This window comes from Curtobacterium sp. C1 (genome assembly GCF_021049325.1).
Taxonomy (GTDB): domain Bacteria; phylum Actinomycetota; class Actinomycetes; order Actinomycetales; family Microbacteriaceae; genus Curtobacterium; species Curtobacterium citreum.
This window is the reverse complement of sequence record NZ_CP088076.1, coordinates 2,150,456-2,208,126: the sequence shown is the minus strand read 5'-3', so window position 1 is coordinate 2,208,126 and position 57,671 is coordinate 2,150,456. Positions and strand designations below refer to the sequence as shown.

Genomic DNA, 57,671 nt, shown 5'->3' with positions numbered 1-57,671 from the left:
CGCACGGGGCAACCCGCTCGCGGTCTTCGCCGACCCGGGCGTGCCCTCGGCCACCCGTGCGCCGTCCGCGCTCCAGCTGGCGATCGGCCAGCCGCTGCCGGACTGGAACGGCTGGCTGCCGGTCGTCGGGTCGATCGACGCCGGTGCGGTGCTCGTCGCGCTGCCGATCGTGATGGCCGTGCTCGCGCTGCCCGTCGCGCTCCTGGCGATCGGCTCGCTCCTCGGTCACCGCTGGCACGTCGCGGGCGCCGCCCTCGTCCTCGCCCTCGTCGGGTACGCCACCGCCTTCGGAGCCACGCACCTGACCGTGACCGGGGTCGGCTCGACGACCACCATCGTCTGGCCCGGCAGCGCGCTGTCGGTGTACTGGCTCGCCCTGGTGCTCGCCGCGTGCGTCGGGATCGACGTCCTGCCGCGGACCGCTCCGGCCACGGGCCTCGTCGCGACCGTCTTCGTCGGGATCGCCGTCGCCCCGGCGTTCGCCGCGTTCACGCTCGGGAACGCCGTGGTCGCGCCGACGACCGGCCGCGTGCTCAGCGCCTACGTCAACGCCGAGGCGCAGGCGAACCCGGACGTCGGCACGCTCGTCGTGGACCCGCAGCCCGACGGGTCCCTCGCGGTCGCGCTCGAACGCGGGCAGGGCTCCACGCTCGACGACCAGTCGACGCTCGACGCGACCGCGCTCCGCCTCAGCCCGGCCGGTACGCGACTGACCACGCTCGCGGGCAACCTCGCGAGCCGGAGCGGCTACGACCCCGAACCCGCGCTCCGGGAGCTCGGCATCTCGTTCGTGCTCCTGCAGGACGCGCCGTCCGACGACGCCGCGCAGGCCGTGTACGGCCGGGCCGCCGGCGCCATCGGCCAGGACGCCCGGTTCACGAGCATCGGCGAGACCGCCACCGGCCGCCTGTTCCACTACGACGGCCAGGTCGACCGGGTCACCGGCGGATCGGCGGCGACCCAGGCCACGCACGTGCTGTACCTGGTCGTGCTCGGCATCGTGTTCGGCGCCGCCGCACTGCTCGCCGTGCCGACCGCGCCGCGCCGCCGTCGGGCGACCAGCAACGTCATCGAGGCCGAGGAGCCCGCCACCACCTTCGACGAGGAGCGCGACGAATGAGCACCGACCACGCCGCCGTCCGCCGGTGGGTCCTCCGCGGCACCGCAACCGCCGTGGCCGTCGTCGTCGCCGCCGGGGCCGTGACCGCGGCGCACGCGATCGGCACGTCCGCCGAGCCCGTCCGCCCCGCCGGCCGGACCGTGACCCCGGTGCCCGCCGCGGCCGAGCGCGTGTGCGCCGGCAGCGCGCTCCGGCTGTCCGACGACGCCGGGAACGACGCCACCCGCGCGAGCACCGTCGGCAGCGCCACGGTCGCGTCGGCGACGACCGGCTCGACGGTCGACCGCTCGACGCTCGGCTCCTCGACCACGGGCGGCAGCGAGCCGGAGCTCCTCACCGCCCCGGCCGGTGACACGACCCCGCAGGTCGCCGGCAGCAGCAGCCAGACCGTGTCCTCCGGCGACCTCGTCGGCACGGCCTCCGCGTCCTGTGACGACCCGAGCCAGTCGACCTGGCTCGTGGGCGGCTCGACGGAGACCGGGCGGACGACACTCGTCACGCTGTCCAACCCGACCGACGTGAACGCCACGGTCGACCTGGCGGTCTACGACGCGAACGGCACCGTCAGCGCCCCCGGCACGAACGGCATCGTCGTGGCGCCGAACACCCAGAAGGTCGTGCCCCTGTCGGGCTTCGTCGCCGACCAGGCGTCGACCGTGGTGCACGTCACCTCGACCGGCGGCCAGATCGTCGCGCACATGCAGGAGAGCGTCGTCCGGACGCTCACCCCCGGCGGCTACGACGTCGTGTCCGGGGGAGCCGCACCCTCGACGAAGCAGGTCGTCCCCGCGGTCGTGCTCGAGAAGACGCAGGAGGCGCAGCGCGGTGACGACACCGCGGACGCCGCGCCCGTCGTCCGGCTGTTCGTCCCGGGGTCGCGTGCCGCGCGCGTCACGCTCGGCATCAGCACCGCGGACGGCGGCGGCTCCACGGTGAACACGACGGCCGAGCCCGGAGTGGTGACCGACGTCGCGCTCGACGACTTCCCGGACGGTCGCTACGCGTTCACGATCTCGTCGACCGAGCCCGTCGTCACGGGCGTCCGGAGCACGAGCCCGACCGACGACGGGCGGACCGACCTCGGGTGGTTCGCCTCGGCGGAGCCGCTCACCGACAGCACGATCACGGCCCTCGCGCCCGGTTCGGCCCAGCGGATGACGTTCGTCAACCCGACGCGGAGCGACGCCACCGTCACCATCCGGTCCGGCGACGACCGTCAGCGCGTGACCGTCGCCTCGGACGGCATGGCGACCGTGACGGTGCCGGTCTCGAAGCAGCTCGTCATGACGGGGACCGAGGGTCTGGTCGCCGGGGTCACCTACGCCGGCTCGGACGGCATCTCGGGCTTCCCGATCCGTCCCGCGACCGAGGAGTCCACGCCGCTGCGCGTCTACCCCTGATCAAGCACAGGCCGTGATCATGCACAGGCCCTGATCCTGCGACGGGCCCTGGGGGTCACCAGTGGCGGTAGCGGTCCGGGGCAAGGTCCCACGGGTCCTTGTCGAGGAGTTCGCCCACGGCCCGGAAGACGGCCGTCTCGACGATGGCCCGCCGGTCGGTGTCGTCCTTCTCCGGGCTGTGGGTCACACGCTCCACCGGGATCCGGAAGAGCGTCACACGGCGGGCGTCGCGGTCGACCCGCCACCGCGGCATGTGGTCGGGCAGCGCGGCGTCGGTGGGCATGTCCGCGACGAGGAACACCACGCCCGCCAGGTCCTCCGGCCAGAGCCCGAGCAGGTAGTGCGCGGTGTCCCCGACGATCCGGTCGAAGGCCTCGGCACGGGTGATCACGGGCGCGAGCTCCGGTCCGGTGACGCTCGACCGACCGCCGCGCCCGTGTCGGGAGCGACCTCGGCCGCGGTCGACGGGGGTGACGATCGGGGGCTTGCGACGCATCCCGTCATCGTACGCGGCGGGACGGGCGCGGGCGGCGACCGGAGGGCCGGCACGGCCGTGCTCCGCTAGGGTCGAGTCCGGTATGGACGTACGGATCTGCAGCAAGGTCGCCTGTGGCGCGAGCGCCTCGGCGACCCTGACGTACGACTACGCCGACTCGATGGTCGTCGTCGGACCCCTCTCCACGCGCGTCGAGCCGCACGGCTACGACCTCTGCGCGCGGCACGCCGCGCGGCTCCGGGTCCCGCGCGGGTGGGACGTGGTGCGTCGCGGACCGCTCCGTCAGCCGACGGACTGACACCGCGCCTCCTGTCCGTCCGCTGGCCGACCCGTGACCGACGGGACGCGGCGTGGAAGACTCGACCACATGGCCACCGAGACCTCCACCGCAGCACCGTTCCGCGTCGCCGACCTGTCGCTCGCAGCGGCCGGACGCCACCAGATCCGCCTCGCCGAGAACGAGATGCCGGGTCTGATGTCGCTCCGCGAGGAGTTCGGCGCCGCGCAGCCGCTCGCCGGCGCGCGCATCGCCGGGTCGCTGCACATGACGGTGCAGACCGCGGTGCTCATCGAGACGCTCGTGGCGCTCGGCGCGCAGGTGCGCTGGGCGAGCTGCAACATCTTCTCCACGCAGGACGAGGCGGCCGCAGCGGTCGCGGTCGGCCCGCACGGCACGGTCGACGCCCCCGACGGTGTCCCGGTGTTCGCTTGGAAGGGCGAGACGCTCGAGGAGTACTGGTGGTGCACGAGCCGGATCTTCGACTGGAGCGCCGAGGCTGCCGAGGTCGGTGCCGACTGGGCCGGACCGAACCTGATCCTGGACGACGGCGGCGACGCGACCATGCTGCTGCACACCGGCGCCGACGCCGAGGCAGCCGGGTCCGCGCCGGAGCCCGCCGCGGACGCGAGCGCCGAGTGGCGGATCGTGCTCGACACCGTCGCGGAGTCGCTGCGCGCGTCGAGCGACCGCTGGACCCGGATCGCGGCGGACGTGCAGGGCGTCACCGAGGAGACCACGACCGGCGTGCACCGCCTGTACGACCTCGCACGCCGTGGACAGCTCCGCTTCCCGGCGATCAACGTGAACGACTCGGTGACGAAGTCGAAGTTCGACAACAAGTACGGCATCCGGCACTCGCTCCCGGACGGCCTGAACCGCGCGACCGACGTCCTGATCGGCGGCAAGGTCGCCTTCGTGGTCGGGTACGGCGACGTCGGCAAGGGCGCGGCCGAGGCGCTGCGCGGACAGGGTGCGCGGGTCATCGTGTCCGAGGTCGACCCGATCTGCGCACTGCAGGCCGCGATGGACGGCTACCAGGTCGCCCGGCTCGCGGACGTCGCGGGCGAGGTCGACATCGTCGTGACGTGCACCGGCAACCTCGGGGTCGTCGGGGTCGAGGACCTGCTCGCGCTCAAGCACCTCGCGGTCGTGGCGAACGTCGGGCATTTCGACAACGAGATCGACATGGCCGGGCTCGAGGGACTCGCCGGCGCCGAGCGCGTCGAGATCAAGCCGCAGGTGCACGAGTGGCGGCTGCCGAACGGTCGCTCGGTCCTGGTCCTCAGCGAGGGGCGTCTGATGAACCTCGGCAACGCGACGGGTCACCCGTCGTTCGTGATGAGCACCTCGTTCACGAACCAGGTGCTCGCCCAGATCGAGCTGCACACCCGGCGCGACGCGTACCCGACGGGCGTGCACGTCCTGCCGAAGCACCTCGACGAGAAGGTCGCGCGGCTGCACCTCGACGCCCTCGGCGTCCGGCTCACCGAACTCCGGCCGGAGCAGGCCGACTACATCGGCGTCCCGGTCGAGGGGCCGTACAAGCCCGACCGCTACCGGTACTGAGCCGGCGCGGCGGCGTGCCGCGGGCACGTCGGCGCGTCAGCGCGGGAAGCCCGGCGGCCGTCCCGTCGCGGCCGCGGCGGCCCGGTCGAGCACGGCCGCCCGGGCACGCAGCGCCCGGGTGTCCCGGTCCCGCCGCAGCACGACGACCCCGGCCAGGAACACCTCGGCGGGTACGGGCGGCAGCGGGTGCACGTGCGGGACGACCTCGGCGGCGAGCCGCTCGGCCGTCGCCACCCGAGCCGCCGGCGCCAGGTCGGCGGCCCCGCGGAAGAACGCACCCAGGCGGTTCTCGAGCCGGTGCGGCAGCGCCGAGACGTCGGCGGTGCCGGCCCACGCGGTGAGCTCGACGGGCAGGAGCACATGGGCCGGACGGTGCCGGACGGCCCGCTCGTGCTGCACGACGGTCCCCGCGAGCAGGTCCCCGAGGCGCCGCGACCGACTGCCGAACAGGGCGACGACCAGGGCGATCGACCCGAACGAGCCCCACAGCTCCAGCAGGCCGACGAGCGCGCGGGTGATCGCGTGCCGGAAGCCGACCGCACCGCCGTCGAGCCGCACGACCCGGGTGCCGGCGGCGAACCGGCCGACGCTCCGACCGCGGGTGACGGTCTCCAGCGCAGCCGGGACGAGCACGAGCACCACGACGAGGACCCCGATCGACAGGGCGGCTCCCCACGCGGGGTCGAGGCCGCTCGGCCACAGCCGGGACATCCCGAGCAGCAGCATCAGGTAGAGGACGACCAGGCACACCCCGTCGAGCAGCCCCGCGGCGATGCGGAGCGCGATGCCGGCCGGCTGGACGTCGAGGGCCACGGCCTCGCCGACGACGAGCTCGTCCGCGGTGTCGTCGAGCGCGTGCACGTACCGCGCGTCGGCCAGGTCGCGGGGCGCTCGCGTCGTCGGCATGGCATCATTCTGTCGCACGGACCGGACGGCGGGACAGCACCGGACGGCGGGACAGCACCGGACGGCGGGACAGCACCGGACGGCGGGACGGCACGCAACGGGACTGCACCCGGACGACGGCGCAGCACCGGACGGCGAGACGACGGGGGAGACGACGTGGACCTGGACGCCTACGAGGCCGTGCACCGCGACCGCTGGCAGGAACTCGACCAGCTCGCTCGCGCGCGTCCCCGCACCGGGGCCGAGGCCGACCGGCTCGTCGCCGGGTACCAGGCGGCCGCCACCGACCTCGCCCGCATCCGCGCCGCGGCCCCTCGCACGGCGACCGGGGACCGGCTGTCGCTGACGCTCTTCCGCGCCCGGCTCCGGCTCACCGGCACCCCGGTCGACCCGCTCACGGCGCTGACCGGCTTCCTCGTGCTCCAGCTCCCCGCCGCGCTGTACCGCATCCGGTGGCTGACGCTCTGGGTCGCCGCTGCCACCGCGGTCGTCGCGGCCGTCGTCGCGGTGTGGATCAGCACGACACCCGGCGCGCTCGAGACCTTCGGGACCCCGGAGTCCCTCCGCCGGTACGCCACGCAGGACTTCCAGGCGTACTACTCCGACCACGGCCTCGGGGCCTTCACCGCCCAGGTGTGGACGAACAACGCGTACATCGCCGCGAGCATGGTGGCGTTCGGCATCACCGGGCTCTTCGTGCCGTACTCGATCGGGCAGAACGCCATCAACCTCGGGGTGTCGGCGGCGATCATGCACTCCGAGGGCCGCCTCGGCGACTTCTTCCTCTGGATCGCGCCGCACGGCCAGCTCGAGCTCTACTCGATCTTCCTCGCCGGCGCCGCGGGACTCCGGATCGCCTGGTCATGGATCGCGCCGGGGGAGCGGACGCGCGGCCAGGCACTCGCCGAGGACGGCCGCGCGCTCGTCACCGTCGCCCTCGGTCTGGTCGGCACGCTGCTGCTCTCCGGCCTCGTCGAGGGCGTCGTGACCCGCCAGGACTGGCCCTGGCCGGTCAAGATCGGGATCGGCACCGTCGCCCTCGCCGCGGTGCTCTGGTACCAGTGGGTGCTCGGCGGCCGCGCGTACCGCGCCGGCCAGCGCGGCGACGTCGAGGAGTTCGAGCGGGGTGCGACCGCGCTGGTGGCGGGCTGATCCCGGGGAGCCGCCACGCGCCTCCCGGCCGTCAGAGCCGGCCACCCGCCTTCGCACGGACGTACGCGTCGGCGACCAACGGCGGCACGTCCGAGGGTCGTCCGCTGACGACCTCGGCCCCGGCGCGTCGGGCCACGTCCGCGACGCCGGCCGCGTCGAGCAGGGAGCGTTCCGCGGCGGCCCGCCGGTACACGTCGCGCTCCGCGCCGGACGGGAGGCCCGCGGCCCGTCGCGCGGACCGCGTGCGTCCGCCCCGGGTCCGGCCCGGCACGCCCCCGGCAACCGGGTCCGGGTCACCGGCGGCGGTGCGGTGCACGGTGGGGTCCTCGACGCCGGTGACGACGACCGTGTGGCGACGGGCGAGGCGGGGGAGGACCGCGAGCAGGTCGCCCGACGAGCCGACCGAGTCCAGTCCGGTGAGCAGCACGACGAGGGCCCTGGCGGTCGTCACACCGTCGACCACGCCGGGGACGGCGGACCAGTCCGTCGCACGGAGGCCCGGTTCGACGGTCGCGAGGACCTCGCCGAACCGCTGCACGACGTCCGACCGGGTGGCGCCGCGGACGCGGTCGCGGACGGCGTCGTCGAGGACCACGAGGTCGACGCGGTCACCGGCCGCGGCCGCGAGGGCGCCGAGCAGCAGCGCCGCCTCGATGAACGTGTCGAGGCGCGGTTCGTCCTCGATCCGACCGGCTCCGGAGCGCCCGGCGTCGACGACCACCACGACCCGGCGGTCGCGCTCCGGTCGCCAGGTCCGGACGACCAGGTCCTGCCGACGCGCGGTCGCCCGCCAGTCGATCGACCGGACGTCGTCACCCCGGACGTAGTCGCGGAGCGAGTCGAACTCGGTGCCGTGACCGCGGAGCTGCAGGGTCGTCTCACCGTCGAGCTCGCGCAGTCGGGCGAGCCGGGACGGCAGGTGTCGGCGGGACCGGAACGGCGGGGTGACGACGAGCGTCCCCGGTGCTGCCAGGACCCGCTGCCGGGCGGCGAGGCCGAGGGGCCCGACCGCCCGCACCGCGACCCCGGTCGTGGTGCGACGGCCGCGACGGAACGGCGCGAACCGCATCCGCGCGGTCCGGCGTTCCCCCGGCGGCACGTCGAGGCGGAAGCGGCGCGGCTGCTGTCCGGCCGACGGCTCCCACATGTCGCGGAGCTCGGCGCGGAGCCGACGGGTGCCGTCGTTCGCGACGACGAGCGTGCCGTCCGCGGTGGCGTCCCGCCGGGCGGCGCGGGGCATCCGCCGCTCGACGCGGAGTCGCCCCGGGTCGGCGGCGAGGACGACGTCGAGTGCCGCGCCGACCACGACGACCGCCACCCAGGCGAGCCCCGCCCAGCCGCTGCCGAGCAGCACCGTCGGGACGACGGCGACGGCGAGCAGGACGACGAACCGACCGGTGACCGCCACTAGATCGGCACCCGGACCTGCTCGAGCACCTGCTGCAGGACGCTGTCGGCACCGACGCCCTCGAGCTCGGCGTCCGCGGCCACCCGCAGCCGGTGGCGCCAGACCGGCACGGCCATCGCCTGCACGTGGTCCGGCGTGATCGCGTCGTAGCCGGTCAGCCACGCCCAGGCCTTCGCCGCGGCGAGCAGTGCGGTCGCGCCGCGCGGGCTCACCCCGACGCGGACCGACGGGGCCTGGCGGGTCGCGCGGGCCAGGTCCACGACGTAGGCGAGCACGTCGTCACGCGCGGCGACGGCCTGCACGGCGCGCTGGGCGGCGCGGACCTCGTCGACGCCGAGCACGGGCGTGATCCCGGCGGAGCGCACGTCCCGCGGCACGAAGCCGTCCGCGTGCCGGCGGAGCACCTGCCACTCGACGTCGCGCGGCGGCACGTCGAGGACGAGCTTCAGGAGGAACCGGTCGAGCTGGGCCTCCGGCAGCGTGTAGGTGCCCTCGAACTCGATCGGGTTCATGGTCGCCGCGACGAAGAACGGGTCGGGCAGCGGGTGTGCCGCGCCGTCGACGCTCACCTGGCGTTCCTCCATCGCCTCGAGCAGGGCGGACTGGGTCTTCGGGGGTGTGCGGTTCACCTCGTCGGCGAGCAGCACGTTCGTGAACACGGGGCCCTCGCGGAACGGGAACGTGCCCGTCGACGCGTCGTACACGAGCGAACCGGTCACGTCGCCGGGCATCAGGTCCGGCGTGAACTGGATCCGCTTCGTGTCGAGCGACATCGCTGCCGCCAGGCTCCGGACGAGCAGGGTCTTCGCGACACCCGGGACGCCCTCGAGCAGGACGTGCCCCTGCGCCAGGACGCCGACGATCATGCCGGAGACGGCGCCCTCCTGGCCGACGACGGCCTTCGCGACCTCGGAGCGGAGCCGCCCGAAGGCCTCGCGCAGGTCGTCGCGTCGGATGTCGGGCCGAGCACCGTTCCGGGCGTCGGGCCCTGCGTCGGTGGCCGCGCTGCTGGTGTGGTCGGTCACGGTCGTGCTCCTCGGTGCTTGTTCGACGGCGGGTGCTGGTTCGACGGCGGGTGCTGGTCGGGCGGCGGGTACTGGTCGGACGGCGGCTGCCGGTGTTCTGTGCGCCGCTCGCTGGTGGTCTGGTGCCGGTCGTCCACCGAGCCGCCCGTCGCGGCGCGCAGCGCCCGTTCGAGCGCGTCGAGCTCGGCCACCGCCGTGACCAACGTCCGGTCGTCGCGGACGGGACCGCCGACCAGGACCGCGCCGACCTCGGAGTCGGAGCGTCCGGTCGCACGGGCGACGGCCCGGACGACGTCGTCGACGTGCGTGCTGCGGGCCAAGCCGAGCCGACCGGCACTCCGTCGGAGGGCGGCGACGCGCAGGGTGTCGAGCGCGTGCGTGCGGTCGCGGGTCCTCGCGTACAGGCGGGCCCGTCCCTCGGTGGTCTCGGCCGCGCGGACGACGACCGGCAGCCGCTCGACGACGAGCGGTCCGAGGCGCCGACCACGCCAGACGGCGGCCGCGACCGCGACGAGCCCGAGGAGGGCGAGGACGCTCGGCACCCACGGCGGGGCGAGTGAGCCGAGCGTCGGCGCGGCGTCCCCGCCGGCCGGGGTCGGCACGTACCAGCTCAGCATCGGGGTCGCGCTGCTCCCGCCGCCCTGGCCGAGCAGCCCGAGGGCGAGCGCCGCGTCGCCCGCGGTCGTGATCGTGTCGTTCCGCAGGGCGCCGGTGGTGCCGAGGAGGACGACGTCCCCACCCGCCGTGGTGGTCCGCGCGATTCCCCACCCGCGGCCGTCACCGAGGTCGGTCGACGCGCAGAGCTCGACGCCCGCGGTGTCGGCGTCCGGCGCCGCGACGTAGGCGGTGCCCTCGGTGGTGACCGACCGGGCGGCGGCCACCGCCGGCACGGGGCACGTGGTCGTGGACACGGTCCGGCGCTCGGTCACGCTGGACGCGGGCTCCAGCGGCAGCCCGACGGCGTCGAGCACGCGGGCGTCCTCGGTGACCAGGACGACGTGGGCGGCGCGGGCGACGATGCGTCGTGCGACACCGGGGTCGAGGACCCCCGCGGAGTCGTCGACCAGGACCGTGCCGTCCCCGAGACGGCCCGCGTCCCGCACCACGTCGACGGCGACCCCCTGCTGCTCCAGGACCCGGACGAGTGCGCGGGAGCCGCTCGCCGTCGTCGAGGTCGGGTCGAGCGGGGTCCGGTCCGTCGGCGCCGACCCCTGCACGACGGCCGTGGCCACCGCGAGGACCAGCGCGACGGCGACGACGACCGACCATAGGGCGACCCGGCGGGCGAGACCGCCGCGACCGGTCCCCGCGGGAGCCGGGCCCGCGGGAACCGGGGTCGTGGACGGCTCGGGGGTCGCGGTGCGCTCGCGGGTGGCACCGGCCGCGCTCACGCGGGCACCGCCGGCTGGTCGGGTCGGACGGGGCGGGTGGTCCGCACGGTCGCCTCGGTGTCCAGGACCGCGCGGGCGGTCAGTTCGTCCGCGGGACGACCGAGGTACCGCACGGCGTCGAACGCCGCGGCGGCCCGGGCGAGGGCGACGGCGGCGTCCGGGAAGGACGGCGCCGCACGGTCGGCGATCGCGCGGGCCGTGGCGCCGGGCACGTCCGGGACGAGGTCCCGTTCGCCGAGGCCCCTGGCGATCGCCCGGTAGCCGTCGAGGACCGCGCCGTCCCAGTCCCCGGCGCGGAGTGCTGCCCGAGCGGCCTCGGCGACGTCGCGCGTCGGACGCAGGTCGTCCGCGTCGAACACCCCGCCGATCGAGTCCGCGGCGGTGCGGGCGCGTCGGCGGGGGAGTCCGCGGGCGACGACCACGAGGACGACGACCGCGACGAGGACGACCACGGCCGTCCAGAGCAGCGTCTGCGCGACGGCGGGGGACCCGAGCCCGTCGGCACGCAGCGACTGCAGCCAGTCGAGGACCGCGCGCGACGCCCGGTCCCACCAGGTCGGCTCGACGGCCGCGTACTCGCTGCGCTGCAGTTCGCGCTCGAGCAGGTCCCGGGCCTCGTCCGGACCGGGGGTCACGGGCGACCGTCCGGCTTCCCGCCCCAGGTCGGCGGCTCCGGCTGCTGCGCGGGAGGGACCGGCCACTGCGGCGGCTGCTGCGACCACTGCTGCTGCGGGGTCCACTGCGGCTGCTGCGCCCACTGCTGCTGCGGCGGCCACGGCCGCCCCTGCGCGGGCAGGAGCGGGTCGGCGGGCGCGAACGGGTCGCTCGGCTGCCCGGTCTCCAGGTGCGCCGCGATGCGCTGGTCGAGGCCCTCGGTGCGGATGCGGCGGTCGACCGCCAGGAAGGTCGTGATCGAGGCGGACAGCACGTCGACGACGCACTGGACCGCGATCACGAGCAGGCTCCCGACGACCAGGGCGACGACGGCACCGACGCCCACTCCGGCCCGTGCGCCCGTCTGCCCGAGCGGGTCGAAGGTCCCGCCGAGCAGCAGCGCCCCGATGGACAGCGGCGTCGCGGCGATCGACGCGGCGAACCCGAACACGACCTGCACGAGCAGCAGGATGCCGAAGGTCCGCCAGAACGCACGCCGGGTGAGCCGCCACGACTGCGCGGCCCCGGCGAACACCGACCGACCCTCGAGCGCGATCGTCGGGACCGTGAAGGCGAACCGCGTGCCGAGCCAGGCGGCGAGCACACCGAAGCCGAGCGCGAGCACGACGAAGAGCAGGACGACGCCGCCGAGGCCCGCGCGACTGCCCGAACCGATCGCGGCGACGCCGGCGAACGCCACCAGGCCGAACACGAGGGCGGCGACCACACCGGCGCCGGCCTGCAGCAGGATCCAGGCGAGGACCGACCACCGGCGACCGGCGAGCAGCCGCCACAGGCCGCCGAACGATGCACGGCGGCCGAGGATCCGCTGCCCGGTGTCGACGGCGACCGGCGCGACGAGGAAGCCCCGACCGAGCGAGGCGATGAACGGCAGGGCGACGGACAGGAGCAGCCAGAGCGTGATCGACCCCGCGGTCACCGCATCGGCACCCCGACCGGCGTCGACCGCGGCGAACATCCGCGACTGCAGGGCCTGCTGCCCGAGGGTCCCGGCGAGGGTCGACACCAACCCGAGCACACCGCTCAGCAGCAGGCTCCAGAGCAGCAGGACCCGCGCGTTCCGCCGGAGGACGGTGAACGCGCCGGACAGGACGTCCCCCAGCCCGAGCGGTCGCAGCGGCAGGACGGGACGCGAGCCGGCCTGCTGCGGCCCGGGCTTCCCGGACCACCCGCCGGACGGCGGCTGCGCGCCGGACCACCCGCCGGACGGCGGCTGCGCGCCGGACCACCCGCCGGACGGCGGCTGCGCGCCGGACCACCCGCCGGACGGCTGCGACCCCGGTGCCGGTGGCGTGCCTCCCGGCCGATCCGCCCCGTCACGCGACCCGGACGCTCCCGGTACCTGCCAGTCGGACATCCCCGCCCCCGTCGTCATCCGTCGGCCGCGCTGCGGTCGCGCGCGGACACTCCCATCCTGTCGGAAAACCCGGCCGTGCGGGGGACGGCGCTATCGTGACCCTGGGTGCCGGTCCGGCACCACCGCCCGCCACCCGGAGTCCACGCCCATGACACCGCGCATCCTCGTCGTCGACGACGACCAGGCCCTCGCCGAGATGATCGGCATCGTCCTCCGCTCCGAGGGCTACGAGCCCGAGTTCAGCGGCGACGGCAACGACGCCGTCGACGCGTTCCACAGCACCAAGCCCGACCTCGTCCTGCTCGACGTCATGCTCCCGGGCATCGACGGCATCGAGGTCTGCAAGCGGATCCGCGCCGAGAGCGGGACGCCGATCATCATGCTCACCGCGAAGGGCGACACCGCCGACGTCGTCGCGGGGCTCGAGAACGGCGCCGACGACTACGTCGTGAAGCCGTTCAACCCGAAGGAGCTCGTCGCGCGCATCAAGACGCGGCTCCGGCCGACCGCCTCGGACGCGACCGTGCTGCACGCGGGCGACCTGACCGTCGACGTCGCCGCGCACGAGGTCCGTCGCGGCGACACCGTCATCGCGCTCACCCCGCTCGAGTTCGACCTGCTCCGGGCGCTCGCCGAGAAGCCGAACCAGGTGTTCACGCGCGAGATGCTCCTCGACCAGGTGTGGGGCTACCACTACAAGGCGGACACCCGGCTCGTGAACGTCCACGTGCAGCGACTCCGCGCGAAGATCGAGCACGACCCCGACAACCCCCGGATCGTGACCACCGTGCGCGGCGTGGGGTACCGGGCCGGAGGAGCCTGAGCACCGTGTCGTCGGGACCGTCGCGCGACCTCTTCGGCCGCGGGTGGGCGGCGCGCACGCGTCGCCGGGTCCGCCGGTGGGTCCGGCGCGGCTGGTACGCCGTCGCATGGCTCTGGCGACGCTCCCTGCTGGTCCGGTCGGTCGCCATCACCGTCCTGACCACCGGGCTCGCCGTCGTCGTGATCGGCACCGCGGTGATGATCAGCATCTCGAACAACGTGTACGCCCAGCGCCGCGACCAGATCGAGGCGGAGTCGGCCCGGGCGACCGTCGTGGCGCAGGGCATCTTCGACGCGGCGACGGCGGCCGAGGACAACAACCAGACCGAGCTCGAGACGCTGCAGAGCGAGGCGCAGCAGGCGATCCTGTCGAACACGACGAGCCCCGGCGGCACGAGCATCGCGATCGAGCGGAGCCCGGACCAGTCCACCCCGCAGACCCTGCAGAACCTGGCGAGCTCGGACTTCCCGGACGAGGTCATCACCGACGCACTCCGGCGCGAGGTCGCCAAGGACACCGGTCGACTGAGTCTGCAGGCCGTGCGGCTCGACGACGGCGGCCGTCGTGAACCCGGGCTGGCCGTCGGGTCGGTGCTGCAGATCCCGAGCGCGGGCCAGTACGAGCTCTACATCGTCTACGACCTCTCCGACGCGCAGCAGACCCTGGACTTCGTCTCGCAGACCCTGTCGATCGGCGGCGTCGCGCTCATCGTGCTGATCGCCCTCGTGACGTCCCTCGTCGTGCGGCTCGTGGTGGTGCCGATCCGGGGTGCGGCGGAGACCAGTCGGAAGATCGCGGCGGGGCGCCTCGACGAACGCATCCCCGTCCGCGGGCACGACGACATCGCGATCCTCGCGCGGAGCTTCAACGACATGGCGGACGCCGTGAGCCGGCAGATCACCCAGCTCGCCGAGCTCTCCCGCGTGCAGCAGCGGTTCGTGTCGGACGTCTCGCACGAGCTCCGGACCCCGCTCACGACGATCCGGCTCGCCGGCGACATGCTCTTCGACTCCCGGCACGCCTTCGAGCCGTCGGTCGGTCGGTCGGCGGAGCTCCTGCACGCCCAGGTCGAGCGCTTCGAGCTCCTGCTCGCCGACCTCCTCGAGATCTCCCGCTACGACGCGCAGGCCGTGCAGCTCGACACCGAACCCGTCGTGCCCGCGTCCCTCGCGGTCGACATCGTCGAGGAGTTCCGACCCCTCGCCGAGCGCGCCGGCGTCGACCTGCAGCTGGCCACCCCCGGCGGCCACACCACGATGCAGCTCGACGCGAAGCGGGTCCGGCGGATCCTGCGGAACCTCGTCGGCAACGCGATCGAGCACGGTGATGCGAAGCCCGTGCAGGTCGTGGTCGACAGCGACTCGCGCAGCGTCGCGATCGCCGTCCGCGACCAGGGCGTCGGCATGCCGCCGGAGGACACCGCCCGCGTGTTCGACCGGTTCTGGCGGGCCGATCCGAGCCGGAAACGCACCATCGGGGGGACCGGGCTCGGCCTCGCGATCTCCCTCGGCGACGCGCGGCTGCACGGCGGTCGCATCGACGTGTGGTCCCGCCCGGGCGAGGGGTCGACCTTCGTGCTCGTGCTGCCGCGCGGCGAGCAGGTCGGCACGGCGACGTCCGCGATCCCGCTGCCCGAACTCGACGAGGCGTACGACGGCCCCCGGGCCGTCCGGGAGGAACGATGAGGAACACCCTCCGTGCCGCGGTGGCGACCGCGCTCGCGGCCCTGACCGTCGTCGCGGTCACCGCCTGCGCGGCCATCCCCACCGACGGCCCCGTGCGTGCCGGCCAGTCGGTCAAGGACGAGTCGATCTCCGGGGTGGACTTCCGTCCGGACAAGCCCGTCGACGGATCCGACCAGACCGCGATCCTGCGCGGCTTCGTCGCCGCGGGCACGGGCGCCCAGGACGACTACGCGATCGCCCGGGAGTTCCTCGCGGACGGCTTCGCGAAGAAGTGGAACCCGCGTCGCGGCGTGACGATCCTGCAGGGCAGCGGCACCGTCGAGCGGGTCGCTGACCGCGAGCTGACCTACACGCTCACCGCGAGTGCGACCGTCGACCAGGACGGCGAGTACACCCAGGCCGTGCGCCCGACCACGTCCACCCTGACGTTCCAGTTCGTCCGGCAGGACGGCCAGTGGCGCATCGCCTACGCGCCCGACGGCATCATCCTGACGCCGGTCAGCTTCGAGTCCGTGTTCCAGGAGCACGCGCTGTACTTCTTCGACCCCACCTACCAGTTCCTCGTGCCGGACGAGCGGTGGTTCCTCGCGCGCTCGTCGACCAGCACCCGGATCGCGAGCGCCCTGCTCGCCGGACCCGCTGACTGGCTGAAGGGCGCCGTCGTCTCGGCGTTCCCGGAGGGCACGCAGCTCTCCCTGAACGCGGTCACGATCGACAACGGCACCGCGCTGGTCGACCTGTCGAGCGACGCCCTCAGCTCGAGCAACGACGACAAGGCCCGGATGCGCGAGCAGCTCACGCGCTCCCTCGCCTCGGTCGCGTCGGTGTCCTCGGTCTCGATCACCTTCGAGGGCGCCACCTTCTCCGGCGCGGAGCAGGACGGCACCCCGGCGCAGGTGAACCCCGACGTCGACCCGCGGCCCCTGGTCGTCCGGGACGACCAGGTCGGCTTCGCGACGGCCGGGGGCAAGGTCGCACCGCTCGGCGGCGGGCTCGCCGACAACGTCGCCGGGCTCGACCCGCGGTCCCTCGCCCTGTCCGCGTCCGGCACGGTCGCCGCGGTCGGCAACGCCAGCGGCGTCGTGGTCGCCCGCGGCAAGGACGCCCTCCGCGTCGACGCGACGCCGGGACTCGTCCCGCCGTCGATCGACGATCTCGACTTCGTGTGGGTCGGCCGGTCCGACGACACCGGCCAGGTCACGGCGTACGGCCTCGGCGGCGACCCGCACGCCGTGAAGACGACGCTGCCACAGGGCAAGCTCGTGTCGTTCCAGCTGTCCCGCGACTCCACGCGCGCGCTCGCACTCATCGAGACCGCGGACGGTCCGGCCCTGTACGTGATGGCCGTCGTGCGCGGCGCCGACCGGACGCCGACGAGCCTCGGCTCGCCGGTGCGCGTGCAGGCCGCGAGCGGCGACGCCGTCGGCGCGGCCTGGGTGAACGACAGCGACGTCGTGTCCGTCGCCCAGACCGACGCCGGTCCCGAGGTCGTCCGCTCCACGGTCGGTGGGCAGTCGAGCACCCTGCCGAAGGCCGAGGGCGTGGCGACCGCGGTCGTCGGGGGCGACGGCGGATCGATGCTCCTGCGGATGTCGGACGGGTCCGTGCTCCGGTCCACCGGCGGTGGCTGGGACACCACCGGGGTCACCGCGGACGTCCTCGGCGTCCAGCGCTGATCGGGCGGCCCACCCCGTTCCTCCTCCACAGGCCGCCCGGACAGGAGGCCCGCCCACCGTCCGTCCCGTCGGCGCGCGTCCGCAGGCCTGTCACCCCGAGCATGGGGACGTGACCCGAGCGCAGCCCGACCCACCCCCGCCTCGTGACCGCTGGGCGGACGCCGCCCTCGCGGTGCTCGGTCTGGTCCTGCCGGTCGCATGCGTCGGGTGCGGCGCCCCGGACCGGGCGCTCTGCCGGTCCTGTCGCGCCGAACTCGACGCGCTCCCCACGTGCCGCCGCCTGGTGGCCGGCGTCCGGCTCGACGCCGCGTGGTCCTACGAGGGCCTCGTCCGCACCCTGGTGCTCGAGTGCAAGCTCCGGAGCCGCGTCGACCTCGCCGGGCCGCTCGCCGGACGGTTCGGCGTGCTCGTCCGGCGCGCGCTCGCAGACCACCCCGAGGCGGTGCTCCTGCGCGTCCCGCCGTCACGCCGCGGAGCTCGACGTCGCGGGTTCGACCCGGTGGTCCTCATGCTGGGGCGCGCGCGGCTGCGACGACCGCGGGCGCTCGTGCGCGTCCGCGTCGGTGGCCCGGGGCAGCGGGTCGCCGCGGGGCACGGGCAGAAGGAGCGGACGGCCGTCGAACGGGTCGTCGCGACGGTCGGCGCCCTGCGCGCCACCGGCGTGACCGGTCGGGACGTGGTGCTCGTCGACGACGTCGTGACGACCGGGGTCACCATGGCCGAGGCGATCCGGGCGGTCCGCGTCGCCGGCGGCCGGGTCGTGCGGTGCGTGGCGCTCGCCGAGGTGGACGCCCGGTGACGCCTGGGTGTCCGGTGGGTGTCCGCACCGACCCGCCGAGGGGTGGTGACGGCGGCTCGGTCGGGGGTCTAGCCTCGCGGCAAGGCGTCCGGGATCGCCGGATGGAGGCGACGCGCCGAAGTACGGATGGGAGCCGCCACATGGACGTGACGATCACAGGACGGAACGTCGGGGTCACCGATCGATTCCGCACCTACGTCGAACAGAAGTCCGAGAAGATCGACGTGCTCGCCGACCGCGCCCTCGCCTTCGAGGTGCGCCTCAGCCGCCACAACGAGAAGTCCGGCGGCAGCGGGGGCGAGGACCGCGTCGAACTGACCCTCATCGGCCCCGGCCCGCTGGTCCGCGCGGAGTCCGCGGCGTCGGACAAGTACGCCGCGTTCGACCTGGCGTTCGCGCGCATCACCGAGCGACTCCGCCGGGCGCGTGACCGCAAGAAGGTGCACCGCGGACGCCACCGCCCGACCTCCGTGGCCGAGGCGTCCGGCACCGCGTTCGAGCACATGGGCGTGACGCCCGCCGACGGCAAGCTCATCGAGACCGTCGCGACCGGGGCCGTCCCCGTGGTCGAGGAGCCACACGACGACGACACCGAGGTCTACTCGCCGGTGGTGATCCGGCACAAGGTCTTCCAGGAGTCGCCGATGACCGTCGACGACGCGCTCTACCGGATGGAGCTCGTCGGGCACGACTTCTACCTGTTCGTCGACGCCGAGACCCACCGGCCGAGCGTCGTCTACCGGCGGAAGGGCTGGGACTACGGCGTGATCGGCATCGACGGCGGCGACTCCGCCGACCAGCTCGCCGAACCGGACCGCACGGCCGCCACGGTCTGAGTCGCACCGACGACCGACGGTGTGCGCGGCCCGCGACTGGGCCGCGCACACCCGCGTCCCTCCCAGCGCAGGGACCTGGCGGGTTGCTAGCATGACTGGCTGTTCGGATCGCGCAGGTCGCGCGCGACGACCCCGTAAGGAGCTCACGTGGCAAACGTGCTGGAGAAGGTCCTCCGCATCGGCGAAGGGCGCACCCTCCGTCGGCTGAAGGCGTACGCCTCGGCCATCAACGACCTCGAGGACGACTTCGCGAGCCTCACGGACGAGGAGCTCCAGGACGAGACGAAGGAGCTCCGCGAGCGGTACGCCAACGGCGAGACCCTCGACGACCTGCTCCCCGAGGCCTTCGCCGCGGTGCGCGAGGCAGCGAAGCGCACGCTCGGCATGCGGCACTTCGACGTGCAGCTCATGGGCGGCGCGGCCCTGCACCTCGGCAACATCGCCGAGATGAAGACCGGTGAGGGCAAGACCCTCGTCGCGACGACCGCCGCCTACCTCAACGCGATCCCGTCGCGCGGCGTGCACGTCATCACGGTCAACGACTTCCTCGCGTCGTACCAGTCCGAGATCATGGGCCGGGTCTTCCGCGCGCTCGGCATGACCACGGGCTGCATCATCGCGAACCAGACCCCCGCCGAGCGCCGCGAGCAGTACGCCGCGGACATCACGTACGGCACGAACAACGAGTTCGGCTTCGACTACCTGCGCGACAACATGGCGTGGCAGGCCTCGGACATGGTGCAGCGCGGGCACTTCTTCGCGATCGTGGACGAGGTCGACTCGATCCTCATCGACGAGGCCCGCACGCCGCTCATCATCTCCGGTCCGTCCTCGGGTGAGGCCAACCGCTGGTTCACCGAGTTCGCCTCCATCGCCACGCGGCTCATCCCGGGCGAGGACTACGAGGTCGACGAGAAGAAGCGCACCGTCGGCGTGCTCGAGCCCGGCATCGAGAAGGTCGAGGACTACCTCGGCATCGACAACCTGTACGAGTCGGCGAACACCCCGCTCATCTCGTTCCTGAACAACTCGATCAAGGCCGTCGCCCTGTTCAAGCGCGACAAGGACTACGTCGTGATGAACGGCGAGGTCCTGATCGTCGACGAGCACACCGGCCGCATCCTGATGGGCCGCCGCTACAACGAGGGCATCCACCAGGCGATCGAGGCGAAGGAGGGCGTCGAGGTCAAGGCCGAGAACCAGACCCTCGCGACCGTCACGCTGCAGAACTACTTCCGCCTGTACCAGAAGCTCTCCGGCATGACGGGCACCGCCGAGACCGAGGCGGCGGAGTTCATGTCGACCTACAAGCTCGGCGTCGTGCCGATCCCGACGAACAAGCCGATGCAGCGCATCGACCAGACCGACCTCGTCTACAAGAACGAGAAGGCGAAGTTCGAGCAGGTCGCCGAGGACATCGCCGAGCGCCACGAGAAGGGCCAGCCGGTCCTGGTGGGCACGACGAGCGTCGAGAAGTCCGAGTACCTGTCGAAGCTCCTCGCCAAGAAGGGCGTGAAGCACGAGGTCCTCAACGCGAAGAACCACGCACGTGAAGCCGCGATCGTGGCCCAGGCCGGTCGACTCGGCGCCGTGACCGTCGCCACGAACATGGCCGGTCGCGGTACGGACATCATGCTCGGCGGCAACTCCGAGTTCCTCGCCGTGCAGGAGATGCACGCCAAGGGGCTGTCCCCGACGGAGACGCCGGAGGAGTACGAGGCCGCCTGGGACGAGGTCTTCGCCGAGGTCAAGAAGACCGTCGAGTCCGAGGGCGACAAGGTCCGCGACGCCGGCGGGCTCTACGTGCTCGGCACCGAGCGTCACGAGTCGCGCCGCATCGACAACCAGCTCCGCGGCCGTTCCGGCCGCCAGGGTGACCCGGGCGAGAGCCGCTTCTACCTGTCGCTCACCGACGACCTGATGCGCCTGTTCAACTCCGGTGCCGCCGAGAGCCTCATGGGCCGCTCGAACGTGCCGGACGACATGGCGATCGAGAACAAGCTCGTCAGCCGCGCGATCCGCTCCGCCCAGGCGCAGGTCGAGGGCCGCAATGCCGAGATCCGCAAGAACGTCCTGAAGTACGACGACGTCCTGAACCGCCAGCGCGAGGCGATCTACAGCGACCGTCGTCACATCCTCGAGGGCGACGACATCCACGAGCGGGCGCAGACGTTCCTCAAGAGCGTTGTCGACGACGTGATCGACACCCACACCGCCGAGGGCAACGCGGACGACTGGGACCTCGACGCGATGTGGACCGAGCTCGGGACGCTGTACCCGATCTCGATCTCCATCGACGAGGTCATCACGGAGGCCGGCTCGAAGGGCAAGGCGACGCGCGACTTCCTCGGGCGCGAGATCCTCTCCGACGCCAAGCTCGCCTACCAGAAGCGCGAGGAACTCCTCGGCGAAGAGGCCATGCGCGAGCTCGAGCGCCGCGTCGTCCTCTCGGTGATCGACCGCCGCTGGCGTGACCACCTGTACGAGATGGACTACCTGAAGGACGGCATCGGCCTCCGCGCCATGGCCCAGCGCGACCCGCTGGTCGAGTACCAGCGCGAGGGCTACGCGCTCTTCCAGAGCATGATGGGCCAGATCCGCGAAGAGTCCGTCGGCTACCTCTTCAACCTCGAGGTGCAGGTCCAGTCCGACGGCGACAACGCCGTGATCGAGGCGAAGGGCCTCGGCGAGGGCGAGGCCACCGGACTCGAGTACTCGGCACCGTCGATCGACGGCGAGGTCGAGGTCCGCGACGAGCAGGGTCGCCTCGAGCAGGCGGCGACGGCCCGTGCCCAGAAGGCGCAGGCCGAGGCCGAGGCCGCTGCTGGTCCGGAGCAGGGGTCCGCGTTCGGCAACGCGGCCACGGCCTCCGGTCAGGCCTCCGCGAACAATCGGGCCGAGCGCCGGCAGGCGGCCAAGAAGGGCTGATCCGCAGCGGCGCGCGAGCGCGTGCGCGACGGACGGGAGGCGCGGTGCCGGCTGGCACCGCGCCTCCCGTCCGTCTGTCGGGTACGACGCGTCAGAGGACGCCGACGACGACGGCCCGCCAGCGGCCCTGCCGGCGTTCGAGGCGGAGCGCGACGGCGCGCGCGTGGCTGCGGGTGTGCACGACGACGGCCGCCTCGACCACGCCGGGCGCGACCGGGCAGACCCGGGTGGTGCCGACCTGGACGAGCGGCCGCGTCCGGGCGCGACGCCGCAGCGCTCGAGCACGGCCGGCGACGGCCGCGCGGTGCAGCAGGTGCCGGTGCACGTCCTCGCTGACCCACCGCGCGATGCTGTCGACGTCACGGGCGCCGGCGAGGACCTCCACGACGCAGCGGGCGAGGGCAGCGGCGACCTCGGCCGGGTCCGGCGGGTCGTCGGCGTCCGGCGTCCCGGGTTCCGGTGGCGGGGCCGGTGTTCCGGCGGGCCGCGGAGCCGGGACCGCGGCGACGGCTCGGACCGTCGTCTCCGATCGTTCGTCGTCGTCCTCGTTGTCGAGTCGATGCGCGTGTCCTGACACCCCGGTCCCTCCCATGTGGCGAACGTACGAATGTGTACGACATGAGAAATACGAAAGCAGCGGGGCTGTGGAGGCGTGCCATTGTCCACAACGGTCCGCACCTAGACTGACGTGGTGTCGACCCTCAGTGACCTCGTCCTTGCGCAAGGCCGATCCTCGGAAGCGGACGTGGAGTGGCTCCACCTGCTCGTGGGGGACTGGCAGCTCCTCGCCGACCTGTCCTTCGCCGACATGGTGCTCTGGGTACCGACCGCCGAGGACGGCTCCTTCGTGGCCGTCGCGCACGCCCGGCCGAGCTCTGCCGCGACGCTCTTCTACCGCGACATCGTCGGGCAGGAGATCCGCGAGGAGTGGCGCGAGCAGGTCACCGAGTGCTTCGCCGCCGCCCGGGTCGTCGACTCCGCCGAGCCGGACTGGTACGAGGACACCCCGACGCGCGTCCGGGCGATCCCGGTGCTCCGTCGCCTGAACGCGAACAGCGCCGAGACGACCGAGCGTCCGATCGCCGTCGTCACGCGGCACTCGAACCAGGACGAGATGCGGACCCCGAGCCGCCAGGAGCTCAACTTCACCGCGAGCGCGAACGACCTGTTCGGGATGATCGCCACGGGCGACTTCCCGGACCTCGGTGCCCCGGCCGGCCCCCGTCGCGGCGCGCCCCGTGCGAGCGACGGGCTGCTCCGCCTCGACACGAACGGCGTCGTCACCTTCGCGAGCCCGAACGGCCTGAGCGCCTTCAACCGCATGGGCTTCGAGGGTGAGCTCGAGCGGAAGTCCCTCGCCGAGGTCACGACCGAGCTGATCGGCTCGCAGCTCGACGTGGACGAGTCCCTGCCGCTCGTCGTGACCGGGCGGGCTCCGTGGCGCGCCGACGTCGAGGCGAAGGGCGTGACGGTCTCGTTGCGCTCCATCCCGCTCCGCGACCAGGGCGACCGCATCGGCGCGATCGTGCTCTGCCGCGACGTCACCGAGCTCCGGCACCAGGAGCGCGAGCTCATCACCAAGGACGCGACGATCCGCGAGATCCACCACCGCGTCAAGAACAACCTGCAGACGGTCGCGTCCCTGCTCCGCATCCAGGCGCGCCGGACCCACTCGGACGAGGCCCGGACGTCACTGCAGAACGCCATGCGTCGCGTGGCGGCGATCGCCGTCGTGCACGACACCCTGTCGACCGGCCTCAGCCAGAACGTCGACTTCGACGAGGTGTTCGACTCCGTGCTGAAGCTCGTGACCGAGGTCGCGGCGTCCCACAACACGACGGTCCGCCCGAAGAAGACCGGCGAGTTCGGCGTGCTGCCCTCGGAGGCGGCGACCCCGCTCGCGCTCGGCCTCACCGAGCTCGTCACGAACGCCGTCGAGCACGGGCTGGACGGCCGCGACGGCGAGGTCGAGATCGTGGCGAACCGCTCCGACGACCACCTCGACATCGAGGTCCGCGACAACGGCCGAGGCCTGCCGGAGGGCAAGGTCGGCTCGGGGCTCGGCACGCAGATCGTCCGCACGCTCATCCAGGGCGAGCTCGGCGGGACGATCGACTGGCACACGCTCACCGGCAGTGGCACCGAGGTCACCATCACGATCCCGTTCCGCTGGCTCACCGCCGCCGGCGCCGCGTAGCGCTCGGCGCCGTGGGCCCGCCCCAGGCTGGACACACGACGACGCCCGTCGCTCCCGGGGGAGCGACGGGCGTCGTCGTGTCGGTGGTGGTGCTGCGTCAGGAGGCGCGGCGGGCGCGGGCCGCGCGGCGCTTCAGCGCACGACGCTCGTCCTCGCTGAGGCCGCCCCAGACGCCCGAGTCCTGGTTGTTCTCGAGGGCGTACTGCAGGCACATCTCCGTCACCGTGCACCGAGCGCAGACCGACTTGGCCTTCTCGATCTGGTCGACGGCGGGTCCGGTGTTGCCCACCGGGAAGAAGAGCTCGGGGTCCGCGGTGAGGCAAGCTGCCTGGTCACGCCAGTCCATGTGTGGTGCTCCTTGATGTCGATGCTCGAACGGCAGGCCGGGGCCGCGGCTCGGGGATCGGAACGCTGAGCATGCACAGGGCACGAGGGGAGACCTGTGGGGGAGGAATCCGCTGGGAGCGAGTCTGACGCCCGCTGAACGCTCGGGGGAGGAGCGTCGAACCGCGGGAGACGCACACCACATCGTGCCGTCCAAACGACCTCGAATATCGTTCCATACTGGTGGTACCAAATCAAGGGTTCCATCTGGAGGATCGCTGTGTCCGAGACCACCCCGAACGGCCCCGGCCCCGTCGCCGGTCGATCCCCGGCGTTCACGACGCTGCTCGTGGTCGTCGGCCTCGAGGCGCTCGCGCTCGTCCTCGTGACGGTCGCACTCCTCGTGGAACTCCTCGTCGCGCCGGCGTCGAGCATCGCTTCCGCGATCGCGCTCGTGGTCCTCGCCGCGATCGCCGCGACCTGGCTCGTCGCGATGTTCCTCGGGCTCCGGAACCACCGCTCGTGGGTCCGCTCCGGGATCATCGTCTGGCAGGTGCTCCAGGGCGCGCTCGCGATCGGCGCGTTCCAGGGCGTCTTTCGCGTCGCCTGGGTGGGCTGGGTGCTCCTCATCCCGGCACTGGTCGGCCTCACCCTCGTGCTCTCGCGGCCGGTCACGGCCGCGCTCGTCCCGCGCGGCCAGCGGGACGACTGACGTCGCGTCTCGGGACGTGAGCGCAGACGGACGGGAGCGCGCCCCGCTCAGCGGTGACGCGCCAGCGTCACGCGGGGCGCGCCGACCGAGCCTGCGAGGGAGGTGTGCCAGCTGGCACCGCGCCTCCCGTCCGTCCGTGGCTGGGTTCAGACCAGGCCGAGCTTCTTCCGGAGGCTGGCCACGTGACCGGTCGCCTTCACGTTGTAGAGGGGCAGCTGCACACGGCCGTCCTCGTCGACGACGATCGTCGAGCGGATCGTGCCGGTGACGATCTTCCCGTAGTTGTTCTTCTCGCCCCAGGCGCCGTAGGCGCGGTGCACGGCGAGGTCGGGGTCGCTCAGCAGCGGGAAGGTCAGGACCTGCTCGTGCTGGAACTCCTTGAGCTTCGCCTGCTCGTCCTTCGAGACGCCGAGGACCTCGTAGCCGGCCGCCTGGAGCGACGTCATGTTGTCGCGGAAGTCGCACGCCTCGGTGGTGCACCCGGGGGTCGAGGCCGCCGGGTAGAAGTACACGATGACCTTCCGACCGCGCAGGTCGGCGAGCGCGTGCTCCGTGCCGTCCTGGTCCGGGAGGGTGAAGTCGGGGGCGGTGTCGCCGACCGCGAGACGGTCCGTCATGGTGCTCCTGTTCGTGTCCGGTGCCCGAGTGGTCGTGAGCACCCAGAACCCATGCTATTGTTGTTTCCCGTTGCAGCACGCAAGTGCAAGAGCAGCAGACAACTCAACACCATGCGCCTCTAGCTCAATTGGCAGAGCAACTGACTCTTAATCAGTGGGTTCTCGGTTCAAGTCCGAGGGGGCGCACCACACACAGCAGGCCCGGTCGGATCATCCCGACCGGGCCTGCTTCGTCATACGCGGGTGTTGTCGGGGTCGATCGGCGCGACACGCGCGGGGCGTCAATGACGACGAGATCGGGCGGACCGGATCTGGAGCCGTCCGCGGTCCGTCCGCGTCGGGCGCGATCGGTCAGGTGCCGGACGTTCGGTCGGGCAGGTCGACCACGCGGGTCGGACCCGACTCGGGGACGAGCGTCCCGGCCGAGGCGGCAGCGAGGTCGGCGCGCAGGGCGTCGAGGGCGTCCTCCGGCACCCAGAGCGAGAACGTGGCCGTGGCGGCGTACTCGGGGGCGTCGAGCGTCGCGTCGTGGTGTCCGACCCACTCGCGCAGCAGGTTGTCGATCCGGCCGGCCTCCGCGTGCGGCACGTCCACGGTGGCCCGGGTGCGCTCGGCTCGTCGGACGAGCGCCGCGTGGTCGAGCGCCTCGGAGACCGCCGACGAGTACGCCCGGACGAGCCCACCGGCGCCGAGCTTGACGCCGCCGAAGTACCGCGTCACGACGACGACCAGGTCGGTCAGGTCGCGGCGTCGCAGGACCTCGAGCATCGGGACGCCGGCGGTGCCGGACGGTTCGCCGTCGTCGGACGACCGTGCCTGGTCCCCGAGGACGCCCGTGACCATCGCCGTGCAGTGGTGCCGCGCGTCCCAGTACCGGCGTCGGACCTCGGCGACCACCCGCTCGGCGTCGGGGACGTCCACCACCGGCGCGACCGTCGCGATGAAGCGGGAGCGGTTGACCGTCCGTTCGTGCTCGACGGTGCCGGCGACGGTCGAGGGCAGGACGCGGGACATCCCGACAGGCTACGGCGGGACCGCGCTACCATTGCGTGCACCGCTGGCGACTGGGGAGGAGTCCGATCGACATGACGACCACCGATCCCAAGGGTGGCGCGCTCGACGCGGCCGAGCTCGCGCGCCGGCTCAACCTGCTGCTCGACTTCGAGGAGTCGCAGCGCGGTGCCCCGGTGCCGTTCTCCGCGGTCGAGGACTACGTCGCGGCACGTGGCGGGTCGCTCTCCCGCGCGAAGTGGACCTACATGATCTCCGGGGACGGTCGGCGCAACCGCGACACGGACCTGCTCCGCGTGCTCGCCGGCTTCTTCGAGGTGGACGAGCGCTTCCTGCTCGAGGACAGTGCGGTCCCGGAGCGGATCGGTGCCCAGATCGAGCTCGTGCGGGCACTCCGCTCGGCTCGGGTCAGCGGCTTCGCGGCGCGGACGTTCCCCGGGGAGCTCTCGCCGGACGCCCTGCGGCGCATCGCCCGGGTGCTCGAGGAGGAGTCGGCGCGGGGGAGCGTCGCATGACCGAGCCGACCGGCCACGGCGAGGCGTCCGCCTCTGTCGACGCCTTCTGGGCGCGGGGTGAGCGCGAGGGCTGGTCGGACATCGACCAGGCCGTCGCCGCGGCCGCGGACCACGTCGGCAAGCCGATCGTCGTGCGTGAGGAGTCGTTCCTCAGCGAGGAGCCCGTCTGTGGCTTCGTCGCGACGCTCGAGCACCAGCACCTCGTGATGATCTCGCCCACCGCGTCCGAGACCTTCCGGGCGTTCGTCATCGGCCACGAGCTCGGACACGTGCTGCATCGCCACCAGGAGCACGCGCCGCAGTCGGCCTACGTCCGCGACGTCATCCCCGACGTGCCGGAGTACAAGGTCGAGCGGGCCCTCGCGCGCGGCATGTTCACGAACGACTACGAACACCAGGCCGAGCTCTTCGCCGACCAGCTCGCGGGTCTCATCCGACGGCACCGCGGCCGGCCGAGTGCCTTCCGCGGGGTCTTCGGGTGATCCTCGCCGTCGCCCAGGCGCTCGTCCTGGTCGTCGGGAGCGTCGTCCTCCTCCGACTGCAGCGCGGACAGGACCGCACCCTCGCGGTGACGTTCCTGCTGTTCGCGGCGACGGTCGTCACGAACGTCGACCCGCTGTACCGCTGGCTCGACCCCCTGCTGGGCGGGCAGAACGTCGTCACGGTGCTGAGCGACTGCCTGATGGTCGCCGGGACGAGCACGCTGCTCTGGGGCGTCGCGAAGGCGGTCGGCGCCGCACGTCCGTGGCTGCGGACCACGATCGTCGTCGCGTGCGTGGTCGTCGTCGTGGTGGTCGTCGGGGCGTTCGTCGCGCTCGATCGTCCCGCCACGACCACGACGTTCATGCTCGTCGCCGGGGACCAGCCGGCCGCCGCCGTGTACTCGATCGCGCAGACCGCGTACCTCGGCACGGCGTTGGCCGCGACGGCGGTCATCTGCGCGCTCCACCTGCGCGAGGCCCGCACCGCCGCCGACCGCCTCGGCCTGTGGTTCATCGTCCTCGGCGGGGTGCTCGGTGTCGTCCGCATGGTCGTGGTGGTCGTCATGGACCTCGCGCACGTCGCCGGTCGGCTCGACGTCACCCACGCCCTGTCCCTGCCGTACGACGTCACGACCCCCGGCGCGGTGCTGTGCACGGCGTCCGGGATGCTCCTGCTCGTCATCGGCCACCAGGTCGCGCGTCGTCGGACGAGCCGGCGTCTCGACGCCGCCCTGGCCGCGCTGGAGCCGCTGCACGAGCGCATCGGCACGGACAACGCCTACCCCGAGTCCACCGACGCCGCCACCCGGGTGAGCCGCCTGATCGTCGAGATCAACGACGGCGCGCGACGAGCCCGCCGTCCGCTCGACCCCGACGACCGTGCCGTCCTGGCCGCCGCGGAGTCGGCGCTCGACGATGCGGCGGGCACGGCCTGACGTCGTTCTGCATCGGAACGATCACGTTCCCGAGCACGGCTCGACCTCCTGTGGACCAGCCGTGTAGGGTCTGTAGCACGTGCTACACGTCGTGTGGTGCGCCGGGGCGGACTCGGCCGCGTTGGGGGCGGCCGAGCACCCCCGGGTCCCGCGGCACCGGCCGCTCTCGCCTCCAGCGGTGCACGAGTGCGGTGTCTAGACTCGTCGCGTGACCGTCTTCGCCGCCATCGTGCTCTTCGTCGCCGCCGTCTTCAACGTCGTCACGTGGCCCCGGTTCTTCCAGCGCGTGGCGAAGGACGCCCGGGCGCGGGACGCCGCCGGGAAGCCGACGACCTTCTACACGGTGCACCTCGTGCTGCTGCTCATCGCGTTCGCGATCGCCCTCGCCGCGGTCGTCGCCGGCGTCCTGCTGCTGCTGGCCTGACCCGCGCCGCAGCGTCGGGACCACGTCCGGACGCCGCGCCGCGCCGCAGCGCCGCGCCTCAGGACTCGGACGGCAGCGGGTCGCCCAGCGCCCGACCGAGCACGAGCGCCGCGATCCGCTCGTCGGACGTGTCGAGCAGCACCCGGTAGGTGTCCGATGCGGTGACGAACTCCACGCACACCGCGTCGAAGTCGCACGGCTCGATGCGCCAGCCCCGCACCTCGTCCATCGGGACCTGCGTCAGGGCGTCGCGCTCGAAGCTCGTCTCGGCCCGCACGAGCTCGTCGTACACCCGGATCCGACCGATGGTCCCGCGCCACGTCAGCTGCAGGTCGAACGTCGGGGCGGGGGAGACAGAAGGGTCCGGCACACGCCGATCGTACCGACGCGTGCCGGACCCGTGGAAGGTTCCGGGGCGAACCGCCCGCGCATTCCGGATGACATGGGGACGCGCGGACCGTCCGTGCGGGATCATTCGCCCCTGCTGTCACCGTCCTTGCTGCGACGGACCTGGTTCGCCGGGTCGCGGACGCCGATCGGGTACGGCCCGGTCACGCCCTCGCGGAGCGCTGCGATGCGCAGGATCCGGTCGCGCTGCAGGAACCACCCGACGACGAGCAGCGGGATGATGACGACGAGCGACGCGATCGTGTACGTCCCGACCGGGTAGTCGATCGCCATGAGCACGACGACCGACGCCAGGAACGCCAGGGTCAACCACGACGTCACCGGAGCGCCGGGCAGCCGGAACGTCGGCTCCTTCGCCAGGCCCTGCTTCGCCCACTGCCGCAGACGCATCTGGCAGAGGATGATCGTGCCCCACGCCGTGATGATCCCGAGGCTCGCGACGTTCAGCGCGATCTCGAACGCCTGCGCCGGGACGAAGTAGTTGAGCGCGACGCCCGCGACGGTGAAGGCCGCGGTGAGCAGGATGCCGGCGTAGGGCACGCCGCCCTTCGACATCTTCGTGGTCCACTTCGGCGCCGAGCCGTTCATGCCCATCGAGTGCAGGGCTCGGCCGGTGGAGTACAGACCGGCGTTCAGCGACGACAGCGCGGCGGTGAGCACGACGAAGTTCATGATCGAGCCGGCGATGACGCCCACCTGCGGGTTGCCGAGCGACGAGAAGAACGTCACGAACGGGCTCTGCCCGTCCTTGTACGACGTGTACGGCAGCAGCAGGGACAGCAGGACGACCGACCCGACGTAGAAGACCGCGATGCGGAAGACGACGGAGTTGATGGCGCGGGGGATGACCTTCTCGGTGTCCTGGGTCTCGCCGGACGCGGTGCCGACCAGCTCGATGGCCGCGTAGGCGAACACGACGCCCTGGACCACGAGCACCGCGGGCAGCACGCCGTTCGGGATGAGCCCGCCGTTGTCCTGCCAGATCGAGAAGCCCGTGCGGACCGCCTCGCCACCGGTCTCCACCGGGAACGCGAAGACGAGCCAGACGAGCGCGATGACGAGGAACACGACGAGCGCGGCGACCTTGATGAGCGCGAACCAGAACTCCAGCTCGCCGAACACCTTGACCGCGACCATGTTGGCGGCGAGCACGACGACCAGGGCGATGAGCGCGAGGAGCCACTGCGGCGCCGCGGTGAACGCGCTCCAGTAGTGGAGGTACAGGGCGACCGCGGTGGTGTCCACGATCGACGTCATCGCCCAGTTCAGGAAGTACATCCACCCGGCGGCGTACGCGAACTTCTCGCCGTAGAACTCGCGGGCGTACGAGATGAAGGACCCGGAGGACGGGCGGTGCAGCACGAGCTCGCCGAGGGCCCGGAGGATGAAGAAGGCGAAGATGCCCGCGACCAGGTAGGTGACCGCCAGGGCCGGTCCCGCCGTGTTCAGGCGGCCGCCCGCGCCGAGGAAGAGTCCGGTGCCGATGGCCCCGCCGATCGCGATCATCTGCAGTTGCCGGGGCTTCAGACCGTGCTGGTAGCCCTCCTGCTCGTGCGAGAAGTCGTTCGCGGGCGTGCGGGACACACCCGTGTCGTTCTGCGCTGTCATGCGCGCCAACCTACATGCGTGTCCGCGCCGGGGTGGAACGGAATGCCGACCTGAACGACACCACAGGTCAGGCGATGCTGAACACGACCGGTGGGGGATCGGACAGCATGGACCGATGGACACCCTCCTCCGACTCCTGGTCGCGATCGGGATCGCCCTGCTCGTGACGGCCGCCGCCGCGCTCGTCCTGCACCTCGTGCTCCGGACGATCGCCCGACGGGAACGCTGGGCCGCCGTGCTCTCCCGACGCACGAAGCACCCGTTCCGATCGATGCTCCTCGTGGCCCTGACCTGGGCGGCCTTCGCGGCGAGCGTGCCGCGGAACGCCGAGGCGTACCGGTGGCGCGACGAGGTCTCCCACGCGTTCCTCATCGTCACGATCGCGGTGGGCTGCTGGCTCGCCTGCGAGATCGCGATCTTCCTCGAGGACCTCGGCCTGCACCGCTACCGCGTCGACGTCCCGGACAACCGCGTCGCCCGGCGGATCCGCACGCAGGTCCTCATCATCCGACGGCTCACGGTCGCCGTGCTCGTCATCATCGCCGTCGGCGCGATCCTGCTCACGTTCCCCGGTGTCGAGGCCGCCGGCGCCAGCGTCCTGGCATCGGCCGGGCTGATCTCCGTCGTCGCGGGTCTCGCGGCGCAGTCGACCCTCGGCAACGTCTTCGCGGGCATGCAGCTCGCGTTCTCGGGCTCCATCCGCGTGGACGACGTCGTGGTCGTCGAGCAGCAGTGGGGGCGCATCGAGGAGATCACCCTCACCTACGTCGTCGTGCACCTCTGGGACGACCGACGGTTCGTGCTGCCGTCGACGTACTTCACGAGCACGCCCTTCGAGAACTGGACCCGTACGGGGAGCGAGCTCCTCGGCGCCGTCGAGTTCGACCTCGACTGGCGGATCAGCCCGACCGAGATGCGCACCGAGCTCGACCGGATCCTCGGCACGTCGACGATCTGGGACGGCCGCACCAAGGTGCTGCAGGTCACCGAGGCGGTCGGCGGCCTGGTGCGCGTGCGCATCCTCGTCAGTGCCCGGGACGCCGGCGGCCTGTTCGACCTGCGCTGCTACGTGCGCGAGGAGATGGTCGAGTGGGTGCAGCGCGAGCACCCGGACGCGCTCCCGCGGCAGCGCGTGCAGGTCACGCAGGGCCGGGAGGCGGTCGGCAAGGCCCGACCGCGCACCGAGGAGCAGGACGCCTCGCTCTTCCGCGAGGGCGACGAGCGCTCCGCGCTCTTCACCGGACCGATCCAGACGTCCGGCATCCGCCCGGAGGACGTCCCGCCCGCTCGCTGACGGACGCGACCGGAGGACGGACAGGCGCGCCCCGCTCAGCGGTGACGCGCCAGCGTCACGCGGGGCGCGCCGACCGAGCCTGCGAGGGAGGGGTGCCAGCCGACACCGTGCCTCCCGTCCGATGGGTGGTCGCGCTGGCGACCTAGCGCTGACGCGCCTTCACCGCGCGGTCGTCCTCGACGACCGTGCCGAGCGCGACGATCGTCGTCGCGAGCCACGCGATCCACGTGAGCGCGAGGCGCCAGTCCCGCGGCCCCTGCCGCGTCGTCTGCACCACGCTGTAGCCGCTGATGATCGAACTCCACACCGCACCGCTGAACATGAACTTCCGCACCGGTTCCTCCTCTGGTCGTCCCCGCCACGCTACCGGCCGCTACATTGGAGCGCCGCCGGTCGCCCTGCCCGGCCCGAGCGTCGAGGAGTCACCGTGCGTCAGGCCGTCATCGGGGGAGTGCTGCTCGTGGTCGGCGCCGTGTGCGTCGTCCTCGGCCTCCTGCCCCTGTCCGACCTCGCGACCCTCGCCGAGCGTGTCGTCCCGGTGCTCGCGTTCGTCCTCGGGCTGACCGTCGTGTCCGAGCTCGCAGCCGACGCGGGCGTCTTCGACCGGCTCGCCGACCTCGCCGCGCGCGTCGGCGGTGGCCGCACGATCGGCCTGTGGGTGTCCGTGGTCGTGCTGGCCGTCGTCTGCACCGTGTTCCTGTCGATCGACACCACCGCGGTGCTCCTGACGCCCATCGTGATCGCGCTCGCCCGCCGGGTCGGCCTGCCCCCGATGCCGTTCGCCCTGACGACCGTCTGGCTCGCGAACACCGCGTCGATGCTGCTGCCGGTGTCGAACCTGACGAACCTGCTCGCGGTCGACAAGATCGGTCTCGACGGACCGATCCCGTTCGCCGGCCTCATGGTGTGGGCGGCGCTCGCCGGGGTCGTCGTGCCGTGCGCCGTGCTCCTCGTCGTGTTCCGCGGCAAGCTCTTCGGCCGGTACACCCCGGTCGAGGTCCGGCGCCCGCGGGACCCGGTGTTCTTCTGGGCCGCGTCCGTCGTGCTCGTCGCCCTCGTCGTCGCGCTCACCGCCGGCGTCACGGTGTGGATCGCGGCGCTCGCGGCGGCGGTGCTGCTCGTCGTCGTCGCGGCCTTCCGTGCGCCGTCCGAGCTCCGGCCGTCCCGTGTGCCGTGGTCGACGCTGCTGTTCGCGGCGGGGCTGTTCGTCGTCGTGGAGACGCTGCACACCACGGGCCTGACCGACCCGGTCGTGCACGCGCTGTCCGGCGGCACCGGGACGGGCTCGCTCCTGCTGCTCGGCGGCGCCGGTGCGGTCGCGGCGAACGCCATCGACAACCTGCCGGCGTACCTGGTGCTCGAGCCGGCAGCGGGGCACGAGGCCCTGCGCTACGCGGCGCTGCTCGTCGGGGTGAACGCCGGCTGTCTCATCACGCCGTGGGCGTCACTCGCGACGCTGCTGTGGCACGCCCGGCTCGCGTCCGAGGGCGTGCACCTGTCGTGGGGTCGCTACATGGCGCTCGGCTGCGTGGTCGCACCGCTCACCGTCGTCGCCGGGGTGCTCGCGCTGCAGATCTGACCCGGGCTACAGCCAGTCCTTCGTCTTGAACACCCGGTAGAGCACGAGCGACGTCGCCAGGATCAGCGAGACGGACGCGGCGAGCCCGCTCCAGTGCCCCTCGCCCGGGAACGTCACGTTCTGCCCGAAGAAGCCCGTGATCGCCGTCGGGATCGCGATGATCGCCGCCCAGCTCGTCACCTTCTTCATCACGGTGTTCTGCCGGTTCGACGCCAGGTTGAGGTTCGTGTCGAGGACGCTCGACACGGCGTCACGCAGTTGGTCGACGGAGTCCGCGACGGAGACCAGGTGGTCCTCGACGTCCCGGAAGTACGGGCGGATGCCGTCCTGGATCGACTCGGCGTCGCCGTGCAGGAAGGACGCGACGCTGTCCCGGGTCGGGACGACCTGGCGCCGGAGGACGCCGAGCGCCTTCCGGAGCCGGAACGACCGCCGCTGGATCTGCTGCTCGCGGGGGTTGCCGTGCTCGAACAGGTCGTCCTCGAGCGCCTCGATCCGCGCCTCGATGTCCTCGACGGTGACCGTGGCGTGGTCGACGACCGCGTCGAGGAGCCCCCACACGAGCCAGGGCACCCCGTGGTCGCACACGTCGGCGTTGGCGTCGAGCCGTCGTTCGACCGCGGCCATGTCGACGTCGGGCCCGTGCATCGTGACGAGGGCGCGCCGGGTGACGAACGCCTTCACCTCGTGCGTCACGAGCTCGCCGTCGTCGTCGATGCCGTCGACGTCGTAGACCACGAGGAACAGGCTCTGCCGGTACCGGTCGAGCTTCGGGCGCTGCCCCGGCTCGAGGGCGTCCTCGAGCGCGAGCGCGTGGATCCCGAGCTCGTCCTCGACGTGTCGCAGGTCCTCCGGCCCGGGGTCGGTGTGGTCCACCCAGACGAAGGTGTCGTCGTCCCGCTCGAGCAGGTCCGAGACGCGGTCCACCGGGAAGTCCCGCTCCGCCGCACTCCCGTTCCGCCACGCCCGTGTCACGACCATGTGCGAAGCCTAGCCAGCGGCGACCGGGCGTCCGGCCGGGGACCGCCCGACCCCGCGCTGGTACCGTCGGCTCCGCACCCCGGCGCACCTTCCGGGCGGAACGGAGAGACCAGCACCTCATGGCAGCACCCACCGACACCGACCCAGACCGCTACGCGTTCGTCGTCGCCTCGAACCGCCTGCCCGTCGACCGTGTCGTCGACGAGGACGGCAACGAGGGCTGGCGGCACTCCCCGGGCGGCCTCGTGACCGCTCTCGAGCCGGTGATGCGGGCGAACGACGGTGCGTGGGTCGGCTGGGTCGGGCAGCCGGACGTCGAGGTGGCGCCGTTCGACAACGAGGGCATCCACATCGTCCCGGTGCCGCTGAGCGCCGACGACGTCGAGGAGTACTACGAGGGCTTCAGCAACGACACCCTCTGGCCGCTCTACCACGACGTGATCGAGCACCCGAGCTACCACCGCGACTGGTGGAACGCGTACAAGCGGGTCAACGAGCGCTTCGCCGACCAGATCGTCGAGATCGTCGAGCAGGACGGCGTCGTCTGGGTGCAGGACTACCAGCTGCAGCTCCTGCCGGCCCTGCTCCGCGAGCGCCGTCCGGACCTGACGATCGGCTTCTTCAACCACATCCCGTTCCCGCCGGTCGGCATCTACGCGCAGCTGCCGTGGCGCGCGCAGATCCTCGACGGACTGCTCGGCGCCGACGTCATCGGGTTCCAGCGGCACGACGACGCGAGCGACTTCCTCCGCGCGGTCCGCCACATCAAGGGCTACACGACCAAGGGCTCGACCATCGACGTCCCGGTCGACGACCCGGCGGCACCGCGGAGCCGCAAGGGCATCACCGTGCGCCACGTCGAGGCCCGGCACTTCCCGATCTCGATCGACGCCGAGAGCTTCGAGGCGATCGCGCACCGACCCGAGGTCCAGGAGCGAGCGAAGGAGATCCGCGCGAGCCTCGGCAACCCGAAGACGGTCCTGCTCGGTGTCGACCGGCTCGACTACACCAAGGGGATCCGGCACCGCATCAAGGCGTTCGGCGAGCTGATCGAGGACGGCCGGGTCGCGGTCGAGGACGCGACGCTCGTCCAGGTCGCCAGCCCGAGCCGCGAGCGTGTGGACACGTACGCGGCGCTCCGCGACGAGATCGAGCTGACCGTCGGACGGATCAACGGCGACCTCGGCGTGATCGGGCACCAACCCATCTCGTACCTGCACCACGGCTACCCGCGCGAGGAGATGGTCGCGCTGTACCTCGCCGCGGACATCATGCTCGTGACCGCACTGCGCGACGGCATGAACCTCGTCGCGAAGGAGTACGTCGCGACCCGCTCGGACAACGACGGCGTCCTCATCCTGTCCGAGTTCGCCGGGGCCGCCGACGAGCTGAAGCAGGCGGTCATCGTCAACCCGCACGACATCGGCGCCCTGAAGGACGCGGTCCAGCGCGCGATCGAGATGCCCCGCCGCGAGCGGTCGACGCGCATGCGCGCGCTCCGGAAGCGCGTCCGCGAGAACGACGTGGCCCGCTGGTCGCGCTCCTTCCTCGAGGCGCTCGACCGGCACGCGCCGATCCGCGCCAAGCTCGACCCCTCGGCCGCCGACCCGGGTGACCAGCACGTCGAGCAACTCCAGGACACGACGTCGATCTTCGACCAGGACGCGCAGACCGCGCGCGCCGCCGAGGACACCCGGGAGGCACGTGGTGCCTGAGCCGTCGACCGACCCGACCGCCCTGTCGTCGGCCCTCGAGACGCTCGCGGCTGCGCCGCGACTGCTCGTCGCCCTCGACTTCGACGGCACGCTCGCACCGTTCGCCGACGACCCCGCGAGGGTCGGTGCGCTCCCGGGCTCGTGGGCGGCGGTGCTGACCCTGCAGCGCGCCCGCGACACCGAGGTCGTGCTCGTCTCCGGACGGCCGCTCGAGGGACTCGCCCGGGTGTCGCACGCGCCGGAGGACATGGCGCTCGTCGGGTCGCACGGCGTCGAGTGGCGGGTCGACGGGCACGCCGAGGCCGCCCTGACCGAGGACGAGCAGGCCCGCGTGGCCCGTGTCGGCGCGGCGCTCGACGAGGTGGGCGCACGGTTCCCGGACGTCGTCGTCGAGCACAAGCCCGCCGGGCACGGGGTGCACACGCGCCGGGCGAGCGCCGAGGTGGCCGCGGCGGCGAACGCCGCCGCGCACGAGGCCGCGCACCGCGCCGACCCGGAGGTCCTCGAGCGCGGCGGCAAGGACATCCTCGAGTTCGCCGTCCGGCACGTGACCAAGGGCGACGCCGTCGACCGGCTCCGCGAGCTGCGGGGCGCGGACGCCGTGTTCTTCGCCGGCGACGACGTCACCGACGAGGACGCCTTCCGGGTCCTCCGGGACGGCGACGTGGGCGTGAAGGTGGGGGAGGGCGACACGCTCGCCGGCCACCGCGTGGCGGACCCGGCCGCGCTCACCGACGTCCTGAAGCAGTTGGGGCGTCTGCGCGCGACGCGCTGACGACCCGGCCACGTGCCTCCCGTCCGACGGGTCGTGTCCCGCTGGTATCCCAAACGGTCCTAGACTCGCACCATGCCTGACATCGACGTGAAGCCGCGTAGCCGGGTCGTCACCGACGGGATCGAAGCGACCACCTCGCGTGGCATGCTCCGGGCCGTCGGCATGGGCGACGCAGACTGGGACAAGCCGCAGATCGGGATCGCGTCCTCCTGGAACGAGATCACCCCCTGCAACCTCTCCCTCGACCGCCTCGCGCAGGGCGCGAAGGAGGGCGTGCACTCCGGCGGCGGGTACCCGCTGCAGTTCGGCACCATCTCCGTCTCCGACGGGATCTCGATGGGCCACGAGGGCATGCACTTCTCGCTCGTCTCGCGCGAGGTCATCGCCGACAGCGTCGAGACCGTGGTGAACGCGGAGCGCCTCGACGGCACCGTGCTCCTCGCCGGCTGCGACAAGTCGCTGCCCGGCATGCTCATGGCCGCCGCGCGCCTCGACCTCGCGAGCGTCTTCCTCTACGCGGGCTCGGTCATGCCGGGCTACGTGAAGCAGGCCGACGGCTCCTTCAAGGAGGTCACGATCATCGACTCCTTCGAGGGCGTCGGTGCGTGCAAGGCCGGCACCATGACCGAGGCCGAGCTCAAGGAGATCGAGTGCGCGATCGTCCCGGGCGAGGGCGCCTGCGGCGGGATGTACACGGCGAACACCATGGCGAGCGTGGCCGAGGCCCTCGGCATGTCGCTGCCGGGGTCCGCCGCCCCGCCGAGCGCCGACCGCCGGCGTGACTACTACGCGCGCCGCTCGGGCGAGGCCGTCGTCAACATGCTCCGCCTCGGCCTGACGGCCCGGCAGATCCTGACGCGCGAGGCGTTCGAGAACGCCATCGCCGTCGCCATGGCCCTGGGAGGCTCGACCAACGTCGTCCTGCACCTGCTCGCGATCGCGCACGAGGCCGAGGTCGAACTGACCCTCGACGACTTCAACCGCATCGGCTCGAAGGTCCCGCACCTGGCCGACATGAAGCCCTTCGGCAAGTACGTCATGGTCGACGTCGACCGCAACGGCGGCATCCCGGTGATCATGAAGGCGCTGCTCGAGGCCGGCCTGCTGCACGGCGACGTCATGACCGTCACCGGCAAGACCCTCGCTGAGAACCTGGCCGAGATCGACCCGCCGGAGCTCGACGGCGAGGTGTTCCGGAAGCTCGACAACCCGATCCACGAGACCGGTGGCCTGACCATCCTCAAGGGCTCCTTCGCCCCGGACGGCGCCGTCGTGAAGACCGCCGGGTTCGACGCCGCCGTGTTCGAGGGCCCCGCGCGGGTGTTCGACCGTGAGCGTGCCGCGATGGACGCCCTCACCGAGGGGCAGATCCAGAAGGGCGACGTGGTGGTCATCCGCTACGAGGGCCCGAAGGGTGGCCCGGGCATGCGCGAGATGCTGGCGATCACCGCCGCCATCAAGGGCGCGGGCCTCGGCAAGGATGTACTACTGTTGACGGACGGACGATTCTCAGGCGGCACAACCGGCCTGTGCATCGGCCACATCGCACCGGAAGCCGTGGACGCAGGTCCAGTGGCATTCGTGCGCGATGGCGACCGCATCCGTGTCGACATCGCGGCTCGCTCGCTCGACCTACTGGTCGACGACGCCGAGCTGGAGGCCCGCCGAGCAGGCTGGGCCCCGCTGCCCCCGCGCTACACCCGCGGAGTCCTCGCGAAGTTCGCGAAGCTCGTCCAGTCCGCCGCCAAGGGCGCGGTCACGGGCTAGCGTCGACACCCGCACCACCGCCATCACTCCAGGCAAGGAACACCTCATGCCCACGGAAGCCACTCCGCTGTCCGCGGCCGCCGGTGCACGCCGGTCGCCGGAGATCCTGACCGGCTCGGGAGCCGTCCTCCGGACGCTCGAGCACCTCGGGATCACCGACGTCTTCGGTCTGCCCGGCGGCGCCATCATCCCGTTCTACGACGAGCTCATGGCGTCCACGACGATCCGGCACATCCTCGTCCGGCACGAACAGGGCGCCGGCCACGCGGCCGAGGGCTACGCCTCGGCCTCCGGCAAGGTCGGCGTCGCGATCGCCACGTCCGGCCCCGGCGCGACGAACCTCGTCACCGCGATCGCCGACGCCTACATGGACTCGGTGCCGTTCATCGCGATCACCGGGCAGGTCTTCTCGACCCTGATGGGGACGGACGCCTTCCAGGAGGCCGACATCGTCGGGATCACGATGCCGATCACGAAGCACTCGTTCCTCGTGACCGACCCGGCGGACATCCCCGCGACGCTCGCCGCCGCGCACCAGATCGCCACGACCGGTCGTCCGGGCCCGGTGCTCGTCGACATCACGAAGGACGCCCAGCAGAAGTCGGCGCCCTACGTGTGGCCGCCGAAGATCGACCTGCCCGGCTACCGCCCCGTCACGAAGGCGCACGGCAAGCAGATCGTCGCCGCGGCGCAGCTCCTCGCCGAGGCCGAGCGTCCCGTGCTGTACGTCGGCGGCGGCGTGGTCCGCTCCGGTGCGACCGCCGAGCTGCTGCGCTTCGCCGAGGCCACCGGTGCGCCGGTCGTCACGACGCTCATGGCGCGTGGTGCCTTCCCCGACTCGCACCCGCAGCACCTCGGCATGCCCGGCATGCACGGCACCGTCCCCGCGGTGCTCGGGCTGCAGGACAGCGACCTCATCATCGCCCTCGGTGCACGGTTCGACGACCGCGTGACCGGCAAGGCCGACGAGTTCGCGCCGCACGCCAAGGTCGTGCACGTCGACATCGACCCCGCCGAGATCTCGAAGATCCGGTTCGCCGACGTGCCGATCGTCGGCGACGCCCGCGAGGTCCTCGTCGACCTGCTCGAGGCCTGGGGCGACGTCGCCGCGGACCGTGCCGACACGAGCGCGTGGTGGACCAAGCTCGAGCAGCTCCGGACGGACTTCCCGCTCGGGTACGCCGAGCCGACCGACGGACTCCTCGCCCCGCAGGCGATCATCCGCCGCATCGGCGAGCTCACCGGGCCCGAGGCCGTCTACGCCTCCGGGGTCGGCCAGCACCAGATGTGGTCGGCGCAGTTCATCAAGTACGAGCGGCCGCACGCGTGGCTGAACTCGGGCGGCGCGGGCACGATGGGCTACTCGGTCCCTGCGGCGATGGGCGCGAAGGTCGCCGAGCCGGACCGCGTGGTCTGGGCGATCGACGGCGACGGCTGCTTCCAGATGACGAACCAGGAACTCGCGACCTGCGTCATCAACGACATCCCGATCAAGGTCGCGGTCATCAACAACTCGTCGCTCGGCATGGTGCGGCAGTGGCAGACGCTGTTCTACGACGGTCGGCACTCCTTCACCGACCTCGAGACCGGCCACGAGAGCCGTCGCGTGCCGGACTTCGTGAAGCTCGCCGACGCGTACGGTGCCCTCGGCATCCGCGTCGAGCGCGCCGACCAGGTCGACGACGCGATCAAGCTCGCCCTCGAGACGAACGACCGCCCCGTCGTCATCGACTTCGTGGTGAGCCGTGACTCCATGGTGTGGCCGATGGTCCCGCAGGGGGTCGGCAACTCCTCGATCGAGTACGCCCGCGACCACGCGCCCAGCTGGGACGTCGAGGACGCCGACATGACCGGAGACCCCGCATGAGCCACGTCCTCTCCCTGCTCGTCGAGGACAAGCCGGGTCTGCTGACGCGCGTCGCCGGGCTGTTCGCCCGTCGCGGCTTCAACATCGAGTCGCTCGCGGTGGGCAACACCGAGGTCGAGGGCCTCAGTCGGATCACGGTCGTCGTGGACGTCGAGGACCTGCCGCTCGAGCAGGTCACGAAGCAGCTCAACAAGCTCGTCAACGTGATCAAGATCGTCGAGCTCGACTTCTCGCAGTCGGTGCAGCGCGAGCACATGCTCGTCAAGGTCCGGGTCGACAACCAGACCCGGTCGGCGGTCCTCGAGGCCGTGACCCTCTTCCGTGCGCAGGTCGTCGACGTGGCGACCGACTCGCTCGTGGTCGAGGTGACCGGCGACCCCGGCAAGATCCAGGCCATCCTCCGCGTCCTCGAGCCGTACGGCATCAAGGAACTCGCCCGTGCCGGCCTGCTCGGCATGGGCCGCGGCCCGAAGAGCATCACCGACCGCGTCCGCTGAGCACCGCTCCAGCACGCGCACCAGACCACCAGAACCAAGGAGACACACCCTCGTGACTGACATCGTGTACGACGCCGACGCCGACCTGACGCTCATCCAGGGCAAGAAGGTCGCCGTCATCGGCTACGGCTCGCAGGGCCACGCCCACGCCCTCAACCTCCGTGACTCGGGCGTCGAGGTCAAGATCGGCCTCAAGGAGGGCTCGAAGAGCCGTCAGAAGGCCGAAGAGGCGGGCTTCGACGTGCAGACCCCGGCCGAGGTCACGAAGTGGGCCGACGTCGTCGTCATCCTCGCCCCGGACCAGGTCCAGCGCATCGTCTACCGCGAGGACATCGAGCCGAACCTCAAGCCGGGCGCCACGCTCGTCTTCGGCCACGGCTTCAACATCCGCTACGGCTACATCGAGGCCCCCGAGGGCGTCGACGTCTCCCTCGTCGCGCCGAAGGGCCCCGGTCACACCGTGCGCCGCGAGTACGAGGCCGGCCGCGGCGTGCCCGTGATCGTGGCCGTCGAGGTCGACGCGTCCGGATCGGCCTGGGACCTCGCGTGGTCCTACTCGAAGGCGATCGGCGGCCTGCGCGCCGGCGGCATCAAGACGACCTTCACCGAGGAGACCGAGACCGACCTGTTCGGTGAGCAGGCCGTCCTGTGCGGTGGCACCTCGCAGCTCATCCAGTACGGCTTCGAGACCCTGACCGAGGCCGGCTACCAGCCGCAGATCGCGTACTTCGAGGTCCTGCACGAGCTCAAGCTCATCGTCGACCTCATCTGGGAGGGCGGTCTCACGAAGCAGCGCTGGTCGATCTCCGACACGGCCGAGTTCGGCGACTACGTCTCCGGCCCGCGCGTGATCTCGCCCGAGGTCAAGGAGAACATGAAGGCCGTCCTCGCGGACATCCAGGACGGCACCTTCGCGAAGCGCTTCATCGCGGACCAGGATGCCGGCGCGCCGGAGTTCACGGCCCTGCGCGAGAAGGGTGAGAACCACCCGATCGAGGCGACCGGCCGCGAGCTCCGCGCCCTGTTCGCGTGGAAGTCGAACGACGCCGACTACGTGGACGGCTCGGCCGCGCGGTAGTCTGCGGACACCACACTCGACGACGAGGCGGCGGTGCGACTGCACCGCCGCCTCGCGATGTGACACGGACCTCATGCACCAGTACCCCACCTGTCCCCGCGCCGCCCGACGGCCGGGTCCCGCCGACCCCGTGACCACCCTCGCGACGGCCCTGCCGTCCACGAGGAGTGGTCACGACCGGTCCTCCCGACGTGCGAGGATCGACGGATGGCGGTGACGAAGCGAGCGGTCCACATCGGCGCCGGCAAGATCGGGCGCGGATTCGTGGGCCAGTTCCTGGTCGCGAGCGGCTACGAGCTCACGTTCGTCGACGTCGACGCCCGGGTCGTCTCGGCTCTCAACGAGGCCGGCCGCTTCGTGGTGCACGAGGTCGGCGAGATGCCCGTCGAGCACCTCGTGTACGGCTTCCACGCGCTGAGCAGCAAGACCGACCGCGACCGCGTCGTGCAGGCGATCGCGGAGGCCGACGTCGTCACCACGGCCGTCGGGGCCCGCACGCTGCCGCTCGTCGCCCCGGTCATCGCCGAGGGCCTGGCCGCCAGGCCGCTCGACCGCGGTGACGTCACGATCGTCGCCTGCGAGAACGCGTTCAACGCGACCGACTCCCTGCACGCCAGCATCCGTCGTGCGCCGATCCTCGAGGACCGCGACATCGCCGCCGTCTTCGCCAACTGCGCGATCGACCGGATCGTCCCCGACCAGTCCGGCGTGCTCGGCCAGTCCGGCGGGCTCGACGTCGTGCTCGAGCCGTTCTACGAGTGGGTCATCGAGCGGACGCCGTTCGCCGACTCGGACTCCGAGCCGCCGCAGATCGACGGCGTGACGTGGGTCGACGACCTGCAGCCGTTCGTCGAGCGCAAGCTCTACACGGTCAACACCGCGCACGCGACGGCCGCCTACCACGGCTACGTCCGGGGGATCCGCCTCATCCGCGAGGCCCTCGAGGACCGCGACGTCCGCGCCGAGGTGGACGGCGTCCTCGCCGAGACCACCGCGCTGCTCGTGGTGAAGCACGGGTTCGACCCGGCCGAGCACGCCCGCTACGTGGCCGCGAACCTGACCCGCATCGCGAACCCGCTGCTCCCGGACACCACCGTCCGGGTCGGGCGGAACCCGCTCCGGAAGCTCGGCCGTCGCGAGCGCTTCGTCGGCCCCGCGTCGCAGCTCGCCGAGCGCGGCCTGCCGGTCGACCACCTGCTCGGTGCCGTCCGCGCCGCGCTCGCGTTCGACGACGAGAACGACCCCGAGTCGATCGAGCTGCACGCGCTCCTGCGCTCCGGCGCGACCGCGCACGCGCTCACCGAGATCCTCACGGGTCTGATGGAGAGCCACCCGCTCTTCCCGGCCGTGCGCGAGGTCGTCGCCGAGGTCCTCGCGACCCAGCCCGCCGACGTCTGACCACCCCGCGGTGCGGCCGCGGTCGCCGACGGCTCGTAGAATCGTCCCCATGACCACGGCAGCTTCCCCGCCCGACGGCTCGGTCGACCGCGATGACGACGAAGCCCTCAGCTGGGGCGACGCCGACGACGCGACCCACGTCGACGCGGCCCACAACCCGGTCGCCGTCAAGGACCGTGGCGGCCGCGACCCCGAGACGCCCGAGACCTCCGGCGCCCTGATCGGCTTCGGCGTCTTCGGCGGGCTCTACCTGCTCTACACGGTCGCGTGGCTCCTCACCGCGTCGACGTCGTACGTGGCGAACGTCGACACCCTGCTGACGGTGTTCGTCGAGGTCCTCCGGTTCCTGTCCATCGTCGCGCCAGCGCTCTGGTTCACGGTCGTCCTCTGGGCGGCCCGTGGCCGTCGCACCCGCACGCGGCTCCTCTGGATGCTGCTCGGCGCCGCCGTCCTGTTCCCGTGGCCGTTCCTCATGACCAGGAGCTTCGGGTGACCGCGGCCACGCCGGCGACGCGCCGGCAGTCATCGCCCCTCGTCGGTCGGATCGTCGTCTGGGCCGTCTTCGGCGTCCTCTTCGCCTACATGACCGTCCAGAGCGTCGGGAACCTGGTGACCGTCTCGCAGTCGGTCCGCGCCTTCAACACGTTCCTCGAGTCCGCGTCCGGCGGCGGTTCGCTGCAGCGCAGCACCCCGTGGGTGTGGTTGGTCCTGGACATCGCGATCGCGCCGGTCGCGTTCGCGGTCGCCCTCTGGGTGACGCGCCGCACGCGTCTCGCCGTGACGGTCGGCGTCTTCGTGGTCGCCTTCGCTGCCGCGGGTGCGCTCTGGCTGGACCTCCAGCTCTTCGTGCCCCGGCTCCTCGACTTCTGACGCGACCACCCCACGGAAAGGAGGCTCGTGGCACGCCCGCCACGATCCTCCCGTCCGCCGCGTGGTCCCGGACCGGACCACCGGGACGGTCGTAACCGCCTGCTCGCGTCGATACGATGGTGGGATACCGCCCGTCTCGTGTGAGGAACTGCAGCTGTGCCGAAGCCGGTCGTCCTGATCGCCGAAGAACTCTCGCCCGCCACCGTCGACGCCCTCGGGCCCGACTTCGAGATCCGGAACGTGGACGGTACCGACCGACCCGCCCTCCTGGCCTCCCTGGCCGACGCGCACGCCGTGCTCGTCCGCTCCGCCACGAAGATCGACGCCGAGGCGATCGCCGCCGCGCCGCAGCTCAAGGTCGTCGCCCGCGCCGGCGTCGGCCTCGACAACGTCGACATCAAGGCGGCCACGACCGCCGGTGTGATGGTCGTCAACGCGCCGACCTCGAACATCATCTCGGCGGCCGAGCTGACCGTCGGGCACATCCTGTCGCTGGCCCGGCACATCCCGGCGGCGCACGCGTCGCTCGCCGCGGGGGCCTGGAAGCGCTCGTCGTACACGGGCGTCGAGCTGTACGAGAAGACCGTCGGCATCATCGGCCTCGGCCGGATCGGCGCGCTCATCACCCAGCGCCTGCAGGCGTTCGGCGTCTCGGTCATCGCGTACGACCCCTACGTCACGTCGGCCCGGGCGCAGCAGCTGGGCGTCGAACTCGTGTCGCTCGAGGACCTCCTGCGCCGCGCGGACTTCACCACGATCCACATGCCGAAGACCCCGGAGACGGTCGGCATGATCTCCGACGAGCAGTTCGCGCTCATGAAGCCGAGCGCCTTCGTCGTGAACGTCGCACGCGGCGGGCTCATCGACGAGGACGCCCTGCACCGCGCCCTCACCGCGGGCACGATCGCCGGCGCCGGCCTGGACGTCTTCGTCTCCGAGCCGCCGAAGGACTCGCCGCTCCTCGCGCTGCCGAACGTCGTCGTCACGCCGCACCTCGGCGCCTCGACCGACGAAGCGCAGGAGAAGGCGGGGGTCTCGGTCGCCAAGTCCGTGCGCCTGGCGCTCGGCGGCGAGCTCGTCCCCGACGCCGTGAACGTCGCCGGTGGTGTCATCGACCCGTACGTCCGCCCGGGCATCCCGCTGATGGAGAAGCTCGGCCAGGTCTTCACCGGCCTCGCGACCTCGCCGGTCACGAGCATCGACGTCGAGGTCCACGGCGAGCTCGCGCAGTACGACGTCAGCGTCCTCAAGCTCGCGGCGCTCAAGGGCGTGTTCACGGACGTCGTCAGCGACCAGGTGTCCTACGTCAACGCACCGCTCATCGCGGAGCAGCGCGGGGTCACCGTGCGGCTCATCACCGACGCGGACAGCCCGGAGTACCGCAACGTGCTCACGATCCGCGGCGCCCAGTCCGACGGCCCGGCGATCAGCGTCTCCGGCACCCTGACCGGCCCGAAGCAGGTCGAGAAGCTCGTCGAGATCAACGGCCACGACGTCGAGGTCGCCCTCGAGTCGCACCACGTCGTGATGGTCTACACCGACCGCCCGGGCATCGTCGCGGTCTACGGCAAGGAGTTCGGCGAGGCGGGCATCAACATCGCCGCGATGCAGATCTCCCGCCGCGAAGCCGGTGGCCAGGCGCTCAGCGTCCTGACCGTCGACTCGCCGGTGCCCGCCGAGATCCTCGAGCACGTCCGGTCCACCATCGACGCGACCTCGCTCCGCGAGATCGACATCACGCTGTAGGGGAGTGGCGGACATGGCACAGTCGCTCAAGCTCGCGGTCGTCCGCGGCGACGGGATCGGTCCCGAGGTCGTCGACGAGGCGCTGAAGGTCCTGCACGCGGTGCTGCCGGACGACCTCCTCGTCGCGGAGACCGCGTTCTCGCTCGGCGCGACCCGGTACCTGGAGACCGGCGACGTCCTGACCGACGACGACATGTCCGCCCTCGCCGAGCACGACGCGATCCTGCTCGGCGCCGTCGGCGGCGACCCGCGCGACCCGCGGCTCGCCGGCGGCATCATCGAACGCGGCCTGCTCCTGAAGCTCCGGTTCGCGTTCGACCACTACGTCAACCTGCGCCCGACGACGGTGTACTCCTCGGTCGCGAGTCCGCTCGCCGACCCGGGCGAGGTCGACTTCGTGGTGGTCCGCGAGGGCACCGAGGGCCCCTACGTCGGCAACGGCGGCGCGATCCGGGTCGGGACGCCGCACGAGATCGCGACCGAGGTCTCGCTCAACACCGCGCACGGTGTCGAGCGCGTGGTCCGGTACGCGTTCGACCTGGCCGAGCGTCGGCCGCGGAAGCACCTGACGCTCGTGCACAAGAGCAACGTCCTCGTGCACGCCGGATCGCTCTGGCAGCGCACGGTCGCCGCGGTGGCCGAGGAGCACCCCGACGTCACGGTCGACTACCAGCACGTCGACGCCGTGACGATCCACATGGTCCGCGAACCCGGTAGGTTCGACGTCATCGTCACCGACAACCTGTTCGGCGACATCATCACCGACCTCGCCGGCGCGATCAGCGGCGGCATCGGTCTGGCGGCCTCGGGGAACCTGAACCCGGACGGCACCTTCCCCAGCATGTTCGAGCCGGTCCACGGTTCCGCGCCGGACATCGCAGGCCAGCAGCTCGCCGACCCGACGGCCGCGATCCTGTCCGTCGCGTTGCTCCTCGACCACATCGGTCGCGGTGACCTCGCGGCGGTCGTGACGCGGGCGGTCGAGGCCGACCTCGCCGGCCGGGGCACCACGCACCGCCGCACGGCCGAGATCGGCGACGCGATCGCCGCAGCGGCACGCACCACCACCGCCTGACAGGAGTCACCCCGATGAGCACCGACACCGACACGTCCTTCGACCTCGCGTTCGCGAGCGTCCCCTCGCCCGAGCGCCGTGCGGCGGCCGAGCGCGAGGAGATCCTGGCCGACCCGGGCTTCGGCAAGCACTTCACGGACCACATGGCGACCGTGCAGTGGACGCTCGACGGCGGGTGGCACGACGCGTCGGTCCACCCGTACGGGCCGCTCTCGCTCGACCCGAGCGCGAGCGTGTTCCACTACGCGCAGGAGATCTTCGAGGGCCTCAAGGCCTACCGGCACGCGGACGGCTCGGTGTGGTCGTTCCGGCCGGACGCGAACGCCCGCCGGTTCCAGCGGTCGGCCCGTCGCCTGGCGCTGCCCGAACTGCCGGTCGAGGTGTTCGTCGAGTCCATCCGGCAGCTCGTGCGCACGGACGTCGACTGGGTGCCGTCCGCTCCGGAGACCAGCCTGTACCTGCGCCCGTTCATGATCGCGACGGAGTCGTTCCTCGGGGTCCGTGCCGCGCAGGCGGTCGCGTACCACTGCATCGCGAGCCCGGCCGGCGCGTACTTCACCTCCGGCCCGAAGCCCGTGTCGATCTGGCTCTCCACGCAGTACGCCCGCGCCGCCCGCGGTGGCACGGGTGCGGCGAAGACCGGCGGCAACTACGCGGCGTCCCTGCTGCCCCAGCAGGAGGCCTACGAGCAGGGCTGCCAGCAGGTCATGTTCCTCGACTCGGAAGAGGGCAAGTACCTCGAGGAGCTCGGCGGCATGAACGTCGTGCTCGTGAAGTCCGACGGCACGCTCGTGACGCCGGACTCCGAGTCGATCCTCGAGGGCATCACGCGCGACTCGATCCTGCAGCTCGCCGAGGACCGCGGGCTCCGGGTCGAGCGCCGCCGGGTCGCCCTCGACGAGTGGCGTGACGGCGTCGCCGACGGCTCGATCACCGAGGCGTTCGCGTGCGGGACCGCAGCGGTCGTCACGCCGATCGCCGAGCTCCGCGGCGACGGGTTCACCATCGGTTCGCCGACGGTCGGCGCCGGCGAGCTCACGATGTCCCTCCGCGACGAGCTCACCGACATCCAGTACGGCCGTCGTCCCGACCCGCACGGGTGGATGACGCGGCTGACCGACCCGGTCTGAGCGCGGGATCGGTAGGGTCGAACGGTGAAGATCGCACGGTTCAGCAGCACGGGTGAAGACCCTCGGTACGGCATCCTCGACGAACGCGACCTGGTCGTGCTCGCGGGGGACCCGATGTACCAGGGGTTCGAGACGACGGGGGAGCGGGTGCCGCTCGCCGACGCGAAGCTCCTCGCCCCGGTGATCCCGCGGTCGAAGGTCATCGGCGTGGGCCTGAACTACGCCGAGCACGCGTCCGAGATGGACGAGCGCTCCGGGGACGACCCGGTGGTCTTCCTCAAGCCGAACACGGCGGTGGTCGGTCCTGACGACCCCATCCGTCTGCCGGCCGACGTCGGCCGGGTCGACCACGAGGGCGAACTCGCGATCGTGATCGGGTCGCTCGCCAAGAACGTCCGGCGCGAGGACTTCGCAAGCGTCGTGCTCGGGTACACGATCGCGAACGACGTGACCGCCCGAGACCTGCAGGCCCGCGACGGCCAGTGGACCCGCTCGAAGGGCTTCGACACGTTCTGCCCGCTCGGTCCGGTGATCGAGACCGAGATCGACCCGTCGGACATCCGGCTGGAGACCCGTGTCGACGGGGAGCTGCGCCAGGCGGCCTCGACCGCCGAGATGGTCCACGACATCCCGACCCTGGTCGAGTTCGTGTCGTCGATCTGGACGCTCCTGCCCGGTGACGTCATCCTGACCGGGACCCCGGCCGGCGTCGGGCAGATCCGCGACGGCGAGGTCGTCGAGGTCCTCATCGAGGGCATCGGCTCCCTGAAGAACCCCGTCATCGCCCGGCACTGAGCCCGCGATGCCGAACGGCCCGCTCCCCACCGGGGGAGCGGGCCGTCCTGCTTCCTGGCGTGCTCGCGTGGGCGACACGCCCGGGCGGTGCGCTGGTTGGCGAGGTCCCTGGGGCGTGTGTAGAGTAATCACTCGTTGCCGCTGAGGCGGAGAACGGAACGGCCGAGACGGTCACCGGGTCATCGATCCGGAGGATGCAGTCCGGACGGGGTCCCGCTCAGGCAACCAACCCCACGAACGAACACGCACCGCAAGGTGGCGTTCCGGGGTGTCGAGATCGAAAGCCCCTCTGTTGAGGTCCGGTGTTACCGGGCTGATTGGTGGGTGCGTCTGGTCCTTGAGAACTCAACAGCGTGCACATTGTCAATGCCAATTATTTTGACCCCGTGCGATCGTGGCTCTTTTGGGGGTTGCGGTTGTCGGAGACAATTCCTTTTGGATTGAATTGATTGTCAGTAGACAGTCTTTACAGTCAGTTTCAACTCGCTGACGCTTTCGGGTGTTGGTTGTATTTTTTTACGGAGAGTTTGATCCTGGCTCAGGACGAACGCTGGCGGCGTGCTTAACACATGCAAGTCGAACGATGATGCCCAGCTTGCTGGGTGGATTAGTGGCGAACGGGTGAGTAACACGTGAGTAACCTGCCCCTGACTCTGGGATAAGCGTTGGAAACGACGTCTAATACTGGATATGACTGCCGGCCGCATGGTCTGGTGGTGGAAAGATTTTTTGGTTGGGGATGGACTCGCGGCCTATCAGCTTGTTGGTGAGGTAATGGCTCACCAAGGCGACGACGGGTAGCCGGCCTGAGAGGGTGACCGGCCACACTGGGACTGAGACACGGCCCAGACTCCTACGGGAGGCAGCAGTGGGGAATATTGCACAATGGGCGAAAGCCTGATGCAGCAACGCCGCGTGAGGGATGACGGCCTTCGGGTTGTAAACCTCTTTTAGTAGGGAAGAAGCGTAAGTGACGGTACCTGCAGAAAAAGCACCGGCTAACTACGTGCCAGCAGCCGCGGTAATACGTAGGGTGCAAGCGTTGTCCGGAATTATTGGGCGTAAAGAGCTCGTAGGCGGTTTGTCGCGTCTGCTGTGAAATCCCGAGGCTCAACCTCGGGCTTGCAGTGGGTACGGGCAGACTAGAGTGCGGTAGGGGAGATTGGAATTCCTGGTGTAGCGGTGGAATGCGCAGATATCAGGAGGAACACCGATGGCGAAGGCAGATCTCTGGGCCGTAACTGACGCTGAGGAGCGAAAGCGTGGGGAGCGAACAGGATTAGATACCCTGGTAGTCCACGCCGTAAACGTTGGGCGCTAGATGTAGGGACCTTTCCACGGTTTCTGTGTCGTAGCTAACGCATTAAGCGCCCCGCCTGGGGAGTACGGCCGCAAGGCTAAAACTCAAAGGAATTGACGGGGGCCCGCACAAGCGGCGGAGCATGCGGATTAATTCGATGCAACGCGAAGAACCTTACCAAGGCTTGACATACACCGGAAACGGCCAGAGATGGTTGCCCCCTTGTGGTCGGTGTACAGGTGGTGCATGGTTGTCGTCAGCTCGTGTCGTGAGATGTTGGGTTAAGTCCCGCAACGAGCGCAACCCTCGTTCTATGTTGCCAGCGCGTTATGGCGGGGACTCATAGGAGACTGCCGGGGTCAACTCGGAGGAAGGTGGGGATGACGTCAAATCATCATGCCCCTTATGTCTTGGGCTTCACGCATGCTACAATGGCCGGTACAAAGGGCTGCGATACCGTAAGGTGGAGCGAATCCCAAAAAGCCGGTCTCAGTTCGGATTGAGGTCTGCAACTCGACCTCATGAAGTCGGAGTCGCTAGTAATCGCAGATCAGCAACGCTGCGGTGAATACGTTCCCGGGCCTTGTACACACCGCCCGTCAAGTCATGAAAGTCGGTAACACCCGAAGCCGGTGGCCTAACCCTTGTGGAAGGAGCCGTCGAAGGTGGGATCGGTGATTAGGACTAAGTCGTAACAAGGTAGCCGTACCGGAAGGTGCGGCTGGATCACCTCCTTTCTAAGGAGCATCTGGCTCGTCCCCTCGTCTGCAGTAGGCAGGTGTGGGGTGGGTCCAGGCGCCTGGTTCGGACCGAACGTGTCCGACGGGTAGCTCATGGGTGGAACATTGACAGTGCAGTCGGGAGCGCAGCTTCCGGCCCTAGTACGCCAGCTTGCTGGTTGGGACGGGTCGGTGGTGAGCGGGTCGGCTGGTGCACGTTGTTGGGTCCTGAGGGACCAGGCTTCCCGGTCGCTGCCCTGTTCCAGGGTGGACGGTTTCCGGGGGTTGAGCCGGCGGAGTGATCCGTCAGGGTTCTTCGGTGGGCCACATGAAGCTGATGCGTTGGTGTCGGTGGGGTGTGGTGCCGATCGTATGTTGAGAACTACACAGTGGACGCGAGCATCTTTGAAATCGCTTGCAATGGTTGGTGGGCCTTCGGGTCTGACCGGCTTGTTGTGAGTGGATTGCAATTTTTAATCTTTGTGGTCAAGTTTCTAAGAGCAAACGGTGGATGCCTTGGCATCTGGAGCCGAAGAAGGACGTAGAAATCTGCGATAAGCCTCGGGGAGCTGATAATCGAGCTGTGAGCCGAGGATTTCCGAATGGGGAAACCCCGCCAGGCGCTTTTGTGACCTGGTGACTCCCGCCTGAATATATAGGGCGGGTAGAGGGAACGTGGGGAAGTGAAACATCTCAGTACCCACAGGAAGAGAAAACAACATGTGATTCCGTGAGTAGTGGCGAGCGAAAGCGGATGAGGCTAAACCGATCATGTGTGATAGCCGGCGGGCGTTGCATGGTCGGGGTTGTGGGACACGTCGCTCAGTTCTGCCGGACTGGGGCGGTTACAGCGCATCATAGTCGAACCGGTTTGAAAGCCGGGCCGTAGTGGGTGCCAGCCCCGTAGACGAAATGGTGTTATGGCCGGATGTGTATCCCAAGTAGCACGGGGCCCGAGAAATCCCGTGTGAATCTGTCAGGACCACCTGATAAGCCTAAATACTCCCAGATGACCGATAGCGGACAAGTACCGTGAGGGAAAGGTGAAAAGTACCCCGGGAGGGGAGTGAAATAGTACCTGAAACCGTTTGCTTACAAACCGTCGGAGCCTCCTTGTAGGGGTGACGGCGTGCCTTTTGAAGAATGAGCCTGCGAGTTAGTGATATGTGGCGAGGTTAACCCGTGTGGGGCAGCCGTAGCGAAAGCGAGTCTGAATAGGGCGATTCAGTCGCATGTCCTAGACCCGAAGCGAAGTGATCTATCCATGGCCAGGTTGAAGCGACGGTAAGACGTCGTGGAGGACCGAACCCACTTCAGTTGAAAATGGAGGGGATGAGCTGTGGATAGGGGTGAAAGGCCAATCAAACTTCGTGATAGCTGGTTCTCTCCGAAATGCATTTAGGTGCAGCGTTGCGTGTTTCTCGCCGGAGGTAGAGCTACTGGATGGCCGATGGGCCTCAACAGGTTACTGACGTCAGCCAAACTCCGAATGCCGGTGAGTGAGAGCGCAGCAGTGAGACGGTGGGGGATAAGCTTCATCGTCGAGAGGGAAACAACCCAGACTACCAACTAAGGCCCCTAAGCGTGTGCTAAGTGGGAAAGGATGTGGAGTTGCACAGACAACCAGGAGGTTGGCTTAGAAGCAGCCACCCTTGAAAGAGTGCGTAATAGCTCACTGGTCAAGTGATTCCGCGCCGACAATGTAACGGGGCTCAAGCACACCGCCGAAGTTGTAGATTTCGCACACCGATTAGCCTTCGTGGTTCAGTCGTGCGGAGTGGTAGGAGAGCGTCGTGTGGCGAGTGAAGCGGCGGAGGAATCCAGCCGTGGACGCCACACGAGTGAGAATGCAGGCATGAGTAGCGAAAGACGGGTGAGAAACCCGTCCTCCGAAAGACCAAGGGTTCCAGGGCCAGGTTAATCCGCCCTGGGTAAGTCGGGACCTAAGGCGAGGCCGACAGGCGTAGTCGATGGACAACGGGTTGATATTCCCGTACCGGCGAACAACCGCCCAAGCTAATCCAGTGGTGCTAAGAGTCCTAACCCGGATTCACCGGATCCCTTCGGGGTGATGGTGTCCGGTCTAACGCTCGACCCCATGCTGGTGCGGCTAGCGTATGAACAGGTGTGACGCAGGAAGGTAGCTGAGCCAGGCGATGGTATCCGTAAGGTGAACCTGGTGTAAGGATGTAGGGCTGACGATAGGCAAATCCGTCGTCTGTGTGCCTGAGATCCGACGCGTACCCGTTTGGGGAAATCAGTGATCCTATGCTGCCGAGAAAAGCATCGACGCGAGGTTGCAGCCGCCCGTACCCGAAACCGACTCAGGTGGTCAGGTAGAGAATACCAAGGAGATCGAGAGAATCGTGGTTAAGGAACTCGGCAAAATGCCCCCGTAACTTCGGGAGAAGGGGGGCCGGACACGTGATACGAACTTGCTTTGTTGAGCGTTGAAGGCCGCAGAGACCAGTGGGAAGCGACTGTTTACTAAAAACACAGGTCCGTGCGAAGTCGCAAGACGATGTATACGGACTGACGCCTGCCCGGTGCTGGAAGGTTAAGAGGAAGGGTTAGCCTCCGGGCGAAGCTCTGAATTTAAGCCCCAGTAAACGGCGGTGGTAACTATAACCATCCTAAGGTAGCGAAATTCCTTGTCGGGTAAGTTCCGACCTGCACGAATGGCGTAACGACTTCCCAGCTGTCTCAACCGCGAACTCGGCGAAATTGCACTACGAGTAAAGATGCTCGTTACGCGCAGCAGGACGGAAAGACCCCGTGACCTTTACTACAGTTTGGTATTGGTGTTCGGAGTGGCTTGTGTAGGATAGGTGGGAGACTGTGAAGCGGGCACGCTAGTGTTCGTGGAGTCATTGTTGAAATACCACTCTGGTCACTTTGGATGTCTAACGTAGGACCCTGATCGGGTTCATGGACAGTGCCTGATGGGTAGTTTAACTGGGGCGGTTGCCTCCCAAAGAGTAACGGAGGCGCCCAAAGGTTCCCTCAACCTGGTTGGCAATCAGGTGGCGAGTGTAAGTGCACAAGGGAGCTTGACTGTGAGACTGACAGGTCGAGCAGGGACGAAAGTCGGGACTAGTGATCCGGCAGTGGCTTGTGGAAGCGCTGTCGCTCAACGGATAAAAGGTACCTCGGGGATAACAGGCTGATCTTGCCCAAGAGTCCATATCGACGGCATGGTTTGGCACCTCGATGTCGGCTCGTCGCATCCTGGGGCTGGAGTAGGTCCCAAGGGTTGGGCTGTTCGCCCATTAAAGCGGTACGCGAGCTGGGTTTAGAACGTCGTGAGACAGTTCGGTCCCTATCCGCTGCGCGCGTTGGAAATTTGAGAAGATCTATCCCTAGTACGAGAGGACCGGGATGGACGAACCTCTGGTGTGTCAGTTGTTCTGCCAAGGGCACCGCTGATTAGCTACGTTCGGACCGGATAACCGCTGAAAGCATCTAAGCGGGAAGCCGTCTTCGAGATGAGATTTCCATGCACCTTGAGTGTGAGAGGCTCCCAGCAGACTACTGGGTTGATAGGCCGGATGTGGAAGCGGGGACTAACGACCCGTGGAGCTGACCGGTACTAATAAGCCGAAGACTTGACAACACACTTTTTACCCACACCGTTGGTGCGGGGCTCGCGTCCACTTTGTGGTTCCCGACAGACGATCGGGAACATGAAACTGAACACCGCGCATGCGCGGGACAGCTTTCTTGATCCGATGGGTCAAGTCGAAGGTGTTCCGGTGGTCATAGCGAGAGGGAAACGCCCGGTCACATTCCGAACCCGGAAGCTAAGCCTCTCAGCGCCGATGGTACTGCAAGGGGGACCTTGTGGGAGAGTAGGACGCCGCCGGACTCAACGTTGGTAACACCAGGGAACCCCTGACCATGACTGGTCAGGGGTTCCCTGCGTTTCCGGGCCCTCTTCCACAGCGTCTCCTGCCGCCTGCTCGGGGCGGTGGGCTGCCGGTAGGATCGACCCGTCATGACTGCACCGTTCACCGCCGCAACCGGCTCCGACATCCGCGTCCGTTTCTGCCCGAGCCCGACGGGGACCCCGCACGTGGGCCTCATCCGGACGGCGCTCTTCAACTGGGCCTACGCCCGCCACAACGGCGGCAAGCTCGTGTTCCGCATCGAGGACACCGACGCCGCCCGGGACAGCGAGGAGTCGTACGAGCAGATCCTCGACGCACTCCGGTGGCTCCGGTTGGACTGGGACGAGGGTGTCGAGGTCGGCGGCCCGCACGGCCCCTACCGGCAGTCGGAGCGTTCGGACCTGTACGACGACGTCATCGCGAAGCTGCGCGCGTCGGGGCACGTCTACGAGTCGTACGTCACCCCGGAGGAGATGGAGGCGCGCAACAAGGCCGCCGGTCGCGACCCGAAGCAGGGCTACGACAACCACGAGCGCGACCTGACCGAGGCGGAGCGTCAGGCCTTCCGTGACGAGGGCCGGCAGCCGGCACTGCGGCTGCGCGTGCCGGACCGTGACCTGAGCTTCGAGGACCTCGTGCGCGGCGAGATCACCTTCAAGCAGGGGACGTTCCCGGACTTCGTCGTGGTGCGTCCGAACGGCAAGCCGCTCTACACGTTCACGAACCCGGTGGACGACGCCCTGATGGGGATCACCCACGTGCTCCGCGGCGAGGACCTGCTGTCGTCGACACCGCGACAGATCGCCCTGTACGAGGCGCTGTACGAGGTGGGGATCACGTCCTTCATCCCGCGCTTCGGGCACATGCCGTACGTGATGGGGGAAGGCAACAAGAAGCTCTCGAAGCGCGACCCCGAGTCGAACCTGTTCCACCACCGTGCCGCGGGCATGGTCCCCGAGGGCCTGCTCAACTACCTCGCGCTGCTCGGCTGGTCGATCGCACCGGACCGGGACGTCTTCACCTCGGACGAGATGGTCGCGGCGTTCGACGTCGTCGACGTGAACCCGAACCCGGCCCGCTTCGACCACAAGAAGGCCGAGGCGATCAACGGCGACCACATCCGACTGCTCGACGCCGACGACTTCCGCGCGCGACTGCTGCCGTACCTTGACGGGATGGTCGCCGACCCGCCCACGCCGGAGGAGGAGCGCGTGCTCACCGCCGCAGCCCCGCTCGTGCAGGAGCGCATGCAGCTGCTCGGCGAGGCGCCGGCACTGCTCGGGTTCCTGTTCACGGCGGACGACGACCTGGTGGTCGAGGACGACGCACTGGCCTCGCTCAAGGGCGACACGGCCGAGGTGCTCCGTGCCGGCACGGCGGCGCTCGAGGGCCTGCAGAACTGGGACACCGCCTCGATCGAGGCTGCGCTCCGCACGGCGCTGATCGACGAGATGGGCCTGAAGCCGCGGGTCGCGTTCGGACCTCTGCGCGTCGCGGTGTCCGGCCGTCGCATCAGCCCGCCGCTGTTCGAGTCGATGGAGATCCTCGGCAAGGAGTCCACCCTGACGCGGCTGCGTCGGCTCGCGGATCGCTGACGACACCGTGGGAGCTGACGACGCGGTGCCGGCTGACGCGGTGCCGGCTGACGCGGTGCCGGCTGACGCGGTGCCGGCTGAGATCGTGCAGGTGGACGTCGCGGTCATCGGGGCGGGACCGGCCGGGCTCAGCGCGGCGCTCAACCTCGTGCGTGCACGGCGGACGGTGCTCCTCGTCGATGCGAACCGCCCGCGGAACGCCGCCACGCTGCGGTCGCACGGGTTCGTGACGCGTGACGGCATCTCGCCGCTCGAACTGCGGCGTCTCGGGCGCGAGGAGGTCGCCGGCTACCCGGAGGCCACGGTCGTGCAGGCCGTCGTCGACCGCGTGGCCCCGGACGGGGACGCGTGGACGGTGCACGGCTCGTGGCGCGGCACCGAGACGTCGGCGCGGGTGCGTGCCGTGGTCGTCGCGACCGGGCTCCGCGAGGAGTTCCCCGCGCTGCCGTCGCTCCGGGCGTTCTACGGCACGTCCGCGCACAGCTGCGTCGAGTGCGACGGGTACGAGCACGCCGGTCAGGCCCTCGGACTGGTCTGCGAGACGCCGGACGTCGTCGACCGGGCGCTGCTGTTGGCGTCCTGGACCGACGACCTCGTCGTGTACACGAACGGGGTCGCGCCGCTCGACCCCGCCGGACGTGCGCGTCTGGCGGCCGCCGGGGTGCGGGTGGACGAGCGTCCGGTGGCGGATCTCGATGGGGACCGGTCGGGCCTCACGGGCGTCCGGCTCGTCGACGGCACCGTGACGCCGCACACGGGGGTCTTCGTGCGCCCGGTGTGGCACGCGGACCTCGACTGGCTCGACGCCCCGGTCGAGCGTGACGGGGAGGGCCTCGTCCGGGTCGAC

49 protein-coding genes, 1 tRNA gene and 3 rRNA genes (2 of these 53 running past the window's edge) are annotated in these 57,671 nt (G+C 70.6%); 38 read left to right on the top strand and 15 right to left on the bottom strand.

Annotated elements, in window-relative coordinates:
• Together LQK89_RS10585 and LQK89_RS10580 are read left to right on the top strand one after the other, a co-directional pair.
• A protein-coding gene (locus LQK89_RS10585) for a glycosyltransferase family 2 protein (protein WP_231049070.1) crosses the window boundary here: on the top strand, positions 1–1,120 show its 3' portion. It extends 1,832 nt beyond the left edge of the window; 1,120 of the gene's 2,952 nt are visible here — the last part of the coding sequence; its start codon lies beyond the left edge, outside the window; the stop codon is at positions 1,118–1,120.
• Positions 1,117–2,520, top strand: a complete 1,404-nt coding sequence (locus LQK89_RS10580; protein WP_231049069.1) for a DUF5719 family protein — start codon at positions 1,117–1,119, stop codon at positions 2,518–2,520. Before LQK89_RS10585 ends, LQK89_RS10580 begins: the two co-directional genes overlap by 4 nt.
• Before the next feature lie 55 nt (positions 2,521–2,575).
• On the opposite strand, the gene LQK89_RS10575 is transcribed toward LQK89_RS10580, so the two are convergent.
• Positions 2,576–3,016 (bottom strand): metallopeptidase family protein, encoded by a 441-nt coding sequence (locus LQK89_RS10575; protein WP_231049068.1) that lies wholly within the window; start codon positions 3,014–3,016, stop codon positions 2,576–2,578.
• Between the two features lie 82 nt (positions 3,017–3,098).
• Between LQK89_RS10575 and LQK89_RS10570 the strand changes: the two genes are divergently transcribed.
• Complete coding sequence (locus LQK89_RS10570; RefSeq protein WP_058742158.1) at positions 3,099–3,314, top strand: DUF3499 family protein; 216 nt, start codon at positions 3,099–3,101, stop codon at positions 3,312–3,314.
• A gap of 69 nt (positions 3,315–3,383) precedes the next feature.
• Complete coding sequence (gene ahcY / locus LQK89_RS10565) at positions 3,384–4,862, top strand: adenosylhomocysteinase (protein WP_231049067.1); 1,479 nt, start codon at positions 3,384–3,386, stop codon at positions 4,860–4,862.
• A 36-nt stretch (positions 4,863–4,898) separates the two neighbouring features.
• Here the strand turns inward: ahcY and LQK89_RS10560 are convergent, their stop codons facing one another.
• On the bottom strand, positions 4,899–5,768 hold the full coding sequence (locus LQK89_RS10560; protein ID WP_231049066.1) for an RDD family protein: 870 nt from the start codon (positions 5,766–5,768) through the stop codon (positions 4,899–4,901).
• Positions 5,769–5,924: 156 nt separating this feature from the next.
• On the opposite strand from LQK89_RS10560, the gene LQK89_RS10555 reads away from it, so the two are divergent.
• Positions 5,925–6,920, top strand: a complete 996-nt coding sequence (locus tag LQK89_RS10555) for a stage II sporulation protein M (RefSeq protein ID WP_231049065.1) — start codon at positions 5,925–5,927, stop codon at positions 6,918–6,920.
• A 31-nt stretch (positions 6,921–6,951) separates the two neighbouring features.
• Here LQK89_RS10555 and LQK89_RS10550 read toward each other — a convergent pair whose 3' ends face one another.
• The 5 genes from LQK89_RS10550 to LQK89_RS10530 all read right to left on the bottom strand — a co-directional run bounded on the left by LQK89_RS10550 (position 6,952) and on the right by LQK89_RS10530 (position 12,776).
• Positions 6,952–8,328, bottom strand: coding sequence for a DUF58 domain-containing protein (locus tag LQK89_RS10550; RefSeq protein WP_175325166.1), 1,377 nt, complete (start codon positions 8,326–8,328; stop codon positions 6,952–6,954).
• Positions 8,328–9,284: an AAA family ATPase gene (locus LQK89_RS10545; protein ID WP_174779421.1), complete on the bottom strand. Its 957-nt coding sequence runs from the start codon at positions 9,282–9,284 to the stop codon at positions 8,328–8,330. The genes LQK89_RS10550 and LQK89_RS10545 overlap by 1 nt, the downstream gene beginning before the upstream one ends.
• A 65-nt stretch (positions 9,285–9,349) precedes the next feature.
• A complete protein-coding gene (locus tag LQK89_RS10540) occupies positions 9,350–10,744 on the bottom strand; it encodes a DUF4350 domain-containing protein (RefSeq protein ID WP_231049064.1) in 1,395 nt (464 codons plus the stop codon).
• A complete protein-coding gene (locus LQK89_RS10535) occupies positions 10,741–11,379 on the bottom strand; it encodes a DUF4129 domain-containing protein (protein WP_231049063.1) in 639 nt (212 codons plus the stop codon). The genes LQK89_RS10540 and LQK89_RS10535 overlap by 4 nt, the downstream gene beginning before the upstream one ends.
• On the bottom strand, positions 11,376–12,776 hold the full coding sequence (locus tag LQK89_RS10530; RefSeq protein ID WP_231049062.1) for a glycerophosphoryl diester phosphodiesterase membrane domain-containing protein: 1,401 nt from the start codon (positions 12,774–12,776) through the stop codon (positions 11,376–11,378). The genes LQK89_RS10535 and LQK89_RS10530 overlap by 4 nt, the downstream gene beginning before the upstream one ends.
• 148 nt (positions 12,777–12,924) lie before the next feature.
• On the opposite strand from LQK89_RS10530, the gene mtrA reads away from it, so the two are divergent.
• The 6 genes from mtrA (at position 12,925) to secA (ending at position 21,523) form a co-directional block, all read left to right on the top strand.
• Positions 12,925–13,599: an MtrAB system response regulator MtrA gene (mtrA, locus tag LQK89_RS10525; RefSeq protein ID WP_058742167.1), complete on the top strand. Its 675-nt coding sequence runs from the start codon at positions 12,925–12,927 to the stop codon at positions 13,597–13,599.
• A gap of 5 nt (positions 13,600–13,604) precedes the next feature.
• Positions 13,605–15,284: an MtrAB system histidine kinase MtrB gene (gene mtrB, locus LQK89_RS10520; protein WP_231049061.1), complete on the top strand. Its 1,680-nt coding sequence runs from the start codon at positions 13,605–13,607 to the stop codon at positions 15,282–15,284.
• Positions 15,281–16,960, top strand: coding sequence for a GerMN domain-containing protein (locus LQK89_RS10515; protein WP_175325162.1), 1,680 nt, complete (start codon positions 15,281–15,283; stop codon positions 16,958–16,960). Before mtrB ends, LQK89_RS10515 begins: the two co-directional genes overlap by 4 nt.
• Positions 16,961–17,069: 109 nt before the next feature.
• The gene (locus LQK89_RS10510) at positions 17,070–17,759 is read left to right on the top strand and encodes a ComF family protein (protein ID WP_231049060.1); all 690 of its coding nucleotides are present in this window, start codon (positions 17,070–17,072) and stop codon (positions 17,757–17,759) included.
• Positions 17,760–17,899: 140 nt separating this feature from the next.
• The gene (gene hpf, locus LQK89_RS10505) at positions 17,900–18,595 is read left to right on the top strand and encodes a ribosome hibernation-promoting factor, HPF/YfiA family (RefSeq protein WP_175325160.1); all 696 of its coding nucleotides are present in this window, start codon (positions 17,900–17,902) and stop codon (positions 18,593–18,595) included.
• Between the two features lie 147 nt (positions 18,596–18,742).
• Complete coding sequence (secA, locus tag LQK89_RS10500) at positions 18,743–21,523, top strand: preprotein translocase subunit SecA (RefSeq protein ID WP_058742171.1); 2,781 nt, start codon at positions 18,743–18,745, stop codon at positions 21,521–21,523.
• Between the two features lie 91 nt (positions 21,524–21,614).
• On the opposite strand, the gene LQK89_RS10495 is transcribed toward secA, so the two are convergent.
• Positions 21,615–22,115 carry an Rv3235 family protein gene (locus tag LQK89_RS10495; RefSeq protein WP_174778049.1) on the bottom strand — a complete coding sequence of 167 codons (501 nt, stop codon included), beginning with the start codon at positions 22,113–22,115 and terminating at the stop codon, positions 21,615–21,617.
• 99 nt (positions 22,116–22,214) lie between these two features.
• Between LQK89_RS10495 and LQK89_RS10490 the strand changes: the two genes are divergently transcribed.
• The gene (locus LQK89_RS10490) at positions 22,215–23,720 is read left to right on the top strand and encodes a sensor histidine kinase (protein ID WP_058742177.1); all 1,506 of its coding nucleotides are present in this window, start codon (positions 22,215–22,217) and stop codon (positions 23,718–23,720) included.
• A 97-nt stretch (positions 23,721–23,817) separates the two neighbouring features.
• Here the strand turns inward: LQK89_RS10490 and LQK89_RS10485 are convergent, their stop codons facing one another.
• Positions 23,818–24,066: a WhiB family transcriptional regulator gene (locus LQK89_RS10485; RefSeq protein WP_022904217.1), complete on the bottom strand. Its 249-nt coding sequence runs from the start codon at positions 24,064–24,066 to the stop codon at positions 23,818–23,820.
• A 258-nt stretch (positions 24,067–24,324) separates the two neighbouring features.
• Between LQK89_RS10485 and LQK89_RS10480 the strand changes: the two genes are divergently transcribed.
• A complete protein-coding gene (locus tag LQK89_RS10480; RefSeq protein WP_231049059.1) occupies positions 24,325–24,756 on the top strand; it encodes a hypothetical protein in 432 nt (143 codons plus the stop codon).
• 146 nt (positions 24,757–24,902) lie between these two features.
• On the opposite strand, the gene bcp is transcribed toward LQK89_RS10480, so the two are convergent.
• A complete protein-coding gene (gene bcp, locus LQK89_RS10475; protein ID WP_231049058.1) occupies positions 24,903–25,373 on the bottom strand; it encodes a thioredoxin-dependent thiol peroxidase in 471 nt (156 codons plus the stop codon).
• A 113-nt stretch (positions 25,374–25,486) separates the two neighbouring features.
• Between bcp and LQK89_RS10470 the strand changes: the two genes are divergently transcribed.
• Positions 25,487–25,562, top strand: a tRNA-Lys gene (locus tag LQK89_RS10470).
• Positions 25,563–25,724: 162 nt separating this feature from the next.
• On the opposite strand, the gene LQK89_RS10465 is transcribed toward LQK89_RS10470, so the two are convergent.
• A complete protein-coding gene (locus LQK89_RS10465; protein WP_231049057.1) occupies positions 25,725–26,387 on the bottom strand; it encodes an IMPACT family protein in 663 nt (220 codons plus the stop codon).
• A 71-nt stretch (positions 26,388–26,458) separates the two neighbouring features.
• On the opposite strand from LQK89_RS10465, the gene LQK89_RS10460 reads away from it, so the two are divergent.
• From LQK89_RS10460 to LQK89_RS10445, 4 genes are all read left to right on the top strand, one after another.
• Positions 26,459–26,899 (top strand): hypothetical protein, encoded by a 441-nt coding sequence (locus LQK89_RS10460; protein ID WP_231049056.1) that lies wholly within the window; start codon positions 26,459–26,461, stop codon positions 26,897–26,899.
• Positions 26,896–27,381, top strand: a complete 486-nt coding sequence (locus tag LQK89_RS10455; RefSeq protein WP_175325155.1) for an ImmA/IrrE family metallo-endopeptidase — start codon at positions 26,896–26,898, stop codon at positions 27,379–27,381. The genes LQK89_RS10460 and LQK89_RS10455 overlap by 4 nt, the downstream gene beginning before the upstream one ends.
• On the top strand, positions 27,378–28,316 hold the full coding sequence (locus tag LQK89_RS10450) for a hypothetical protein (RefSeq protein ID WP_231049055.1): 939 nt from the start codon (positions 27,378–27,380) through the stop codon (positions 28,314–28,316). The genes LQK89_RS10455 and LQK89_RS10450 overlap by 4 nt, the downstream gene beginning before the upstream one ends.
• Positions 28,317–28,524: 208 nt before the next feature.
• Positions 28,525–28,740 (top strand): SCO4848 family membrane protein, encoded by a 216-nt coding sequence (locus LQK89_RS10445; RefSeq protein WP_058742984.1) that lies wholly within the window; start codon positions 28,525–28,527, stop codon positions 28,738–28,740.
• A 58-nt stretch (positions 28,741–28,798) separates the two neighbouring features.
• On the opposite strand, the gene LQK89_RS10440 is transcribed toward LQK89_RS10445, so the two are convergent.
• Complete coding sequence (locus LQK89_RS10440) at positions 28,799–29,110, bottom strand: hypothetical protein (protein WP_174778055.1); 312 nt, start codon at positions 29,108–29,110, stop codon at positions 28,799–28,801.
• Between the two features lie 101 nt (positions 29,111–29,211).
• The gene (locus LQK89_RS10435) at positions 29,212–30,756 is read right to left on the bottom strand and encodes an amino acid permease (RefSeq protein WP_231049054.1); all 1,545 of its coding nucleotides are present in this window, start codon (positions 30,754–30,756) and stop codon (positions 29,212–29,214) included.
• Between the two features lie 115 nt (positions 30,757–30,871).
• On the opposite strand from LQK89_RS10435, the gene LQK89_RS10430 reads away from it, so the two are divergent.
• On the top strand, positions 30,872–32,050 hold the full coding sequence (locus LQK89_RS10430; protein WP_231049053.1) for a mechanosensitive ion channel family protein: 1,179 nt from the start codon (positions 30,872–30,874) through the stop codon (positions 32,048–32,050).
• Between the two features lie 142 nt (positions 32,051–32,192).
• Here the strand turns inward: LQK89_RS10430 and LQK89_RS10425 are convergent, their stop codons facing one another.
• Positions 32,193–32,384 (bottom strand): hypothetical protein, encoded by a 192-nt coding sequence (locus LQK89_RS10425; protein ID WP_058728987.1) that lies wholly within the window; start codon positions 32,382–32,384, stop codon positions 32,193–32,195.
• A 93-nt stretch (positions 32,385–32,477) separates the two neighbouring features.
• Between LQK89_RS10425 and LQK89_RS10420 the strand changes: the two genes are divergently transcribed.
• The gene (locus LQK89_RS10420) at positions 32,478–33,629 is read left to right on the top strand and encodes an SLC13 family permease (protein WP_174778057.1); all 1,152 of its coding nucleotides are present in this window, start codon (positions 32,478–32,480) and stop codon (positions 33,627–33,629) included.
• A 6-nt stretch (positions 33,630–33,635) separates the two neighbouring features.
• On the opposite strand, the gene LQK89_RS10415 is transcribed toward LQK89_RS10420, so the two are convergent.
• Positions 33,636–34,610 (bottom strand): magnesium transporter CorA family protein, encoded by a 975-nt coding sequence (locus tag LQK89_RS10415; RefSeq protein WP_175325151.1) that lies wholly within the window; start codon positions 34,608–34,610, stop codon positions 33,636–33,638.
• 119 nt (positions 34,611–34,729) lie between these two features.
• Here LQK89_RS10415 and otsA point away from each other — a divergent pair, with 119 nt between their 5' ends.
• From otsA to LQK89_RS10325, 18 genes are all read left to right on the top strand, one after another.
• The gene (gene otsA, locus LQK89_RS10410; protein ID WP_231049052.1) at positions 34,730–36,325 is read left to right on the top strand and encodes an alpha,alpha-trehalose-phosphate synthase (UDP-forming); all 1,596 of its coding nucleotides are present in this window, start codon (positions 34,730–34,732) and stop codon (positions 36,323–36,325) included.
• Positions 36,318–37,100: a trehalose-phosphatase gene (otsB, locus tag LQK89_RS10405; RefSeq protein WP_186315360.1), complete on the top strand. Its 783-nt coding sequence runs from the start codon at positions 36,318–36,320 to the stop codon at positions 37,098–37,100. Before otsA ends, otsB begins: the two co-directional genes overlap by 8 nt.
• A gap of 72 nt (positions 37,101–37,172) precedes the next feature.
• Positions 37,173–38,867 carry a dihydroxy-acid dehydratase gene (gene ilvD, locus LQK89_RS10400; protein ID WP_058742977.1) on the top strand — a complete coding sequence of 565 codons (1,695 nt, stop codon included), beginning with the start codon at positions 37,173–37,175 and terminating at the stop codon, positions 38,865–38,867.
• A 46-nt stretch (positions 38,868–38,913) separates the two neighbouring features.
• On the top strand, positions 38,914–40,734 hold the full coding sequence (locus LQK89_RS10395; protein WP_058742976.1) for an acetolactate synthase large subunit: 1,821 nt from the start codon (positions 38,914–38,916) through the stop codon (positions 40,732–40,734).
• Positions 40,731–41,231, top strand: coding sequence for an acetolactate synthase small subunit (ilvN, locus tag LQK89_RS10390; protein ID WP_022904394.1), 501 nt, complete (start codon positions 40,731–40,733; stop codon positions 41,229–41,231). Before LQK89_RS10395 ends, ilvN begins: the two co-directional genes overlap by 4 nt.
• Before the next feature lie 52 nt (positions 41,232–41,283).
• Positions 41,284–42,309: a ketol-acid reductoisomerase gene (ilvC, locus tag LQK89_RS10385; RefSeq protein WP_058742975.1), complete on the top strand. Its 1,026-nt coding sequence runs from the start codon at positions 41,284–41,286 to the stop codon at positions 42,307–42,309.
• Positions 42,310–42,516: 207 nt separating this feature from the next.
• Positions 42,517–43,707: a mannitol-1-phosphate 5-dehydrogenase gene (locus tag LQK89_RS10380; protein ID WP_231049051.1), complete on the top strand. Its 1,191-nt coding sequence runs from the start codon at positions 42,517–42,519 to the stop codon at positions 43,705–43,707.
• Positions 43,708–43,756: 49 nt separating this feature from the next.
• Positions 43,757–44,200: a hypothetical protein gene (locus tag LQK89_RS10375; RefSeq protein WP_058742973.1), complete on the top strand. Its 444-nt coding sequence runs from the start codon at positions 43,757–43,759 to the stop codon at positions 44,198–44,200.
• Entirely contained in the window at positions 44,197–44,577 is a 381-nt protein-coding gene (locus tag LQK89_RS10370; protein ID WP_058742972.1) for a hypothetical protein, read from the top strand. The genes LQK89_RS10375 and LQK89_RS10370 overlap by 4 nt, the downstream gene beginning before the upstream one ends.
• A 156-nt stretch (positions 44,578–44,733) precedes the next feature.
• Positions 44,734–46,323, top strand: coding sequence for a phosphoglycerate dehydrogenase (serA, locus tag LQK89_RS10365; RefSeq protein WP_058742971.1), 1,590 nt, complete (start codon positions 44,734–44,736; stop codon positions 46,321–46,323).
• A gap of 13 nt (positions 46,324–46,336) precedes the next feature.
• A complete protein-coding gene (locus LQK89_RS10360) occupies positions 46,337–47,398 on the top strand; it encodes a 3-isopropylmalate dehydrogenase (protein ID WP_231049050.1) in 1,062 nt (353 codons plus the stop codon).
• Positions 47,399–47,412: 14 nt separating this feature from the next.
• A complete protein-coding gene (locus LQK89_RS10355; protein WP_231049049.1) occupies positions 47,413–48,528 on the top strand; it encodes a branched-chain amino acid aminotransferase in 1,116 nt (371 codons plus the stop codon).
• 24 nt (positions 48,529–48,552) lie between these two features.
• Positions 48,553–49,323 carry a fumarylacetoacetate hydrolase family protein gene (locus LQK89_RS10350; RefSeq protein ID WP_058742969.1) on the top strand — a complete coding sequence of 257 codons (771 nt, stop codon included), beginning with the start codon at positions 48,553–48,555 and terminating at the stop codon, positions 49,321–49,323.
• A 515-nt stretch (positions 49,324–49,838) separates the two neighbouring features.
• A 16S ribosomal RNA gene (locus tag LQK89_RS10345) occupies positions 49,839–51,360 on the top strand.
• Between the two features lie 466 nt (positions 51,361–51,826).
• Positions 51,827–54,955 (top strand): 23S ribosomal RNA (locus LQK89_RS10340).
• Positions 54,956–55,090: 135 nt separating this feature from the next.
• Positions 55,091–55,207, top strand: a 5S ribosomal RNA gene (rrf, locus tag LQK89_RS10335).
• The 16S, 23S and 5S rRNA genes sit together here, the layout of an rRNA operon.
• A gap of 129 nt (positions 55,208–55,336) precedes the next feature.
• The gene (gene gltX, locus LQK89_RS10330) at positions 55,337–56,824 is read left to right on the top strand and encodes a glutamate--tRNA ligase (RefSeq protein ID WP_231049048.1); all 1,488 of its coding nucleotides are present in this window, start codon (positions 55,337–55,339) and stop codon (positions 56,822–56,824) included.
• A gap of 70 nt (positions 56,825–56,894) precedes the next feature.
• On the top strand, positions 56,895–57,671 hold the 5' portion of the coding sequence (locus LQK89_RS10325) for an NAD(P)/FAD-dependent oxidoreductase (RefSeq protein WP_231049047.1). 165 nt of this gene lie beyond the right edge of the window; the window shows 777 of its 942 coding nt (coding positions 1–777); the start codon lies at positions 56,895–56,897; its stop codon lies off the right edge, out of view.

Coding starts and splice junctions, on each gene's coding strand:
- ahcY (WP_231049067.1), top strand. CDS start 3,384: ATGGCCACCGAGACCTCCACCGCAGCACCGTTCCGCGTCGCCGACCTG.
- LQK89_RS10395 (WP_058742976.1), top strand. CDS start 38,914: ATGCCCACGGAAGCCACTCCGCTGTCCGCGGCCGCCGGTGCACGCCGG.
- LQK89_RS10575 (WP_231049068.1), bottom strand. CDS start 3,016: ATGCGTCGCAAGCCCCCGATCGTCACCCCCGTCGACCGCGGCCGAGGT.
- LQK89_RS10435 (WP_231049054.1), bottom strand. CDS start 30,756: ATGACAGCGCAGAACGACACGGGTGTGTCCCGCACGCCCGCGAACGAC.
- LQK89_RS10580 (WP_231049069.1), top strand. CDS start 1,117: ATGAGCACCGACCACGCCGCCGTCCGCCGGTGGGTCCTCCGCGGCACC.
- LQK89_RS10530 (WP_231049062.1), bottom strand. CDS start 12,776: ATGTCCGACTGGCAGGTACCGGGAGCGTCCGGGTCGCGTGACGGGGCG.
- LQK89_RS10570 (WP_058742158.1), top strand. CDS start 3,099: ATGGACGTACGGATCTGCAGCAAGGTCGCCTGTGGCGCGAGCGCCTCG.
- LQK89_RS10415 (WP_175325151.1), bottom strand. CDS start 34,610: ATGGTCGTGACACGGGCGTGGCGGAACGGGAGTGCGGCGGAGCGGGAC.
- LQK89_RS10460 (WP_231049056.1), top strand. CDS start 26,459: ATGACGACCACCGATCCCAAGGGTGGCGCGCTCGACGCGGCCGAGCTC.
- LQK89_RS10430 (WP_231049053.1), top strand. CDS start 30,872: ATGGACACCCTCCTCCGACTCCTGGTCGCGATCGGGATCGCCCTGCTC.
- LQK89_RS10380 (WP_231049051.1), top strand. CDS start 42,517: ATGGCGGTGACGAAGCGAGCGGTCCACATCGGCGCCGGCAAGATCGGG.
- LQK89_RS10485 (WP_022904217.1), bottom strand. CDS start 24,066: ATGGACTGGCGTGACCAGGCAGCTTGCCTCACCGCGGACCCCGAGCTC.
- LQK89_RS10495 (WP_174778049.1), bottom strand. CDS start 22,115: ATGGGAGGGACCGGGGTGTCAGGACACGCGCATCGACTCGACAACGAG.
- hpf (WP_175325160.1), top strand. CDS start 17,900: ATGGACGTGACGATCACAGGACGGAACGTCGGGGTCACCGATCGATTC.
- LQK89_RS10560 (WP_231049066.1), bottom strand. CDS start 5,768: ATGCCGACGACGCGAGCGCCCCGCGACCTGGCCGACGCGCGGTACGTG.
- bcp (WP_231049058.1), bottom strand. CDS start 25,373: ATGACGGACCGTCTCGCGGTCGGCGACACCGCCCCCGACTTCACCCTC.
- LQK89_RS10355 (WP_231049049.1), top strand. CDS start 47,413: ATGAGCACCGACACCGACACGTCCTTCGACCTCGCGTTCGCGAGCGTC.
- mtrA (WP_058742167.1), top strand. CDS start 12,925: ATGACACCGCGCATCCTCGTCGTCGACGACGACCAGGCCCTCGCCGAG.
- ilvN (WP_022904394.1), top strand. CDS start 40,731: ATGAGCCACGTCCTCTCCCTGCTCGTCGAGGACAAGCCGGGTCTGCTG.
- LQK89_RS10515 (WP_175325162.1), top strand. CDS start 15,281: ATGAGGAACACCCTCCGTGCCGCGGTGGCGACCGCGCTCGCGGCCCTG.
- LQK89_RS10455 (WP_175325155.1), top strand. CDS start 26,896: ATGACCGAGCCGACCGGCCACGGCGAGGCGTCCGCCTCTGTCGACGCC.
- gltX (WP_231049048.1), top strand. CDS start 55,337: ATGACTGCACCGTTCACCGCCGCAACCGGCTCCGACATCCGCGTCCGT.
- LQK89_RS10465 (WP_231049057.1), bottom strand. CDS start 26,387: ATGTCCCGCGTCCTGCCCTCGACCGTCGCCGGCACCGTCGAGCACGAA.
- otsA (WP_231049052.1), top strand. CDS start 34,730: ATGGCAGCACCCACCGACACCGACCCAGACCGCTACGCGTTCGTCGTC.
- ilvD (WP_058742977.1), top strand. CDS start 37,173: ATGCCTGACATCGACGTGAAGCCGCGTAGCCGGGTCGTCACCGACGGG.
- LQK89_RS10360 (WP_231049050.1), top strand. CDS start 46,337: ATGGCACAGTCGCTCAAGCTCGCGGTCGTCCGCGGCGACGGGATCGGT.
- LQK89_RS10375 (WP_058742973.1), top strand. CDS start 43,757: ATGACCACGGCAGCTTCCCCGCCCGACGGCTCGGTCGACCGCGATGAC.